Origin of the sequence: Streptomyces fractus (genome assembly GCF_049844455.1) — a bacterium.
Lineage (GTDB): Bacteria > Actinomycetota > Actinomycetes > Streptomycetales > Streptomycetaceae > Streptomyces > Streptomyces fractus.
Genome location: NZ_JBMYHI010000002.1, coordinates 3819450 through 3875250, shown reverse-complemented (window position 1 = coordinate 3875250; position 55801 = coordinate 3819450). Strand labels below are relative to the sequence as shown.

Genomic DNA, 55801 nt, shown 5'->3' with positions numbered 1-55801 from the left:
GGTTCATGGCGGCCAGGACATGCACCGCGTCGTTGCCCGACCGCAGGAAGACGCCCAGCCACAGATCGTGCACCGAGTACGTGAAGCCCTCCTTGACGCCCACGAGGCTCGACCCGGCGCCCATCCCCGCCAGGTCCGAGGGCACCACCTTGTGCGTCGTCGTCTTCGGGAACTTCGGCAGCACGGTGTCCGCGAACAGCATCTTCAGCGTGGAGGCCGGCGGCAGCTCCCAGTGCGCGTTGTGCGAGGCGAGCACCTCACCCGACTCGGCGTCCGCCACGAGCCACGACTTCGCCGTCAGATCCTTCGGCAGGACGGGCGCGCCGCCCTGAAGGTTGACCTGCGTCCCCGGCTTCCCCAACTGGGCGCCGCCCACCTGGGACATCGACGCGGGCGGCTTGTCGTCCTTGTCCTTGTCCGCGGCGACCGCGGGCAGCGCCCCGGCGAACGTCAGGGCGGAGGCGGCGATCAGCACCGCGGCCTTCTTCAAATGCGACGTCGGTCGCGCGGCGTGGAAGTCGGACACGCTGGTGAAGGTACCTGTACCTGCCTTGTAAGTCTCCACCGCTGCGTGCTGTGTTCGCGCCGACCCACCCCGGCGGCGGTGCGCGAGACCGCGCGGCGATACTGAGGGTATGAAGCTCAGCCGCCCCGTGTCCTGGTTCCTGCTCGCCTTCGGGGTGTGGAGCTGGGTCATCTGGATCACTTTCGTCAAGAATCTCGTCAAGGACGGCAGCGGCCTCGCCTTCGACGACGCCGGCGATCCGACCGCGTACTTCTGGGTGCATCTGACGCTCGCCGTCGTCTCCTTCGTATTGGGGACGGTCGTCGGGGGCATCGGGTTGCGTTCCGTGCGCACACTGCGTCGGACCTCATAGGCGTCCGGGCAGATGGTCGTCGTCTTCGTACTCGTCGCCGCCGTTGTCCTCGCGGTGTTCGTGGCCCTGCATTACTACGCGTGGCGTCGGCTCGTGCGTGGGACGACCGGCAAGGGTGGGTGGCCCAGGCGGGTCGGCACCTTGGTGTTCGTGGTCGGGCCCGTGCTGATGTTCGCGGCGCTGGCGGCTGAGCGGGGCGGGGCGCCGTTTCTTGTGCAGCAGGTGCTGGCCTGGCCCGGGTTCCTGTGGATGGCGTTCGCGCTGTATCTGCTGCTCGCGCTGCTTGTGGGGGAGGTCGTGCGGCCCCTGCTGCGGCGGGTTCTCGAGCGCGGGAGGCCCGCCGTCGTCGCCGCTGAGGAGACCACGGTGCGTGTTCCGGTGCCGGAGCTGCGGGAGCTGGAGCCGGTCGCAGGGCTCGGCCGCGCACCCGCGCCCACCCGGCGCCTCGTCCTCGCCCGGACCGTCGGCGCCGCCGCGACCGTGGCCGCCGCGGGGGTCGTGGCCGGGGGCGCGTACGGCGTGCTGAAGGGGCCGGCGGTGAAGCGGGTCACCGTGCCGCTGGCCAAACTGCCGCGCGCGGCCCACGGGTTCAGGATCGCCGTGGTCAGCGACATCCACCTCGGGCCCGTGCTCGGGCGGGGCTTCGCCGAGCGGGTGGTCGAGACCATCAATGCCACGCAGCCCGATCTCATCGCCGTCGTCGGGGATCTCGTCGACGGGAGCGTGGAGGATCTCGCGCCCGCCGTCGCTCCGCTCGCGAAGCTGAGCGCCCGGCACGGGACGTACTTCGTCACCGGGAATCATGAGTACTTCTCCGGCGCCGATCCCTGGGTGGAGCACGTGCGCGAGCTCGGGCTGCGGCCGCTGGAGAACGCGCGTGTCGGTGTCGGCGCCTTCGATCTCGCGGGCGTCAACGATGTCTCCGGGGAGAACTACGGCGAGGGCCCCGACTACGCGAAGGCGCTCGGCGACCGGGACACCTCCCGCGCCTCCGTCCTCCTCGCCCACCAGCCCGTGATGATCCACGAGGCGGTGAAGCACGGCGTCGACCTGCAGCTCTCCGGGCACACGCACGGCGGCCAGCTGTGGCCGGGCAACTTCGTCGCGGCCGCGTCCAATCCGACGCTCGCGGGCCTCGACCGGTACGGCGACACCCAGCTGTACGTCAGCCGGGGCGCGGGCGCGTGGGGGCCGCCGGTGCGGGTGGGCGCGCCGTCCGACATCACCGTGGTGCAGCTGGCTTCCCGGCAGGCCTGAGCTACGCCCTTCTGCGGCGGCCCGTCGGCTTCGCGCGGCGGCGCAGGGCCAGCAGGCCGCCGCCGGCGAGGGCCGCCAGGGCCATGGAGCCGCCGAGCGCCCAGTCGTCGCCGTGCGAGCCGGTGGACGTGCTCGCGGCGGGGCCCGCGCCCGCCACGTGGGGCGCGCGCGTCGACTTCGGGCGCTCGCTCAGCGGTGTGACCAACTCGCCGACGGGCCGCACCTTGTTCGCGGCCGCGAAGCCCCAGTCGAGCAGCGCGGCCGTCTCCTCGTACACGGCTTCGTAGCCGGACTTCGGGTGCATCACGGTGACCAGGAGGGTGCGGCCGCCGCGGGTGGCGGCGCCGGTGAAGGTATTGCCCGCGTGCGAGGTGTAGCCGTTCTTGACGCCGATGAGGCCCTCGTACGGGGTGACGCCCTGCCCGGTGAGGAGGCGGTCGGTGTTCTGGATCTGGAACGTCTTGGAGCCGCCCGCGGGGAAGTCGGCGACCTTGGTGGCGCAGTAGCCGCGGAAGTCGTCGTTCTTCAGCCCGGCGCGGGCGAACAGCGTCAGGTCGTACGCGGACGAGACCTGCCCGCGATGGTCGAAGCCGTCCGGGCTGACGACGTGGGTGTCGTTCGCCTGGAGGTCCTTCGCGCGGGCCTGCATCTGCGCGACCGTCTTGTCGATGCCGCCGTTCATCGAGGCGAGCACGTGCACCGCGTCGTTGCCGGAGCGAAGGAACACGCCCTGCCACAACTGGTGCACGCTGTACGTCGTCCCGGCCTGGACGCCGACGAGGCTGGAGCCGAACGGTATGTCCGCGAGGTCCTCGGCCGTCACCTTGTGCCGCATCGTGTGCTCGAACTTCGGCAGCACGGTGTCCGCGAACAGCATCTTCAACGTGGAGGCCGGTGGCAGCGGGCGGTGCCCGTTGTACGAGGCGAGCACCTCGCCGCTGTCGTTGTCGGCGATCAGCCACGCCTTCGCGGCGAGCTTCGGCAGCTTCGGCGCACCCGCCCCGCGCCGCACCTGCACGCCCGAGGCCGCGAGCCTCGCCCCGCCGACGGCGGAGGAGGCGGCGGAGGCGGTCTGCGCGGGCAGCGCGAGCGCGGCGGCCGCACCCGCGCCGAGGCCGAGGGCGGTGCGGCGGGTGACGTGCGAGGACGAAGTGGAGCCGGGCATCCCGTGAAGGTACAGGCCAAAGGCCGGGTAAAGAGAAGCGGGTCCCGCCGGAGGGCTCAGTTCCGCGCCAGTTCCGGTCTCTTGAGGTAGTCCGTGAAGCCGATGACGTTGCCCCAGGGGTCGGCGAATTCCACGACGTGGCCGGTGGAGGTGGAGAAGGGCGGGTCGAGCAGGTCGATGCCCGCGGCGCGCAGTGTGTCGGCCGTCGCGCGGGCGTCCGGTACCTCCAGCCACAGGCGTGCGGCGGGCCAGGCGGGCGGTCTGTGGCCGAAGCCCTCCTCGGCCCGAAGGAGCAGCCCGGGCGTCTCCTTGCCGGCCGCGAGGAGTGCGATGCCGGCCTCGTCGATGCGGCACTTCACGGGGAACCCGACGCGCTCGTAGAAGGCGACGGCCTCGGCCAGGTCGCCGACGGGGAGCAGGGTGTTGTCGAACCCGAGGATGTCCAGCTCATGTGACATAGCGTCAGATTAGCGAGCAACTGGGCAAAAACGGCGAAGGCCCCACTCCCGGGAGGGAGCGGGGCCTTCGGGGCCCTGCGGCGAAGTGCCGGAAGGTCAGAAGCGGCGCGTGATCAGCGCCCGCTTCACTTCCTGGATCGCCTTGGTGACCTCGATGCCACGCGGGCAGGCGTCCGTGCAGTTGAAGGTCGTGCGGCAACGCCACACACCGTCACGGTCGTTGAGGATCTCCAGGCGCTGCTCCCCGGCCTCGTCACGCGAGTCGAAGATGAAGCGGTGGGCGTTCACGATGGCGGCAGGACCGAAGTACTGGCCGTCGTTCCAGAACACCGGGCAGGACGACGTGCACGCGGCGCACAGGATGCACTTGGTGGTGTCGTCGAAGCGGGCCCGGTCCTCGTCGGACTGGTGGCGCTCACGCGTCGGCTCGTTGCCCGTCGTGACGAGGAACGGCATGACGTCGCGGTACGCCTGGAAGAACGGGTCCATGTCGACCACGAGGTCCTTGAGGACCGTGAGGCCCTTGATGGCCTCGACCGTGATCGGCTTCTCTGGGTTGATGTCCTTGAGCAGCGTCTTGCAGGCAAGACGGTTCTTGCCGTTGATCCGCATCGCGTCGGACCCGCAGATGCCGTGCGCGCAGGAGCGACGGAACGTCAGCGTGCCGTCCTGCTCCCACTTGATCTTGTGCAGCGCGTCGAGAACCCGCTCCTTGGGGTCCATCTCCAGCTGGAAGTCCTGCCAGTTCGCCTCGTCGGAGACCTCCGAGTTGAACCGGCGCACGCGCAGCGTGATCGTGATGTTCGGGGTGTCGGCGAAGCCGGGCTCGGGAGCCGCGGTCTTCTCCATGGTGGGAGTAGCCATCAGTACTTACGCTCCATCGGCTGGTAGCGGGTCTGGACGACCGGCTTGTAGTCGAGACGGATGGACTCGCTGCCGTCGTCGCCGACCTCGCGGTACGCCATGGTGTGGCGCATGAAGTTGACGTCGTCGCGGGTGGGGAAGTCCTCGCGGTAGTGACCGCCGCGCGACTCCTTGCGGGCCAGGGCGGAGGTCGCCATGACCTCGGCCAGGTCGAGCAGGTTGCCCAGCTCGATGGCCTCAAGGAGGTCGGTGTTGAACCGCTTGCCCTTGTCCTGGACCGAGATGTTCTTGTACCGGGCGCGCAGCTCGGCGATCTTCTCGACGGCCGTCTTGATCGTCTGCTCGGTGCGGAACACCATCACGTTGGCGTCCATGCACTCCTGGAGCTCGTTACGGATCACCGAGACGCGCTCGGTGCCCGTGGAGTCGCGCAGCATCTCGATGCGCTCCTCGACGAACGTCGACGGGTTCTCCGGCAGCTCGACGAACTCGGTCTTGTGCGCGTACTCGGCGGCCGCGATGCCCGCACGACGCCCGAAGACGTTGATGTCGAGCAGCGAGTTGGTGCCGAGGCGGTTGGCGCCGTGCACGGAGACGCAGGCGACCTCACCGGCGGCGTACAGGCCGGGGACGACAGTGGTGTTGTCCGCGAGGACCTCACCCTCGACGTTCGTCGGGATGCCGCCCATGGCGTAGTGCGCGGTCGGCTGGATCGGGATCGGGTCCGTGTAGGGCTCGATGCCGAGGTAGGTGCGCGCGAACTCGGTGATGTCCGGGAGCTTCGCGTCGAGCTGCTCCGGCGGCAGGTGCGTGAGGTCGAGGTAGACGTGGTCGCCCTCGGGACCGCAGCCGCGGCCCTCACGGATCTCCGTGTAGATGGAGCGGGACACGACGTCACGGGACGCGAGGTCCTTCATGACCGGCGCGTACTTCTCCATGAAGCGCTCGCCGTCCTTGTTACGGAGGATGCCGCCCTCACCACGGGCGCCCTCCGTGAGAAGGATGCCCATGCGCCAGATGCCGGTCGGGTGGAACTGGAAGAACTCCATGTCCTCCAGCGGGATCCCGCGCCGGTAGCAGGCGGCCTGGCCGTCGCCGGTCAGGGTGTGCGCGTTGGAGGTCACCTTGAAGAACTTGCCGGTGCCGCCGGACGCGTAGATGACCGACTTCGCCTGGAAGACGTGGATCTCGCCGGTGGCCAGCTCGTAGGCGACCACACCGGCGGACTTCTTGACGCCGTCTTCCTCGACGATCAGCTGGTCCAGGACGTAGAACTCGTTGAAGAACTCCACGCCCTCCTTCACGCAGTTCTGGTACAGCGTCTGAAGGATCATGTGGCCCGTGCGGTCCGCGGCGTAGCAGGACCGGCGCACGGGCGCCTCGCCGTGGTTACGGGAGTGACCGCCGAAGCGGCGCTGGTCGATGGTGCCGTTCGGGGTGCGGTTGAACGGCAGGCCCATCTTCTCCAGGTCGAGGACCGAGTCGATGGCCTCCTTCGCCAGGATCTCGGCGGCGTCCTGGTCGACCAGGTAGTCGCCGCCCTTGATCGTGTCGAAGGTGTGCCACTCCCAGTTGTCCTCCTCCACGTTGGCGAGCGCGGCGGCCATGCCGCCCTGCGCGGCGCCCGTGTGGGAGCGGGTGGGGTAGAGCTTGGTCAGCACGGCGGTGCGGCTGCGCTTCGTCGACTCGATGGCCGCGCGCATGCCGGCGCCGCCGGCGCCGACGATGACGGTGTCGTACTTGTGAATCTTCACGGTTTCTCGCCTCGGCTTAACGGATGTTGGGGTCGAAGGTGAAGATCACCAGCGTGCCCAGCAGGACGGTGAAGACCGTCGCGGCGTACAGCAGGCCCTTCAGCCACATACGGGTCTGGGGGCGCTCGGCGTAGTCGTTGATGACGGTACGCAGGCCGTTGGCGCCGTGCAGCATCGCGAGCCACAGCATGAGCAGGTCCCAGCCCTGCCAGAACGGGGACGCCCAGCGGCCCGCCACGAAGGCGAAGCCGATCTTGGAGACGCCGCCGTCGAGGACCAGCTGGATCAGCAGGTGGCCGAGGACCAGGACGACGAGGACGACACCCGACAGGCGCATGAACAGCCATGCGGCCATCTCGAAGTTGCCGCGCGTGGAGCGCGGGGTCTTCGAGGTGCGCTTGCGGGGGGCCTCGATGTACGGGGCCGGGTTGTCGACGTCGTAGAGCGAGACGCCCTCTACAGGGCCGACGCCGGACGACGCGGGGGTGGTGTCAGCGGACATATCTGGCCTCAGCTCCCGAAGAGTGCGCGGACGGCGTGGCCGAGGACGGGGTACAGGGCCCCGACCATGAGGACGATCCAGATGCCCATGACGGTCCAGAGCATCTGCTTCTGGTAGCGCGGGCCCTTCGACCAGAAGTCGACGGCGATGACACGCAGGCCGTTGAGCGCGTGGAAGAGAATCGCGGCCACGAGGCCGTATTCCAGAAGCGCGACGATCGGCGTCTTATAGGTACCAACGACATCGTCGTACGCCTCAGGGGAGACGCGGACGAGAGCGGTGTCGAGGACGTGCACGAACAGGAAGAAGAAAATGAGGACACCGGTGACTCGATGAGCCACCCACGACCACATGCCTTCCCGGCCGCGGTACAGCGTTCCAGCCGGCACGGAAGAACCCTCCGGGAGCGGGGACTAGAGCCGCGCCGCCACGCGTAAGCAAATTGATACAGCAGTGTCGGGCGGGCCCAGCCGGGTACGGTCCACCGGCCGCTCGTCATCGTATCGACGAGTTGTCGGGACACTCGCACGGGGGCCTTATGTGTGATCAAACAGGCAATCAAACAGGCACGTACGGGCTATTGATGCCGGTTTCCCGGCCGGTTTCGCGGTCGGTGTCCCGACGGGTCAGCCGGGCGAGCCGGCCCCGGGCGAGTCGGCGCAGCTCCTCGGCGGCCAGTTCGCGCTCGTGCACCGGGTCGTGGCCGAGCCGGGTGCGCAGGCCCGCGAGCAGGTGGTCGAGGGCCTCACCGGGTGCGATGTCGTCCAGGCAGATCACGAAGGGGTGGCCGAAGCGGGTCTGGTACGCGCCGTGGGCCGCGAGCAGCGCGGTGCTCGCGGCGGCGTAGGCATCGGCCTGCGGCAGCGGCAGGTCCTCGGCCATGAGGGCCTCGGTGACGTCCGCGGGCGCGAGGTCGTACGCCGCCTCGTCGGACGCGGCGAGCAGCGCGTCCACGTCCGGGTAGGGGCGGTGCGCGGCGACCCGGCGTGCCCAGGCCCGGCTGCGGCAGCATGTGTGCAGCAGCTGCTCGGCGGCCTCCCGCGACAGCGCGTTGAAGCGCGCCAGGCCTCCGGCGGGGCCGGAGGCCGTGGCCTGGACCGGTATGGGCAGACGGCCGGGAGTCTGGAGGGGGCTCAGCGGGGGCCTCCGGCGGGCGCGGGCGGGGTGGTTGTGGCGTAACGCTAGCGATGGTGCTCCGCGGGTGGCCGGTAGACGGGGGAATTTCACTCGGACGGGCCGGTTTGCGGGGGTTGGGTGGACGGTACGCGCGAGTCGCGTTCTTTGTTCGGTTCTCTTTGCTGCTGTCCGACTCGTCGTGGTTGCGTTTGCGCAGTTCCCCGCGCCCCCTTGGGTCCACCGTTAACGTCGGCGGCGTACGTGTCCGGTCGATCGGGTTCAGCGAGGTGTTCGTGGAGAAGGAGCGGCAAGCTCTGAAGGTCGTCGCCGTCGGGGTCGTCCTGGTCACGGCCGTGGGGTGCTCGGGTGGTGGCGGGTCCCCGTCGGACGGGAAGTCGGCGACGTCCGCGGCGCCCTCGCCCACCCGCTCGTACCCGCTGTCGAAGCCCGCGCACACGATCCCCGAGGTGCGCGACTTCACGCCTGCGCACGGGCCCGGCTGGAAGCCGGACGGCGGCAGGGTCGTCGTGAAGGACGGCGAACTGGCCGACGAGGGGCGGCTCGTCGCCGACGAGCTGGGCCTGAAGTACGCCGGGGACGGGAGCGCGGGGGCCGGCGACGTCGAGCTGGCGATCGGCGGGAAGAGCGGGGCGAACCCGGAGTCGTACCGGATGTCCGTGAAGGCCGGAACCGTGCGGATCTCCGGGCCGAGCGACACCGGCGTGTTCTACGGGACGCGCACCCTCAAGCAGGAGGTGCACGGCGGTGCGAAGGCGCCGGAGGGTGTCACCGCCGACGAACCCGCCAAGCCGCAGCGCGGGTTCAACCTCGACATCGCGCGCAAGCACTTCACGGCCGACTGGATCAAGGACCGCATCCGGGACATCGGGGACCTCAAGTACAACCAGCTCGGTCTGCACTTCTCCGACGACCAGTCCTTCCGGATCGAGTCCGACTCGCATCCGGAGGTCGTCTCCAAGGACCACCTGAGCAAGGCGCAGGTGAAGGACATCCTGCGGCTGGCCGCTCAGCGGCACATCACGGTCGTGCCGGAGATCGACTCGCCGGGGCACCTCGGCGCGGTGATCGCCGCGCATCCCGATCTTCAGTTGCGCGACGCGAGCGGGGTGGCGGCGCGCGGCGCCGTCGACATCTCGAAGCCGGGCGCCGCGAAGATCGTCGACGATCTGCTGAAGGAGTACGCGCAGCTGTTCAAGGGTGCGTACTGGCATCTGGGTGCCGACGAGTACCGGGCGCTGATGAGCGAGAATCCCGAGGCCTCCTACCCGCAGCTCGCCGCCGCCGCTCGCGCGAAGTACGGGGCGAACGCGAAGGTCCAGGACCTCGCGCAGGGCTGGCTCAATGACCGGGCGAAGGCGATGGAGCCGTACGACCGGAAGCTGAAGGCCTGGAACGACGGGTTCTACAAGGGCGGGGTCGTCGACGCCGACAAGGGCATCGAGGTCGCGTACTGGACCGGCAAGGAGATCGGTGCGCGCGAGCCCGTCGAGTACCTGGAGGAGGGGCGGAAGATGACGAACTACAACGACGAGTTCCTCTACTACGTCCTCGGGCAGCCGAACACCTTCGTGTACCCGACCGGTGAGCGGATCTACAAGAGCTGGACGCCGCGCGTCGTGCGCGGGACGAGCCCGGTGCCCGCGAAGTACGACGACCAGATCCTCGGCGGCTCCTTCGCCGTGTGGTGCGACATCTCGGGGGCGCAGACCCCGGCGCAGGTCGCGAAGGGCGTCCGGATGCCGCTGCGGGCGACCGTGCAGAAGCTGTGGGACCCAGGGAAGCCGGAGCTGAGCTGGCCGAAGTTCGTCGAGCTGGCGGACAAGCTGGACGGCTGACCGCCCCGATCCGTCGTTTGATCCGTCGTTCTGGTGGCGAAGTCCCTTACGGCTGTGGTCTATTCGGCCGCAGGTACGACGTATGTGGCGTACACCGGGACGGGGGGAACGGGCATGGGGTACTGGGGCTACTACGTGGTCGCGAGAAGCGGTCAGCCGCTGGACAAGTGCGAGGCCCTGAGCGGGGTGCGCGAGGAGCTGACGCTCCTGGAGGAGCGGGCCGGCGACTGGCAGGTGTGGGAGTGCCCCGGTGGCGGCGAGCAGGCGCGGGACGTGGGCAGCATGAACGCGCTGGCGGCGGAGACCGGGGCGCCCGCCCTGTTCGCGTACGTCATGGACTCCGCCTGCGCGGTCGTCGAGGCGGCCGGTCCTGAGAGCGGCTCGTGGACGGCGTGCCTGGGGCGCGCCGCGATGACCCGGTACATCGGCGGGGACGAACGCGCCCTGGAGGACTACTTCCTGCCGCCGGGCGACGCCGCCGAGCGGGCCGTCGGCTGGGCCGGCGAGTGCGGTCGCGAGGTGCCGCTGGAGCCGCTCGACGAGGTGCTGCGCGCGGCCGCCGAGCCCTCGGCCGAGGAGCTGTTCTTCCGCTTCCTCGACCGGCTCGGCGTGCGAGGGCTGTGACGTTCCGTGGCGCGCGGGCGCAGTTGGTTACGTAGGCGGCAAGGGGAATTGCCGGGTCCGCGTCCGGAGGAGCGTTACGTCCATGAGCCTGGTGGAACTGATCGCGCAGGCCGATGAACGCGGCCTTGCCACGAGTGGGCTCGGCTGCCTCGACCGGTGTGTTCCGCTGCTCGGCGTCGGCGGTCCCGGCGATCCCGAGGAGGACGTGCTGCGCCCGCTGTGGGCGAGCCTCGCGGAGGACGGCGCGGACTGGGGCGCGCGGCTCGTGGCGGCGCGCGGTGCGCTGAGCGGCGCCGAGGGCGAGGGCGAGGCCGCGGAGCTGGTGCGGCGGATGCTCGGGGCCGCGCCCGAGCGGGCGGTGACCGAGGCGTGGCGGGAGTGGGCGGACGCCTGCTCGGTGGCCGCGCTCCAGGTGCACCGGATGCTCGATGTGGCGCAGGACCGGGCGACCAGCGTGAGCGCGCGCCGCGAGGGCCGCACCGACGGGATGTCGCCGCTCGTCGCGGCCGAACTGCGCCGCCAGACCCAGATCCTGGAACTGCTCGCGGGCGGTGGCGCGGGCGGGCTGCGGCAGGCCCTCGTCGTCTCGACGGAGGGGCGCAGAGTGCTGCGGGCGGCCGTCTCGCGGCGCGCGCGGGGGACTGAAAGGTGAGGGCCGTGGGGGCTTGGCGGCCCCCACGGCCCTCACCGGTGCAACTCGCCCGCTACGGAGCCAGGTTGGTGCCCAGGCGTGCCGTCGCCGGGGTGCCGAGCGTGGTCTTCGTGAGGTTCTCGGTCGAGGAGAGGCCCAGACCGCTGGAGTTGCTCGGTACGTAGGTCAGCATGCCCTCGCCCGTGTTCTCGCCCGCCGAACCGATCACCAGGTCGGTGCGCCCGTACCCGGAGAGGTCGGTCAGGGCGACCGCGGAGCCGAGGTTGTCGTCCGTCTCGGTGGAGCCGGGGACGCCGCTGGTGTCCTGCGTGACGGTGAGCGCGCCGGTGCCGGTGATGCCGCTCGAAGTCCCCTTCAGGAGGATCGAGTTGCCGGCGTTGGAGCGGTTCGAGGTGCGGGTGATGTCCTCGTTCGGGGCGCCCGCGAACACGTCCGCGTAGCCGTCGAGGTTGTAGTCGCCCACCGCGATGGAGGCGCCCATCGCGTCGCCCGCCTCGGCGGCGCCGGGGACGCCCGACGTGTCCTGGTGGACGGTCTTGGCGCCCGTCGTCGTCAGTCCGCCCGCGGCCGTGGACGTGGCCGGGGAGCCCTTGACGAAGGTGACCTGGCCGCCGGCGTACGCGCCCGACTCGGCGGTGTACGGCTGGCCGATGGCGATGTCGTCGACGCCGTCGCCGTTGATGTCGCCGGCGCCGATGGAGCGGCCGCCCTTGACGGACAGCGTGGCCGCCTTGCGCAGGCCGCCGGAGCCGCCCTTGTACCAGACGACCTTGCCGATGCCGTCGCCGTCGCGGTAGTTGAGCGCGACGTCCGCGTAGCCGTCCTGGTTGAAGTCGCCGGACGCGGCGTCCTCGTAGGACAGGTTGTCCTCGGTGGTGGTGATCGTGGAGTCGGTGTCCCAGCCGTCGCCGTAGCGGGCGCTCCAGGTGCCGCCGGTGCCGGTGGAGGCGGCGAACACGTCGGCCTTGCCGTCCGCGTTGAAGTCGCCGACGGCCACGGCGGAGCCGAACCTGGCGTCGGTCAGCTCGTAGCTGCCGTCGATGTTGACGCCGGTGCCGGAGGTGAAGTCCGGGCCGTTCAGGATCGTGTACGCGCCGCGGTTGGAGTGACCGCTCGTGTCGTCCTCGCCGGGCTGGCCGACGACGATGTCGGTGTAGCCGTCGCCGTTGATGTCGCCGGTGGCGGTGGACGCGCCGAACTCGTCACCGCTCTCGCCGGTGCCCGGCACGCCCGAACTCGACTGCGAGATCAGCTTCCTGCCGGTGGCCGTGGGCCCGGAGACGCTGCCGGGCACGAGGGCGATCTGGCCGCCGCTCGACCCCTTCGGGAGGCCGGCGACGATGTCGTCCGTGGCGTCGCCGACGACGTTCTGGGACGCCAGGGCGTGCGAGACGCCCGGGGCGGCGGCGAGCGTCGCGATGCGGCTGAGCTTCGGGTACAGGTTCGCGCCGGGGCACGCGGTGGAGTTGGTGTCCCGGTGGCCGAAGACGCGGGGGAGGGTGATGGTCGAGCCGTCGGCGACCTTGTTGCCGTCCTGGCCGAGCGTGCCGTTGGACGTCAGCGTCACCTTGTCGGTCGCCTTGATGCCGTACTGGCCGAACTTCCAGGCGGTGACGCGGGCGATGGCGTCGAGCGCGGCCTTCGTGGGCTTCGCCGACTCGAAGTTGCCGATGTACGAGATGCCGACGGTGTCCGTGTTGAAGCCGTAGTCGTGGGCCCCGTGCACCGGCAGGTCCATGCCGCCGGTGCGGCCCTCGAAGATCTGGCCGCAGCGGTCGACCACGAAGTTGTAGCCGATGTCGTAATAGCCCTTGGCGACGTGGTCCTGCTGGATCTCGCGCAGCCGCTGGGCGCTCTGCGCGCACGGAATCTGGTTGTCCAGGTCCACGCCGGTGTGGTGCACGACGGCGGCCTTGATCTCCGTGTCGTACGTGGGAGTTCCGTCGTGCGGGAGGCCGGGGCCCCACACCGACTGGGGGATGATGTTCGGCTTCACGACCGTCGACGGGCGGGCCGGGGGCGGCGTCTCGTCGGAGGTGAACGCGGCGGGCTCGGGGGCGCCCTTGCGGGTGCCCGTGCCCGGGTCGATCAGCTTGACGTCCATCCCGGACGGCAGTCCTGACGCCTTGCCGTCGGCGTCGACGACGCGTACCTCGACGCCGTTCGCCGGGCTCCGTGTCGGCACGGACGCGGTGCCGCCGCGGATGTCGGTGCCCTCGCGCTCGGCGCCGTCTGCGTCGTTGGTGTCCTTCGGCAGGGTGGTCCAGGAGCCCCACGCGCCGGACTTCGCGTCCCGCGCCCGGAACTGGGCCGAGCCGTCGATCCCGTCCTTCGGGTTCTTCCACGTCACCGACACGGCGTTGAACGGCTCCGTCGACTTCTGCGGAACGACCTTCCGGTCCGCCTTCGTCTCCAGGCTCAACGTGTGCACGGCCGCCGCCCGGTACGCGGCCGTCCCGGCCGCCTCCGTGCCGGGATCGGCCATCGCGTACGACACGACTCCGGCGCCGCCGACCACGACCGCCCCCATCGTGATCCACGCTCTCCGCTTGAGACTCAGCGGCTTGTACGCGTGCGATCTGCGCGCGTCCGCCGCTTTTTCTCGCGAATGTCGCGGGCTCAATTGCCCCACCCCTTGATGAAGTTCACATGGACCCCGCGTGTCACGCGGGTAGATGCTCTATCCAGCGAACGACCGTCGAAATACGTCACAGGTTGCACGGGTGTGGCGTACGTCACTGCGTGGGGCCCTGTGACGTTTTTGTGGAGGGCGGCGCTGATCCGGTCAGGGGGTGACCGGTTGGGCCAGGGAGGGGAACCCCGTCGTGCGCAGGCGCAGGACGGGGAGCTGGGCGCGGCCGTCGCGCGGGCCCAGGAGGGCGACGAGGCCGCCTTCGCCGTCGCCTACCGGCTCGTACAGCCGGGGCTGCTCGGGTATCTGCGCGGGCTCGTGGGCGACGAGGCGGAGGACGTCGCCTCCGACGCGTGGCTGGAGATAGCGCGGGACCTCGGCAGGTTCCGGGGTGGCGGGGCCGGGTTCCGCGGGTGGACCGCGACCATCGCGCGGCACCGCGCCCTCGATCTGCTGCGCCGTCAGAAGGTGCGGCCGCGGCCGTCCGTCCTGGAGCAGGACGTGCTGGAGCTGCCCGGCGGGCACGACACCGCGGAGCAGGCCCTGGAGGTCCTCTCCACCGAGCGGGCGCTCGCGCTGCTGGACCTGCTGCCGCGCGATCAGCGGGAGGCCGTGCTGCTGCGGGTCGTCGTCGGACTCGACGCGCCCGCCGCCGCCCGGGTCCTCGGCAAGCGGCCGGGAGCCGTGCGCACGGCGGCGTACCGGGGGCTGAAGCGGCTCGCCCGGCAGTTCGGGGGCGGCGGAGCGGGCGGGCATCCGGTGTGACGGATCGGGTGCCGCGCACGCTGGGGGAGGCGAGATGACTGCGCATTCCCCGCCGCCGGTCGAACCCGGCGACGAAGCCGACGGAGCGGGCCGCGCCGTCGACCGGTCCTCGGTCGGCGCGCTGCTCGGCGACGCCGTGCGGGGCGCCACCCCGCCCCCGGGCGCCGCCGAAGGAGAGCGGCGGGCACTCGCCGCGTACCGTGCGGCCCGCGCGTCGGGTGCGCTCACCGCGGCGCCCCGCCGGCGCGACGACTGGCGCCCGGGCGGACCCTAGGTGTGCTGTCTCGGCACGTTGGTGACGGCGGTCCGGAAAAGCGGGACGGCCGAGGTCGCCACCCCCCACAGGAGAGACCCCGGCCGCCGCGCGTTACGGGTCGCGAACGGCCCGTACTTATCTCAGCGCCGCCGGTGCGTTTTCTGTCACACCGCCCTGAGACACCGTTGGTTGCAAGTTGTACGAACATGGACGCGAGGACGTTTCAGGCCGTAGCGTTCTGGTTCGCGCCGGACGTGCGCACTCGTTCGGACGGCGCACACGGCTTCACGGCCAGAGCAGGGCAGGGGCAGGGAGTGCTGGGGGACGACGCGGAGCTGACCGCCGCGGTGCTTGCGGCGCGGGACGGGAGCGAGGCCGCGTTCCGGACCGTGTACCGCACCGTGCACCCACGGCTGCTCGGATACGTACGCACGCTCGTCGGTGACGCGGACGCGGAGGACGTCGCGTCGGAGGCCTGGCTTCAGATAGCCCGGGACCTCGAACGGTTCGAGGGCGACGCCGACCGGTTCCGCGGCTGGGCAGCCCGGATCGCCCGCAACCGCGCGCTCGACCACATACGCATGCGGGGACGCCGGCCCGCCATCGGCGGCGACGAGACCGAGCTCACCGGCCGACCCGCCCTCTCCGACACCGCCGACGAGGCCATGGAGTCACTGGCCACCGGCAGCGCCATGGAGCTCATCTCCAAACTCCCGCAGGACCAGGCCGAGGCCGTCGTGCTGCGCGTCGTCGTCGGGCTCGACGCGAAGAGCGCCGCGCAGACCCTCGGCAAACGGCCCGGCGCGGTCCGCACCGCCGCGCACCGCGGCCTGAAACGGCTCGCCGAACTGCTCGGCGCGGCCGAACCCACGGCGGCCGGGAACGCCGCCGACTCCCTCGAAGCGGTACCGACTCCACGGCGTGACCGCACCCGTACGGCGACGTCCGCCGGTGTGACGCATTCGCGTTCGCGGACGCAGAAGGACATGTGATGGCCGACGAGCACGACAAGTGGCTTAACCGCGACGCGGCGGACCGCCTGCTGCGCGGAGAGGCCCCGGCCGTCTCCGGTGATGCCGCCCTGCGGGCCGACCGGCTGACCGCCGCGCTGTACGCGCTGACCGAGGTGCCGGCCGGGCCGGAAGGTGAACTCCCGGGTGAGGACGCCGCGTTGAAGGCGTTCCGCGAGACGCGCGCCGTCGCGGCTGTGAACGGCGCAGTGGACGGCGCAGCGAACGGTGCTGTGAACGGGACCGAGGGCGGCGCGGCGAACGGGGCCGAGAGCGGCGGGGTGAGCAGGGCCGCGAGTGGATCCGCGCGTGCGGGCCGTGTTCGGCGGTCCGCCGGATCCGCCCGGTCCGCCCGGCCCGTGTCGAACGCGCCCGGGCGGCGTTCGCTCTGGGGGCGGCCCGTGCGGCTCGGAGCCGTCGCCGCGTTCGCCGCGTGCATGGTCGGCGGGGTCGCGGTCGCCGCGGGGACCGGGGTGCTGCCCTCGCCGTTCCGCGAGTCGGACGACCCGGCGCCGGCCGCGTCCGTGTCCGCCGCCGCGAGCCCCGACCGGCCGCTCGCCTCTTCCTCCGCGGGGGTCACCGAGGACGGCCACGCGGTGCCGGGCCCGACGAAGCCGTCCGGCGCCTCCGGCAGCGGGTCCGCCTCCGGCTCCCCGTCCCGCGGCCACGGCGAGGCCGGTCCGGGCGACGGCCGCACGTCCAAGGGCCGGGGCCAGGGTCAGGACCAGGGGCAGGGCCCCGGATCGAACGCGAGCGGCAACCAGATGGCGAAGGGCCAGGCGCGCAAGCTCGTCGACACCTGCCGCAAGTACCGGGCCGGGGAACTCGGCGCCGGGGACGTGCGGCGCCTGGAGTCGTCCGCGAAGGCCCTCGGACAGGACACGCGGAGCCTCGGCCGCTTCTGCGACCGCGTCCTGGCCCGCGCCGGAACCTCCGGCGCGGCGGCCGGCGAGACCACCTCGCAGCACACGGACAACAAGAGCGACTCGGGAAGCACGAGCGCCTCGGACAACGGCAACGGCAACGGTTCGGGCGGCAAGGGCGGCGGCGAGAACGAGGGCGACAACGAGGACGAGGACGGGGACCCGGGCGCCACCGCGAGCCCCAGCGCGAGCACCGGTCCCAGCCCCGACGCGGCCTCCGGCCCGAGCCCGAGTCCCAGCGCCGGCTCCACTGCCGGAGCCGGCGCGACTCCGTGACCTGCGGAAACGTAACGGGTCAAAAAGGTTGCGCTCCAGGTGTGACGTTTCTGGACGGCGCGGCGCAGTAAAGAGTGAGCCGACTGGTCATCGGCCGAGCACGAGCCCGGGTTCCCCCCCGTACCTGTGGCTCGGTGCCACTGGCGCGGGTGGGACACGTTCCCCCGGTCCCACCCGCGCCACTCACCTCCTCGCCCGCTGGGGCTCACCAATAGACGACGACTTTGTCGCCGGTCCTCACCTGCGCGAACAGCCTGGCGATCGTCCGCTCGTCCTTGACGTTCACACAGCCGTGCGAGGCCCCCGCGTACCCGCGCGCCGCGAAGTCCGACGAGTAGTGCACCGCCTGGCCTCCGCTGAAGAACATCGCGTACGGCATAGGGGTGTCGTAGAGCGTCGAGACGTGGTGGCGAGACTTGAAGTCGACGTGGAAGACGCCCTCGCGGGTCGGTGTGTACTGGGACCCGAACCGCACGTCCGTCGTCAGCACGCGCCTGCCGTCCACCATCCACGCCAGCGTGCGGCTGGTCTTGCTGATGCACAGCACCCGCCCCTTCATACAGCGCGAGTCCGGCTTCGCCGGAGGCTGCCCGCCGAACGCGTACAGCTCCCACTTGGTCGGCTCGTGCGTCATCCGCAGCAGCCGCTTCCACGTCACGGTGTCCGTCTCACCGGTGCGCGGCAGCCCGCGCTTGCCCTGAAACCCCTTGACCGCCTCGGTGGTCGACGCGTCGTACGTGCCCGAGGGCCCGGTGAAGAGCCAGGCCACCTGGCGCAGCCGCGCCTGTAGTTCCCGTACGCCCTTGGCCTTGTCGCCCGGGGCGAGGAGGACCTTGGGGGAGGGTTTCGCGGAGGCGGAGGCCGACGGCTTGCCGTCGTCGCCCGGGGACGGTGTCGCCTTCTGCGCGGGCGACGACCGTGCCGGGGTCGCGCGCCCGCCGTGTTCCACCGCCTGGGCCGTGCACCCGCCGACCAGGGCCAGCACCCCGGTGACCGCGATCGATGAACGTAGGACAGCTGTCCGCATGACGTCCCCCCGCCTGCCGCGCCGCTCTCTCGTGTCACGTCAGATGCTGCCCGCGCCGAAACGTCCTCGAACTCGGCGTGCGCCCCAGGTGGTGGCGGGCATGTGATGACGAGGGGCAAACGCGGGAAAGTCTGTGAGCAAGGTCCCAGCGCGCGGCTCTCCACTGGCCGCACGCCCGCCGCTACAGTCCGTCGCGAGGGTCGTTCACTACTGGCAAGTAATCAGCAATTCATCGGCAAGCATCGGCAAGTCATCGCTGGAGGCACAACCATGGCGCGCGAATCCGAGTCCGGACTGCCCATCGAGCCGGTTTACGGCCCGTCGGCCCTGGAGGGCTGGGACCCGGACCGGAAGCTGGGCGAACCGGGCTCGTATCCCTTCACGCGCGGTGTGTACCCGACGATGTACACGGGCCGCCCGTGGACGATGCGGCAGTACGCCGGATTCGGCACGGCCACCGAGTCCAACGCCCGCTACAAGCAGCTCATCGCGAACGGCACGATGGGCCTGTCCGTCGCCTTCGACCTGCCGACGCAGATGGGCCACGACAGCGACGCCCCGATCGCGTCCGGCGAGGTCGGCAAGGTGGGCGTCGCGATCGACTCCATCGAGGACATGCGCGTCCTGTTCGGCGGCATCCCGCTGGAGAAGGTGTCCACGTCGATGACGATCAACGCCCCGGCCGCGCTGCTGCTCCTGATGTACCAACTCGTGGGCGAGGAGCAGGGGGTGGCGGCCGACAAGCTCACCGGCACCATCCAGAACGACGTGCTCAAGGAGTACATCGCCCGCGGCACCTACATCTTCCCGCCCAAGCCCTCCCTGCGGCTGATCGCGGACATCTTCAAGTACTGCAAGGCCGAGATCCCGAAGTGGAACACCATCTCGATCTCCGGCTACCACATGGCCGAGGCGGGGGCCTCGCCCGCGCAGGAGATCGCCTTCACGCTCGCCGACGGCATCGAGTACGTCCGCACGGCCGTCGCGGCCGGCATGGACGTCGACGACTTCGCTCCGCGCCTGTCGTTCTTCTTCGTCGCCCGTACGACGATCCTGGAGGAGGTCGCCAAGTTCCGTGCGGCCAGGCGGATCTGGGCGAAGGTGATGAAGGAGGAGTTCGGCGCGAAGAACCCCAAGTCGCTGATGCTCCGCTTCCACACGCAGACCGCCGGTGTGCAGCTCACCGCCCAGCAGCCCGAGGTGAACCTCGTGCGCGTCGCGGTCCAGGGCCTCGGCGCGGTCCTCGGTGGCACGCAGTCGCTGCACACGAACTCCTTCGACGAGGCCATCGCGCTCCCCACCGACAAGTCCGCGCGGCTCGCTCTGCGTACGCAGCAGGTCCTCGCGTACGAGACGGACGTGACGGCGACGGTGGACCCCTTCGCCGGTTCGTACGTCGTCGAGAGCATGACGGACGACGTGGAGGCCGCGGCCCTCGAACTCATGGACAAGGTCGAGGAGTTGGGCGGCGCGGTCAACGCGATCGAGCGCGGCTTCCAGAAGAGCGAGATCGAGCGCTCCGCCTACAGCATCGCGCAGGAGACCGACGCCGGTGAGCGCGTCGTGGTCGGCGTCAACCGCTACCAGCTCGACGAGGAGGAGCCCTACGAGCCGCTCCGCGTCGACCCGGCCATCGAGGCCCAGCAGGCGGAGCGCCTCGCGAAGCTGCGGGCCGAGCGGGACCAGGGGGCGGTCGACGTGGCGCTCGCCGCGCTGAAGAAGGCGGCCGAGGGCGAGGACAACGTCCTCTACCCGATGAAGGACGCGTTGCGCGCCCGCGCGACGGTCGGAGAGGTCTGCAATACGCTCCGCGAGGTTTGGGGGGCGTACGTGCCGTCGGACACGTTCTGACGGTCGTTTCGCTGCGCCGGGGCCGGGCTCGCGGGGCTCTGCCCCGGACCCCGCGCCCCAATCGCCGGCGGGGCTCGAGCGGTCCGGACGGCCGTGCGAGACTCGGTGGATGCTGGGTGTCATCGATCTTCCGACCTATCTCGCGGGCCTCGCCCTCATCATCCTTCTGCCGGGGCCGAACTCGCTGTACGTGCTCTCCGTCGGCGCCCGCCGCGGCATACGCACCGGCTACAAGGCGGCCGCGGGCGTGTGGTGCGGGGACACCGTCCTGATGACCCTCTCCGCCGCCGGGGTCGCCTCCCTCCTCCAGGCCAACGCGGTGATCTTCGGGATCGTGAAGTACGCCGGCGCCGGCTATCTGACCTGGCTGGCCATCGGCATGCTGCGCGCCGCGTGGAGCATGTGGCGCACCCGCAAGGAGCGGCTCGCGGCCGAGAGCGGCGTCGCCGAGGAGGAGCCCGCCCAGGAGCGGCCCTTCCGCCGCGCCTTCGTGATCAGTCTCCTCAACCCCAAGGCGATCCTGTTCTTCATCGCCTTCTTCGTGCAGTTCGTCGACCCGTCCTACGCGTATCCCGCCCTCTCCTTCGTGGTCCTCGGCGCCTTCGCTCAGGCCGCCAGCGTGCTCTACCTGTCCGCCCTGATCTTCAGCGGCACGAAGCTGTCCGCCGCCTTCCGCCGCCGCAGGCGCCTCTCGGCGGGCGCGACCTCGGCGGCCGGCGTGCTGTTCCTCGGCTTCGCCGTGAAGCTCTCGCTGTCCAGCGTGTAACGCCTGCGGCGGGTCCGGTCACGCCCGTGGGGTGTGGCCCGGGGCAACGGGCGTGCCGTGGCGGTGAGGCTGCACGAGAGTGCGCGTGTATTCCTCCAGCCCCTCCGCCGTCTCCCCGGCCCACGCCACGTAGCCGTCCGGGCGGACCAGGAAGACGCCCGTGCCGTACGCCTCGTAGGGCGGGATGCGGGTCGTGCGCATGAAGTCGTCCTTCAGGGACGGGAGTTCGGCGCCCGTGCCCACCGTCAGGAGCGTCCAGTGCGGCCCCCGGAACACGTCGAACAGCCGCACCCCGCCGCGCCGGCCGTCCGGAGCCCGGTCGCAGCGCGTCCTCCGCCGGGCCCGGCCGGGTCTCCCGGGTCAGCGTCGACTCCCGGTAGCCGATGCCCAGTTGCCGCACCTCGCCGCCGCGCCGCGTGGGCGTGCCCCCGGCGCTCGCGCGGTGGATGCGGGTGCTGATGCCGAGGATGCCCGCCGCCACCGGTATCCGCTCCTCCTCGTACGTGTCCAGGAGCCGGTCCTGCGCCCCGGACAGCACCGCCGCCAGCTTCCAGCCCAGGTTGTACGCGTCCTGCACGCTCGTGTTCAGCCCCTGGCCGCCGCGATGTGCTCCTCGGAGAGCGAAGTGCGGGTCGCCAGGAGCTTGGTCACCGCCTCCGGTGAGGTGTCCACCGTCGACGAATCGTCCGCGAACTGCGCCGCCAGTTGGAAGACCCGGCCCTCCGGCGCCTTCGGCCACACGTGCCAGTGCGTGTCCGGAAGTGGTGCGTCGTCCGTGAGGCGTACGTCCGCCACCAGCATCGGCTTCGGGTCCACCGTCTCCCCGGTCATGCCGATCCCGAGCGACCTGCGGACCGTGGAGCGGCCGCCGTCCGCGTCCTGCGCGATGCCGCTCAGCGCGCCGCCGAAGCGGACCTCGCCGCCCAGCTCCCGCAGGGCAGTCAGCTCTTCGCGGCGTACGACGAGCGGTTCGAGGAGGGGCTGCGGCTGATCGTCGCGGGGATCGAGGCGCGCTACGGAGTGCGCTGAGCGGACGCGCCGACGGGCTGCCCGGCCGAGCCACCGGCCCCCGGCGCCCCCGCCCCCGGCTGCCGGTTGAGCGATCTGCGCAGCAGCGGCGTCGCCCACTTCTCGACGTAACGGTTCAGCAGCCAGGCGAGCGTCAGCATCAGGGCGATCGTCGCCGCGAACGTGGCCCACGACGGCAGCCCGACGCGGCGGTGCAGGGCCGCGACGGCCACCCAGCCCAGGTGCTCGTGGACCAGGTAGAAGGGGTACGTGAGGGCGCCCGCGACCGTCAGCCAGCGCCAGTTCGCCCAGCGCGTCCAGCCCACCGCGATCGCCGCCACCGCCGCGAAGCCGAGCGTGACCACCACGACGATCCCGAACGACGAGCGGTAGGAGAAGAAGTCCGGGTTCGGCGCGTGCCACGTCCGGTCGACCGCGAAGTGCTGCCCGATCAGCCAGCTCACCGCGACGATGCCCCACGCCGTGACGTCACGGCGGTCGCGGTGGACCAGGTACAGGCCGATGCCGCCGATGAAGAACGGCGCGTACTCCGGCATCAGGACGAGCGTCGCGAGCGGTTCGCCCGAGCCCTCCGCGAACACCGCGGCCAGCGTCCACACCGCGCAGAACAGCACCACCCGGTGCCGGGTCGCGCCCGGCAGGACGACGCAGAGCGCGAACAGGGCGTAGAAGCGCAGCTCCGCCCAGAGCGTCCAGCACACGCCGAGGACCCGGTCCACGCCGAGCGGCTGTTGCAGCATGGTCAGGTTCACGAGCGCGTCGCTCGGCGACACCGCCTTGTACACCACGGCCGGCAGCGCGAACACGGCCGTCACCAGGACGATCGCCACCCAGTACGAGGGCAGGAGGCGGGAGGCGCGTGAGGCGAAGAAGGAGCGCAGGGGTCTGCCCCAGCCGCTCATGCAGATCACGAAGCCGCTGATCACGAAGAAGATCTGCACGCCCAGGCAGCCGTACGCGAACCAGCCGTGCAGGGACGGGAATTGGGTCTGCGGCGACGACCCCCAGGCCTGGGAGATCTCGCCGTCCCTGCCTCCGTAGTGGTACGCCGCCACCATCAGCGCCGCGATCAGCCGCAGCCCGTCCAGGGCGTACAGGCGGGAACCGGCGCGCGCGGGCACGGCCTTCGTCTGCGGTTCGGTCTGTGGCGCGGGCAGTGGGGGCAGCGTCGTGCCGGGAGCCGTCATCCGAGGGCCGCCCGCTTCAGGGAGCGGGCCCGCTTCGCGACCCTGCGCACCGTCGCGTTGCGCGGGATGAAGGCGAACTGGGACGGGAGTGCGCCGGGCAGGGCGAGGGAGGTCAGTCGTCGGCGCTTGAAGTAGCGCCAGGTGCGGTCGTCGAGGCGGGACTCGAGGTAGCGCTCGGCGGGGCGGCGCAGGTCCGGGTAGATCTTGGCCTGCATGGCGTAGCCGACCGCGCGCAGCAGCTCGTGCAACTCGCCTACGGGCAGCGGCTGTTCCTGCGCCTCCACCGCCGTGCGGTCGGCCAGGTCGGGCAGCAGCGCGTCGACGATGGTGACCGGCACCCGGTTGCTGTTCTGGTACGGCGTGAGGCGGTCAAGGAGCGTGGACGTGCCGATGCGCGCCACCGGGATGCCGTACAGGGCGCTCGCGGTGAGCAGCGCGGTGGAGAAGCAGCCGACGACGAGGACGGGCCGCATCCGCTGGTAGAGGACCTCGGCGAGGACGGGCGTCTCCAGGACGGTCAGCTCGACACCGAGGCGCTCCGCCTCCTTCTCCAGGACGCGCGACCAGCGGGCGGGCGCGGTGGGGTGCGGCTTGAACACGACGTGCTTGTGGCCGAGTTGGGCCGCGCCCCGCATCATCCGTACGTGCATGTCCTCCTCCTCGTCGGCACTGAGGATGCCGAGGGCGGAGAGGTACTGGCCGAGGAGGAGCGCGGGTTCGCCGGGGAGGCGGGGCAGTTCGCCCGCCGCGTCGCCCAGGTCGGCGAGGACCTTGAGGAAGACCTCGGTGGGTACGACCTCGGGCTCGACGCCGAACTCCGTGAGCAGCAGCGGCTTCAGGCCCGGCACCAGGTCCAGGTGGAGCAGGCGGCGGACCCGCGTGCCGATCAGCGGGTCGATCTTGTTGCGGGTCGGTCCGTAGCTCATCAGGCCGTCCGCGTACACGTCGACCGGGGCGCCCGCGAAGATCTGCGCGACGGACATCGCCGGGCTGACCTGGATGGACTCCACGGCCAGTTCGACCTTGTCGTCGCCGAGGTCCCACAGGAGCCGCAAGTAGCGTTCCCACAGCGGGATGTCGTCGGTGCGCGGCGACCAGCTGCCGGGGTGGAAGGGGGCGATCGCCTCGTTCCACGACAGGACGCCGTCGAAGCGGCCCCGCAGTTGCTCGAAGCCGGGCATCTCGTCGACGGCGGGGGTCGTCTCGGGCGTCGCCGCGTTGTTGGCGATCAGCAGCAGCGTGCGGTCCGCCGGGGTGAACCGGTCCGCGTCGAGGGCCGCGGCCAGGGTGGCGGCGCCGTACAGGGTCGAGGCCAGCAGGATGCGGGTCGTCATGCCGTGACCTCCGCGCCGACCGGGCGGCGGCGCAGCCGGCGCAGGCGCGTCGCCCGCTGGCTGTCCATCGAGTCGAGCGCGTCGTCGAGCACCCGCTGCGGCATGCGCTTGAGCGCGGCCGCGCTGAGCGACTTCAATGTGCGGGCCACGGGAGGTTCGAACCTTTCGATGGATCCCAAGTGGTGGGAAATGATGGCGCAGTACGTGCGCACGGCCTTCGGCAGAAGCAGTTCGGCGTCCCGGTCCTGCGCCGTTTCCCGGACGACCTGATCGAATGCGCGGATGAAATCGAGCTGACGTACGTCACCGATCTGAGTGAGCGAGGACGAGACGCCGCGGCGATAGAAGACGCCCAAAGTGCTGACCGCGGCAAAGGATTTCGCCTCGCGGTGCAGCCGCCAGATCCAGGGCCGGTCCTCCGCGGTGCGCAGACCGTCGGTGAAGTGCAGCAGCCCCTGGTCGGCGAGCCGCCGGTGGTACATGCCGGCCCACGCGTACGCGTAGTCGACGGCGGTCGAGCGGTCGGCGGGCAGGATCGCCGCGCGCGGGTCCATGACGACGTCGCGCAGGCCGTGCGGGAAGCGGTGCACCGAGCGGGCCCGCGCCGTGCACTGGACGTGGTCCGTGCGCACGAAGTCGCAGCCCAGGCCCTCTATGGCGGCGAGGAGACGGGCGTAGTAGCCGGGGGCGAGCCAGTCGTCGCCGTCCAGGAAGGCGAGATATTCGCCGCGGGCCCGGTCGAGTCCGGTGTTGCGGGCGGTCGCGAGTCCTCCGTTCCGTTCGTGTCGCACGACGACCGCGCCGGGCAGCTCGCGCTCGGCGCGCGCGAGAATGTCCGGTGTCTCGTCCTTGGAGCAGTCGTCGACGAGAATGAATTCGAAGTCGTCGCGTGCGTTCGCTCGCAGACTTCTGAGGGTGTCGGGCGCGTATTGCTGCACGTTGTAGAACGGCACGATGACGGAGAGCTTGACCACGACGGTGACGTTAGGGCGCGGCCCGGCATTCGTCTTGACCGGTGGCTTGATGTCAGGTGAACGAAGCGTGGCGGGACTGTGAACCGGCCCTGGCGCAGGGCGTTTCCGGGGTCGATTCGCCATTCGTCGGTGTGCTGTTAACCGTTTGTTGCATTCTGGTTGGGCCGCGGCTCGGAATTGCTTCCTAGGTTTTCCAGCGTGCCAGTAAGGAACGGAAATGCGCTCAGGGTCGCCGTGCTCGCGGACTCCGACACCCGGTGGAAGTGGGGGTCGCTCACCGCCTCCCGCATCGCCCCCGACAGTGTCGCCCTCGACGGCTATCTGCTGCGTGGCCGGGCCACCCCGACCCCGCGCCAGCTCCGCGAGATCGGTGTACGCGCCGACAGTCTGCGCGAGGTCACCGCCGTCGAATTCCTGCGGGAGATGAAGTCCGCGGACTACGACGTGGTGCTCCTCGCCGTCGTCGGCGGGGGAGTCCAGGCCGTCCTGCACGGCCTCGCCCACGCCTGGCGGGGAGCCGAGCGGCGCCCCGTCGTCGTCACCGGCTATGTCGGCGTCGTGTACGAGAAGCTCGCCGACGGTCTCCTCCTGCGGCACGGCGCCGACGTGGTGCTCGCCAACTCGGCCTACGACGCGGACCGGTTCCGCGCCGTGTACGAGGGGGTGGGCGCGGACGCCTCCGCGGTGACCGAGTGCGCGCTGCCGTTCCTCGGCGGCGAGCCGTACACCGGCGCACACGACCCGTACACGGTGACCTTCGCGGCCCAGCCGTCCGTGCCGGACACGGCGGCCGACCGCGACTACCTCCTCGACCGCCTCGTGCGGCACGCCGAGTCGCACCCCGACCGCGAGGTGCTGCTCAAGCTGCGCAGCAAGCCCGGCGAGCACACCACGCACATCGAGGAGATCCCCTACCAGAAGCTCGCGCAGCGCCGCGATCTGCCGGCCAACTTCCGCCTCGTGTACGGGAACATGGGCGAGGTCCTCGACCGTACGGACCTGCTCGTCACGGTCAGCTCCACCGCCGCCCTCGAATCCCTGCACCGGCGCATCCCGACCGCGCTGCTCACCGATCTCGGCGTGCGCGAGGCGCTCGGCAACCACCACTTCACCGGGTCCGGCTGCCTGGTGTCCTGGGACCAGCTGGACGACGGGGCGCTGCCCGAGCCCGATCCCGTATGGCTGAAGTGCCAGGGCGTCGCCGCCGACGGCACGTACGGGAGCGCCTTCGACGGCGCGCGGGCCCGGGTCGCCGAGCTGCTCGGCCGGGACCCGGCCCCGCTGTCGCCCTACTACAGCCGCACCACCGCCCCCGGCTATCTGCCGCGCATCCTCGCCCGCCACCACCTGGCGCCCGACGGCTCCCCGCTGCCCGGCGCGCCCGCCGCGGACCGGGAGCCGGGCCCCGTGCGACAGGTCGTGCGCCGGGCCGCCCGCGGCGCCTACCGGCACGGAGTGCAGCGCGTCGCCCCCGTGATCCGCCGGATGGGGGAGCTGTGACCCCGCCTCTGAGGAACGACCAACTCCCTGAAGGAGAAGCGCACATGACCGACCTCGAGACGGTCCAGGCCGCCCCGGAGGCGGGCCTCGCCGCCCCCGTACGCCGCGTCCTCGCCGTGATCCCCGCCCGTGGCGGCTCCAAGGGCGTACCGGCGAAGAACCTCGCGCCGGTCGGCGGCGTGCCCCTCGTGGCCCGCGCGGTGCGCGAGTGCCTCGCCACCCGGCAGGTCACCGACGTCGTGGTCTCCACCGACGACGCCGCCATCGCCGCCGCCGCGCGGGACGCGGGCGCCGAGGTCGTGACCCGGCCCGTCGCCATCGCCGGCGACAAGTCCAGCTCCGAGGCCGCCGTGCTGCACGCCATGGACGCGCACGAGGCGCTGCACGGCGCGGCCGTCGACGTGGTGCTGCTCGTCCAGTGCACCAGCCCCTTCCTCGTACGGGAGGACATCGACGCGGTGGTCGGCGCGATCCTCGACAAGGGGGCCGACAGCGCCCTCACGGTCGCGTCCTTCCACGGGTTCGTGTGGCGCGACGCGGCGGACGAGCCGCAGCAGACCTCCGTGCAGCAGGCCGCGGTCGAGGGCGGCGGCGTCGCGGTCCTCGCCGACCGGAAGACCGCGACCGGCGGCTACGGCGTCAACCACGACAAGTCGCAGCGCCAGATGCGCCAGGACCGGCCGCAGGACCTCCTGGAGACCGGCGCCGTCTACGGCATGGAGACCAGCGGTTTCCGCCGCCACGAGCACCGCTTCTTCGGCCGCACGGAACTCGTGCGCACCGACCCCGCGCGGGTCCTGGAGATCGACGACCCGCACGACCTCGCGCGCGCCCGCGCGCTGGCCCCCCTCTTCGACCAGCAGTCGGCGCTTCCCTCCAAGGAGGACATCGACGCGGTCGTCATCGACTTCGACGGCACCCAGACGGACGACAAGGTGCTGATCGACTCCGAAGGACGGGAGTTCGTCACCGTGCACCGCGGTGACGGCCTCGGCATCGCGGCCCTCCGCAGGAGCGGCCTCGAACTGCTGATCCTGTCCACGGAAGTGAACCCGGTCGTCGCCGCTCGGGCCCGGAAACTCAAGATCCCGGTCCTGCACGGCATCGATCGCAAGGACCTCGCACTGAAGCAGTGGTGCGAGGAGCAGGGCATCGCGCCCGAGCGCGTGCTCTACGTCGGCAACGACGTCAACGACCTCCCGTGCTTCGCCCTCGCGGGCTGGCCCGTGGCGGTCGCCAGTGCCCATGACGTCGTGCGCGGCGCCGCACGCGCCGTCACCACCGTCCCCGGGGGCGAAGGCGCGATCCGAGAGATCGCCAGCTGGATCCTCGGCCCTTCTCTCGACTCCCTCGACAAGTAAGGAACGCAGAACATGACCGCTCAGACCTCTCCCAACTCCCGTATCCGCAGCTTCGGTTCGCGCGAGGCCGGCCCCGGCCGCCCCGTCTACATCACCGGCGAGATCGGCATCAACCACAACGGTGACCTGGAGAACGCGTTCCGGCTGATCGACGTTGCCGCCGAGGCCGGCTGCGACGCCGTCAAGTTCCAGAAGCGCACCCCGGAGATCTGCACGCCGCGCGACCAGTGGGACATCGAGCGGGACACCCCCTGGGGCCGGATGACGTACATCGACTACCGGCACCGCGTCGAGTTCGGCGAGGACGAGTACCGCGCCATCGACGAGTACTGCAAGAAGCGCGGCATCGACTGGTTCGCCTCCCCGTGGGACACCGAGGCCGTCGCCTTCCTGGAGAAGTTCGACGTCCCCGCCCACAAGGTGGCCTCCGCGTCCCTCACCGACGACGAGCTGCTGCGCGCCCTGCGCGCCACCGGCCGCACCGTCATCCTCTCCACCGGCATGTCGACGCCGAAGCAGATCCGCCACGCCGTCGAGGTCCTCGGCTCGGACAACATCCTGATGTGCCACGCCACGTCGACGTACCCGGCGCAGGCCGAGGAGCTCAACCTCCGCGTCATCAACACCCTCCAGGCCGAGTACCCCAACGTCCCGATCGGCTACTCCGGCCACGAGACCGGCCTGCAGACGACCCTCGCGGCCGTCGCCCTCGGCGCCACCTTCGTCGAGCGCCACATCACCCTCGACCGCGCCATGTGGGGCTCCGACCAGGCCGCCTCCGTGGAGCCGCAGGGCCTCACGCGCCTCGTGCGCGACATCCGCACCATCGAGGAGTCCCTCGGTGACGGCGTCAAGAAGGTCTACGAGTCCGAGCTCGGCCCGATGAAGAAGCTGCGCCGCGTGCCGGGCGTCGTCGCCGAGACGGAGATCGCCGTCGCCGCCGGTGAGCCGGTGGGCGTCTGACGGTCAACGGATCGACTCGTGGGCGGCCGGGCGCGGTGGAGACCGCGCCCGGCCGCCCCGGCGCCCCTGGGAGGGCCCGCATGTCCGGCAGTACGTTGTGCTTCGTCGAGAGCCCGGTACAGCTCCTCAACGTCCTGGAGTGGGCGCACCACCAAGAGGTCACCGCGACCGTCGTGGTGCTCTCGCCCACCGACCCGATGACCCGCGGCCAGCTGCGCCGCATGGCCGAACTCGCCCGCACCGAAGGACACACGGTGCGCTGGGAGGAGGCCCGCGGCGGCGCGGCCGCGCCCTTCCAGACGATCGGCGGGCTCGCCCCCTCGCTGCGCAGGGCCGACCGGATCGTCCTCGGCGACCCGTTCTCCCGCTACGTACAGCTGCTGCTCACGATCACCCGTGCCCGCGAGCTCGTCGTCGTCGACGACGGCACCGCCACCATGGAGTTCGTCGCCCAACTGGTGCGCGGCGAACGGTTCGTGCGCTGGCACCGGCGCGGCGGCAGGGCGAACCCGCGCGACCTCGTCTTCGGGCCCGTCGCGGCCGCCGCCCGCCGCAGGCTCACCGGGCACGCCCGCCGCGACTCCGTCTCCGTGTTCACGTCGATGCCGGTGGCCGAGGCCCCCGCGGGCGTCACGGTGACCGCCAACGACTACGCCTGGACCCGCGCCCGGTTCGGCCCGCCCCGGATCACGCGCGGCGCCGACATGGTCGGAACCTCCCTGGTGGAAACGGGAGTCGTCGACCTGGAGCAGTACCTCGGCGCGGTCCGCTCCCTGGCCCGCGCGCACGGCGCCACCCGCTATTTCGCCCACCGCCGCGAGAGCGCCGACAAGCTGCACCGCCTCGCCGCGGAGACCGGCCTGGAGATCGTCCGCCCCGATCTCCCCCTGGAGCTGATCGCCCGGCGCGGCCCCATAGGCCGCACGATCCTCAGCTTCCCCTCGACCGTCGTGCACACCCTGCCGATCGCCCTCGCCGGTACGGGCGTCAAGGTCGCGGTGTGCGAGATCGACCCGGCGTGGCTGCGGCAGGGGGTCTCCGACCACGCCCAGGGATTCCTGGCGGGGATCTCGGGGTCGGCGCGGGGCGCGGTGCGGGCCGTGTAAACCGGTGGCCTCCGGGCCGCCCGGGCGCGTACCCTCGCCCCTGTGACCAGCCCCGAGTCCGACAGACTCCGGCCACCGGCAGCCGTCCGGTGGCCTTCTTCCGCGCACCGCTGAGGCCCCAGGCCTCCGCTGACGCGCGCGCTGTCACCCATGCCACCGCACGGCCTGCCGGAACCGCGACCAGATCCTTCTCCTCTCCACGGTCCCGGAGTCCGTCGTGCCCTTCGCGCTGTACCTGCTCGCCCTTGCCGTCTTCGCGCAAGGAACATCCGAATTCATGCTCTCGGGGCTCGGCCCCGACATCGCCCACGACCTGGGCGTCTCCATCCCCGCCGCCGGCGCGCTCACCTCCGCCTTCGCCGTCGGCATGATCGTAGGGGCGCCGCTCACGGCGGTCCTCGCCGTGCGGTGGCCCCGCCGCCCGGCCCTCTTCGGCTTCCTCGTCGCCTTCGCCCTCGTCCACGTCGTCGGCGCGCTGACCAGCAGCTTTCCCGTGCTGCTCGGCACGCGCGTCGTCGCGGCGCTCGCCAACGCCGGATTCCTCGCGGTCGCCCTCGCCACCGCGGTGAGCATGGTCGCCGCCGACGCCAAGGGCCGCGCCACATCGGTCCTGCTCGGCGGCACCACCCTGGCCTGCGTCGCGGGTGTGCCCGGCGGGGCGCTGCTCGGCCAGTTCCTCGGCTGGCGGTCCGCGTTCTGGGCCGTCGCACTGATCTGCGTCCCCGCGATGATCGCCGTGCTGCGGTCGGTGCCGGCGGAGTCGGGGCCGGGAGCGCCGCGCGGCTCCTTGCGCGCCGAGGTGCGAGCCCTGCGCGGCCCGCGGCTGCTCACCGTGCTGCTGCTCGGTGCGCTGGTCAACGCCGCCACGTTCTGCACGTTCACGTACCTGGCGCCCGTCGCCACGGAGGTCACCGGGATCGGCGAGTCCTGGGTCCCGGCGCTGCTCGCCCTCTTCGGCCTCGGCTCGTTCGCCGGGGTCAGCGCGGCGGGCCGGCTCTCGGACAGGTACCCGAAGCGGATCCTGGGGCTCGGCGGGGCGGCGCTCCTGCTCGGCTGGGTCCTCTTCGCCCTCCTCGCGGGCGACGTCCCGGCGACCCTCGTCCTCGCCTTCGTCCAGGGCGGCCTGTCCTTCGCGGTCGGCTCCACCCTGATCACGCAGGCCCTCTACGCTGCGTCCGGCGCGCCCACCCTCGCGGGCGGCCTCGCCACGGCCGCGTTGAATGTCGGCGCGGCGCTCGGCCCGTGGGCCGGCGGGCTCGCGATCGGGGGCGGGCTCGGGTACCGGGGCGTGATGGGGGTGAGCGCGTTCCTCGTGGCCCTCGCGTTCGTTGTGACGTGTGTCGCACGAGTGGCGCGCAGGAGGGCCGGTGGCGGGGCCACCGATGAGGCCGTCGTCGCGGGCTGAGGTGCAGGTGGGGATGCAGGCCGGGATGCAGGTCGAAAAGAAACGTCATACCCTTCCTGTGCGATCCACATGCGCATCGCGGCCATATTTCTTACCCCAATAAGGCTGAACTTTTGTTGATCGCGGGTTAGTTGGCCCCTGCATCGCCCTACCCTTCAGAGGGTGAACCAGTTGAAGTCCCGAGAGTCAGAGGCCGAGAAGCCCGGGGAATCCGTGCCGGGCACCGCACTTGCGGGTGCGCTGCCCGAGGCGCTGCGCGCCGAACTCGTCGCCTTCCGGCGCGACATGCACATGCACCCCGAGCTGGGAAACCAGGAGTTCCGCACCACCGCGGCGCTCAAGACCCGGCTCGAGCAGGCCGGGCTCGCCCCGCGCCTGCTCGGTATGGGCACCGGCCTCATCTGTGACATCGGCACCGAGGACGGTCAGTGGCGCGGCGGGCGCGGCATGCTCGCGCTGCGCGCCGACATCGACGCGCTGCCCATCCCGGACACCAAGGCGGACTGCGCGTACCGGTCGACGGTGCCGGACCGGGCGCACGCCTGCGGGCACGACGTGCACACCACGGTCGTGCTCGGCGCCGGGCTCGTCCTCGCGGAGCTGCACCGCAAGGGTCAACTGCCGCACCCCGTAAGGCTGCTGTTCCAGCCGGCGGAGGAGGTGCTGCCCGGCGGCGCGCCCGACGCGATCGAGTGCGGTGTCCTCGACGGCGTACGCAGCATCATCGGTGTGCACTGCGACCCCAAGGTCGACGCGGGCCGCATCGGGATCCGTCCTGGGCCCATCACCTCGGCCTGCGACCGCCTGGAGGTCACGCTCGACGGCCCCGGCGGCCACACGGCGCGCCCGCATCTGACGACGGACCTGGTCACCGCCGCGGCCAAGGTCGCCACGGAGGTCCCGGCGCTCGTCGCCCGCCGCGTCGACGCGCGCTCGGGTCTTGCCGTCACGTGGGGCCGCCTGGAGACGGGGCACGCGTGCAACGTGATCCCGCAGCACGCCGAGCTGTCCGGCACGGTGCGGTGTCTGGACCTGGACGCGTGGCGTGCCGCGCCGGATCTGGTGCACGGGGCGATCCAGGAGATCGCCGACCTGTACCGGGCGAAGCCGGTGGTCAACTACATCCGTGGAGTGCCTCCGGTCGTCAACGACCCGGTCGTCACTGACCTGTTGAGGGATGCGATGGTGGCCCGCCGCGGTGTCGACTCCGTCGAGGACACCCAGCAGAGTCTCGGCGGCGAGGACTTCTCCTGGTACCTGGAGCACGTCCCGGGCGCGATGGCCCGCCTCGGCGTGAAGCCCCCCGGCGACCGGGGCTCCCGCGACCTCCACCAGGGCGACTTCGACGTGGACGAGTCCGCGATCGCGGTGGGCGTGGAACTCTTCACGGCGGCGGCGCTGCTGGACATCTCGAGCCCCGCCGGAGATTGAGGCGCGGGGTCCGGGGCGGAGCCCCGTGGCCGGGGGGCGGTTAACCGCGACGTAACGGGCTACCGGCACAAATAGATAACGGCGCCGCACAACCCCCTGACCCGCCACGCTACGCGCGTTACGCTCCGCCGAACTCAGCGCCCTGCACGGCGTGTTGACGAAGGAGCACCTCACCATGCGTCCATCTCGTACGTCCCGGCTCACGCACATCTCCGTCGCCGTCATCGGTCTCGCCCTCGCCGCCACCGCCTGCGGCGGCACCAGCGCTGACAAGGCGAGCGACGACGCCAAGGACAAGAACCTCGGCCTTGCCATCTCCTACGACGTCGGCGGCCGTGGCGACCAGTCCTTCAACGACGCCGCGTACGCGGGCATGGTCAAGTCCGACAAGGCGTTCGGATACAAGAGCGACGACCAGGAGCCCAGCGACGGCGAGAGCGACGCCGACAAGATCGCGCGGCTCAGCTCGCTCGCCAAGAAGGGCTACAACCCGGTCATAGGCGTCGGCTTCGCCTACGCGCCCGCCGTGAAGGCCGCCGCCGCGAAGTACCCGAAGACCACCTTCGGCATCATCGACGACTCGACGATCCAGGCGAAGAACGTCGCGGACCTCGTCTTCAGCGAGGAGCAGGGCTCGTACCTCGCCGGTGTCGCCGCCGCGAAGGCCACCAAGTCGAAGACCGTCGGCTACGTCGGCGGCGTGGACGTACCGCTCATCCACAAGTTCGAGGCCGGCTTCGTGCAGGGCGTGAAGGACACCGACCCCAAGGTCAAGGTGCTCACGCAGTATCTGACGGAGACCGCCCAGGAGGGCGGCTTCTCCAGCCCCGACAAGGGCAAGACGGCCGCGGAGGCCCAGTTGGAGAAGGGCGCCGACGTCATCTACCACGCCGCCGGCCTGTCGGGGCAGGGCGTGATCGAGGCCGCCGCCGCGAAGAAGAAGTTCGCGATCGGCGTCGACTCCGACCAGTACCAGCAGAAGCCCCTGGCGAAGTACAAGGACTACATCCTGACGTCCGCGACGAAGGACGTCGGCCGCGCGGTCTACGAACTCGCCAAGTCCGTGCACGACAAGAAGCCGCTGACCGGTGTGACCCGGTTCGACCTCAAGGCGGGCGGCGTCGGCATCACCGACACCAACCCGAAGTACAAGGAGGTCCCCGGCCTGGTCACGGCGGTGGACAAGGCCAAGCAGGACATCATCGACGGCAAGATCAAGGTGGCGACGAAGCCGTAACCGGCACCGCGCCCCGCACACGCGCCGCGCCCCGGCTTCCACGACGAAGCCGGGGCGCGGTTGCAGTACGGACCGGTAACGGTCTCCATGAGGGTCTTCAACGCGCGTTCTACGCGCGTTAATCTGCGGCGAAGCCAGCGCCGTCCGGTCCGTCGTCGGTGCTCGTACGTACCTCTGTACCTCTAGGAGCTCAATCCATGCGCCGGGTTTCCCGCATAGCGCTCGCAGGCACTGCGACCGTCGCCCTCGCCACCTCGCTCACCGCCTGCGGCGGCACCTCCAGCGAGGCGGCCAAGGACAAGAACGGTGGCAAGGCCACTGGCATCGCCATCTCCTACGACGTCGGTGGCCGCGGCGACCAGTCGTTCAACGACGCCGCGTACGCGGGCATGGTCAAGGCCAAGAAGGAGTTCGGCTACAAGGGCGAGGACCAGGAGCCGACCGACGGCGAGACCGACGCGGACAAGACCGCGCGCCTGGTCTCCCTCGCCAAGGCCGGCTACAACCCCGTCGTCGGCATCGGCTACGCCTACGCGCCCGCCGTGAAGGCCGCCGCCAAGAAGTACCCGAACACCACCTTCGGCATCGTCGACGACGCCACGGTCCAGGCGAAGAACGTCGCCGACCTCGTCTTCAGCGAGCAGGAGGCCTCCTACCTCGCCGGTGTCGCCGCCGCCAAGGCCACGAAGACCGACACCGTCGGCTTCGTCGGCGGCGTCGACGTACCCCTCATCCACAAGTTCGAGGCGGGCTTCACGCAGGGCGTGAAGGACACCAAGCCGAAGGTCAAGGTCGTCACGCAGTACCTGACCGAGACCGCAGACGAGGGCGGCTTCTCCAGCCCCGACAAGGGCAAGACCGCCGCGTCCGCGCAGATCGAGAAGGGCGCCGACGTGGTCTACCACGCGGCCGGCCTGTCCGGTCAGGGCGTGATCCAGGCGGCCGCGGCCAAGAAGGTCTGGGCGATCGGCGTCGACTCGGACCAGTACTCGCAGACGGCCCTCGCCAAGTACAAGGACAGCATCCTGACTTCGGCGACGAAGAACGTGTCGGAGGCCGTGTACAACCTGGCCAAGTCGGTCCAGGATGGCAAGCCCGAGACGGGGGTCGTCACCGGTGACCTGAAGTCGGGGGAGGTCGGCCTCGCGGGCTCGAACCCGAAGTTCTCCGGTGACGAGGAGATCCAGAAGGCGCTGAAGACCGCGAAGTCGGGGATCACCAGCGGCAAGATCAAGGTTCAGAGCAAGCCGTAATCGCGGCGACATGAGTGCGGAACGGGGTGCGGGGAGCCTGTGCTCACGGGAGGGTCCGTGAGCACACACAGCACAAGGGCTCCCACCGCGCCCCGTTCGCAGACGTAGGGGCTCCAGCGCGGTGACGAACGGCGCCCGGCCCCCTTCTTCGTCCCAGGAGAGTGCGCCATCAACGCGTCAAGCAGCCCGCCGGCCGTCGAGCTGACCGGCATCACGAAACGCTTCCCCGGCGTCGTCGCCAACCACGACATCCACCTCACCGTCCACAAGGGCACCGTGCACGCCCTCGTCGGTGAGAACGGTGCGGGCAAGTCGACGCTGATGAAGATCCTCTACGGCATGCAGAAGCCGGACGAGGGCACGATCGCCATCGACGGGACCACCGTCTCGTACTCCTCGCCCGCCGACGCCATCGCGCGCGGCATCGGCATGGTGCACCAGCACTTCATGCTCGCCGACAACCTCACGGTCCTCGAGAACGTGGTGCTCGGCAGCGAGGAGCTGTACGGGATCGGGGCGCGGGCCCGCCGCAAGATCCAGGAGATATCCGAGCGTTACGGCCTGGGGGTGCGCCCGGACGTACGCGTCGAGGACCTCGGCGTCGCCGACCGGCAGCGCGTGGAGATTCTCAAGGTCCTCTACCGGGGCGCCACGACGCTGATCCTCGACGAGCCGACCGCGGTGCTCGTGCCGCAGGAGGTCGACTCGCTCTTCGACAACCTGCGCGAGCTCAAGGCCGAGGGCCTCTCCGTCATCTTCATCTCGCACAAGCTCGGCGAGGTCCTCTCCGTGGCCGACGAGATCACCGTCATCCGGCGCGGCACGACGGTCGGCACCGCGGTCCCCGCCGAGACGACGCCGAAGCAGCTCGCCGAGCTGATGGTCGGCTCCGAACTGCCCACGCCGGAGACCGCCGAGTCGACCGTCACCGACCGCGCCGTGCTGAGCGTCGAAGGCCTGCGGCTCGACGCCGAGGGCGGCAGGCCGCTCCTCGACGACATCTCCTTCACCATCCACGCGGGCGAGGTCCTCGGCCTCGCGGGCGTGGAGGGCAACGGGCAGACCGAGCTGATCGAAGCGCTCATCGGCCTCAAGCACGCCGACTCCGGGACCATCGGCCTGGCCGGCCAGGAGATCACCTCCTGGGCCACCCGCAGGCGCCGCGAGCAGGGCGTCGGCTACATCCCGGAGGACCGCCACCGGCACGGCCTGCTCCTCGAATCGCCGCTGTGGGAGAACCGGATCCTCGGCCACGTCACCGAGAAGCCCAACGCGCGCGGCGTCCTCGTCGACATCAAGGCGGCGCAGGCCGACACCCGCCGCATCGTCGAGGAGTACGACGTCCGCACCCCCGGCATCGACGTCACGGCCGCGTCGCTGTCCGGCGGCAACCAGCAAAAGCTCATCGTGGGCCGGGAGATGAGCCACAAGCCGCGCTTCCTCATCGCCGCGCACCCGACGCGCGGCGTGGACGTCGGCGCGCAGGCCCAGATCTGGGACCAGATCCGCGAGGCACGGCGCGAGGGCCTCGCCGTACTCCTCATCTCCGCCGACCTGGACGAGCTGATCGGCCTGTCCGACACCCTGCGCGTGATGTACCGGGGCCGGCTCGTCGCCGACGCCGACCCGGCGACGATCACGCCCGAGGAGCTGGGTTCGGCCATGACGGGCGCCGCCTCGGGCCACCTGGAACACGTAGAAGAGCCTGCGGTCCCCGCAGCGCGCGAGCCGGAGGACGAGTCCTGATGGCCATGGGAATGGCGAAGAAGTTCGACAGGGAGCGGCTGCTCCTCGGCGTCGCGGGCCCGGTCATCGCCCTGGTCACCGCTGTCGTCCTCACCTCGGTGGTACTGCTCGCCTCGGGCAAGTCGCCCATCGAGCCGTACAGCATCATGTTCGAGCAGGCGACGTTCTCGGACGTGCAGGTCCTGATCATCAATCAGGCCGGCATGTACTACCTCGCGGCGCTCGCGGTCGCGATCGGCTTCCGCATGAACCTCTTCAACATCGGCGTGGACGGCCAGTACCGGCTCGCGGCCGTGGTCGCCGCGATCGTCGGCGCGAAGGTGGCGCTGCCGGGCTTCGCGCAGGTCCCGCTGCTGATCATCGTCGCGATGCTGACCGGCGCCATGTGGGCAGGCATCGCGGGCCTGTTGAAGGTGACGCGCGGCGTCAGCGAGGTCGTCGCGACCATCATGCTGAACTCCATCGCGTCCAGCGTCATCGGCTACCTCTACCTGCCCAGCGTCTTCGGCGTGCAGGTCGGCAACAACAAGACGACCGGCGTGATGCACGAGTCCGGCTGGTTCCCCGGCATCAACATGGGGGACGCAGGCGAGATCTACGGCTTCGTGGTCATCGCCGCGCTGCTCGGTGTCGCCTACTGGTTCGTCCTGGGCCGCACCCGCTTCGGCTTCGACCTGCGCGCCACCGGCGCCTCGGAGTCGGCAGCCGCGGCCTCCGGTGTCGACGCCAAGCGCATGGTGCTCACCGCGATGCTCGTCTCGGGCGCGCTCGCGGGCCTCGCCGGTCTGCCGCTGCTGCTCGGCGACACCCACACGTACTCGCTGACCTTCCCGACGACGATCGGCTTCCAGGGCATCACCATCGCCCTGCTCGGCCGCAACTCGCCGGTCGGCATCGCCTTCGCGGCCCTGTTGATCTCCTGGCTGGAGAAGGCCTCGCAGGAACTCGACCTCCAGGGCTACGACAAGGAGATCGCGGTGATCATGCAGGGCATCATCACGATCGCCGTGGTGGTCTCCTACGAGGCCGTACGCGTCTGGGGCCAGCGCCGCCAACAGCGCAGGGTCGGCATCGAACTCGCCGTGGCCGCGGCCTCGGGCAACAACGACAACGACATGGAGAAGGAGGTGGCTGCCCGATGAGCACGGTCCTCGTCGACAAGAAGGCCGCGTCGCAGCCCGCACCGGGCGGCCGCCGAAAGCTCTCACTGCCGGTCCTGATGATCGCCATCGCCGGTGTCCTGGTGCTGACCTCCCTGGTCCGCCTGATCACGGACGCCGACGGCATCACCAACGTCAGCCAGATGGCGACGGCCCTCCAACTCGCCGTCCCCATCGGCCTCGCGGGCCTCGGCGGCCTGTGGTCCGAGCGCGCGGGCGTGGTCAACATCGGCCTCGAAGGCATGCTGATCCTCGGTACGTGGTTCGGCGCGTGGGCCGGTTACCAGTGGGGCCCGTGGGTCGGCGTGTGCGCCGGCATCATCGGCGGCGCGATCGGCGGCCTGCTGCACGCGGCCGTCACGGTCACCTTCAACGTGAACCACATCGTGTCCGGTGTGGCCATCAACATCCTCGCGCTCGGCGCCACCCGCTACCTCTCCAACTTCACGTTCGAGGGCGTCGAGGGCGGCACGACCAAGCAGTCCCCGCCGGTCGACTCGCTCGGCACGTTCAGCGTCCCCGGCCTGTCCGACTGGCTGACGACGCTGAACGAGAAGCACTGGTTCCTGCTCTCGGACATCGCGGGCCTGCTTGGCGGCCTGGTCACGGACCTGTCGCCGCTGACGATCATCGCGGTGGCGCTCATCCCGTTCACGTGGTGGGCGCTGTGGCGCACGCCGTTCGGCCTGCGGCTGCGTTCCTGCGGCGAGAACCCGGTCGCGGCCGAGTCCCTCGGCGTCAACGTGATCAAGTACAAGTACCTGGCGGTCATCATCTCGGGCGGCCTCGCGGGCCTGGGCGGCGCGTTCCTCTCGATCGTCGCGAACCCCTTCTATCTGGAGGGCCAGACGGCGGGCAAGGGCTACATCGGCCTCGCCGCGATGATCTTCGGCAACTGGATGCCGGGCGGACTCGCCCTCGGCGCGGGCCTGTTCGGCTACACCGACAGCCTCCGGCTGCGGGGCGGCACGGAGAACGTGCACGCGCTGCTGCTCCTGGTGGCGATGCTCCTGGTGATCGCGGCGATCTGGACGCTGATGAAGAAGAAGTACGTCGCCGGTGTCGTCTGCGCCGTGGCCGCCGCCGGTGCGGCAACCTGGTACGCGACCACCGACGATGTCCCGCAGCAGCTCGTGACCGCTGTCCCGTACATCGCCACGCTGCTGGTCCTCTCCTTCTCGGCCCAGCGCCTGCGGATGCCGAGGGCGAACGGCCAGCCGTACCGGAAGGGCCAGGGCACGTGAGCGTCGACTGGGAGTCCCTGCGACAGGCGGCACGCGAGGCGATGTCGCAGGCGTACGCCCCGTACTCCGGCTTCCCGGTCGGCGCGGCGGCGCGGGTGGACGACGGCAGGGTGGTCACCGGCTGCAACGTCGAGAACGCTTCGTACGGCCTCGGCCTGTGCGCGGAATGCGGCCTCGTCTCGCAACTGGTCGCCACGGGCGGCGGCCGCCTCACCCACTTCACGTGCGTGGACGGCAAGGGCGAGCTGCTGATGCCGTGCGGCCGCTGCCGGCAGCTGCTGTACGAGTTCGGGGGCCGGGAGCTGCTCCTTGAGACGGGGGCGGGGGTGCGGACGCTGGGGGAGATGCTGCCCGAGGCGTTCGGCCCCGAGCACCTCGTCTGACGGGTGTCGGCGGGGGCGGATGTCACACGCGCGGGCCGTCCGGTGTCTTCATGTCGAACGGCCGGGAGGAGCAGCCCGGCCAAGGACACTGAGAAGGTGGACACGATGGCGCTTCGCATCGCGAAGGCGGAACTCCCCAAGGAACTCGAGCAGGGCATGGTCGACCAGCTCGGCGCGGTCATGGAGCCCGCCGAAGTGCTCTGGCACAACCCCAAGGTCGCCCAGGACGGCCTCGCGCTCGGCCGCCAGGTCGCCCAGTGGGACGCGGCGGACGAGAGCCTCAAGTCGTTCGCGCACATGGCGGTGGCGGCCCAGGTCGGCTGCAGCTGGTGCCTCGACGTCGGCTACTTCCAGGCGCGGAACGAGAACCTGGACCTGAAGAAGGCGAGCCAGGTCCCGCGCTGGCGCACCTCCGACGTCTTCACGGCACTTGAGCGGGACGTCATGGAGTACGCGGAGGCCATGACGAACACGCCGCCGACCGTCACCGACGAGCTGTACGCGGGCCTGCTCGACCGGATCGGCCCGGCGGCGATGGTCGAACTCACCACGTACATCGCCTTCGTCAACTTCTCGACGCGTGGCAACACGGCCCACGGCATCAGCTCGCAGGGCTTCTCGGAGGCGTGCGAGATCCCCTTGGAGGCGCGCGCGTAATGGCCGAGCCGTCTTCGGACCCCTTCGTCACCCACCGCAGCCTGCTCTTCACGGTCGCCTACGAGATGCTCGGCTCGGCGGCCGACGCGGAGGACGTGTTGCAGGAGTCCTGGCTGCGGTGGGCCGACGCGGACCGGACCGAGGTGCGCGACCCGCGCGCGTACCTCGTCCGGACCGTCACGCGCCAGTCCCTCAACCGTCTGCGCACGCTGTCCCGCCGCCGCGAGGACTACGTCGGCCAGTGGCTCCCGGAACCCCTCCTGACCAGCCCCGACGTGGCGGAGGACGTCGAACTCGCGGAGAGCGTCTCGATCGCCCTCCTCACGGTCCTCGAAACCCTCGGCCCGACGGAACGCGCGGTCTTCGTCCTCCGTGAGGTCTTCGACGTCCCGTACGGGGAGATCGCCGAGGCCGTCGGCAAGTCCGCGGCCACGGTGCGGCAGATCGCGCGCCGTGCCCGCGACCACGTGGCGGCCCGCCAGCCGCGCGTGAAGGTGGCGCGCACGGAACAACAGGCGGTGGTGGAACGGTTCCTGGGGGCCATGCGTACGGGCGACCTCCAGGGCCTGATGGAGGTCATGGCGCCGGACGTGGTGATGATCGCCGACGGCGGCGGGCACGTGGCCGCGGCGCTGCTTCCGCTGCACGGCGCGGACGTGGTGGCGAAGCTGCTCGCGACGGCGAAGACCAAGGTGACCGAACTGGCGGCAACCCCGGTGTGGTTCAACGCGTCCCCGTCGGCCCGCCTCGACTTCGACGGCGAACCGGCGGCGTTGAGCGTGGTGGTGTCGGGCGACCGCATCACGCACATCTACGTGATCCGCAATCCGGGAAAGCTGACACGGATCGACGAGGAGACACAACTGACGAGGTAGACACCCACCGCCCATCAGCCCCGCGACCGCAACCCCGGCGCGGCGGAACCATTCCGGCCCTACCCCCTCCGCACCATCTCCGCGATCCACGTCGGCGCATACGGAGACGTACACCCCCGCGGCGTCGGATAGTCCTTGAGTACACCGAGCCGCTCGCCGATGGCAACAGCCCGGGCACGATGCTCGGCATGCGCGATGCCGATCTGCGCGAGGCACGTGTTCATCGACCACTGCAACCGGTCCGGCGCACCCGCCATCTCCGCCTCGATCACATCCAGCAACCCCGTCAGATCGAGCCCCTCCGGCTTCTTCGTCACGCGGTCCGCGGTCAGCGCCCACCCGGCGGCCGCGACCGCCGGCTCCTTGTCGCCGAGCCAGGCCACGCGCAGCGCCTCGACGTGCGAGCTCTTCTTCACCACGTAGTTGACCAGCCAGTCCTGCACCTTCGGGGCGCGCGCCTGGCGCAGCATGGTGTCCAACTCGTCCGCCTCGAACGCCTTCGGCCGGCAGATGAGGAGCGCGAGCAGCCGCGCCGCCGTGTCGCCGGTGGCCCACAGGTCGACCGCGAGGTCCTGTCGTGTCTTGAGGCGCTTCGCGATCGCCCGTAGCTTGCCCAGGTTCACGCCGTGGTCGTCGCCGTGCTTCTCGTTGACGGCGCGGGCCCTCGGGTCTTCGAGTTCGGCCAGCTCGGCCAGCAGCTCGGGCACCGTCGCGGCGGTCGCCTCGGTCTCGGGCACAGCGATCTCCTGTTCGTCACGGGGGTTCCCACGGTACGGCGGGGGAGGACCCGGCGGCACACTTCACGTGAAGCGTCTATGCGCGTAGAGTCGCCGCCGAGCCCGTGGAGCGTGCCGGGTGCGGCACGCTGTGCTGAACCGTTGGAGGATTTGCCATGGACGTCATCTCCGTCATCCGCACGAAGCGGGATCGCGGACGCCTCACGGACGCGCAGATCGACTGGGTCGTCGACGCGTACACACGGGGGGACGTCGCCGACGAGCAGATGTCGGCCCTCGCCATGGCGATCTTCCTGAACGGGATGGACCGCGGAGAGATCGCCCGGTGGACCGCCGCGATGATCAACTCCGGGGAGCGGATGGACTTCTCGGGGCTGCCGCGGCCCGCCGCCGACAAGCACTCCACGGGCGGCGTCGGCGACAAGATCACGCTGCCGCTCGCGCCCCTCGTCGCGGCCTGCGGCGCGGCCGTCCCGCAGCTGTCGGGGCGCGGCCTCGGCCACACCGGCGGCACGCTCGACAAGCTGGAGGCGATCCCCGGCTGGCGCGCGGACATCACCAACGACGAGATGATGCGCACCCTGGAGGACGTCGGCGCCGTCGTCTGCGCGCCCGGCAGCGGCCTCGCCCCCGCCGACAAGAAGCTCTACGCTCTCCGCGACGTCACGGCCACCGTCGAGTGCATCCCGCTCATCGCGTCCTCGATCATGTCGAAGAAGATCGCGGAGGGCACGGGCTCGCTGGTCCTCGACGTGAAGGTGGGCTCGGGCGCCTTCATGAAGGAGATCGGCCCGGCCCGCGAACTCGCCCGCACGATGGTCGGGTTGGGCACGGACCACGGGCTGCCGACCGTCGCCCTCGTCACCGACATGAACACCCCGCTCGGGCTGACCGCGGGCAACGCGCTCGAAGTCCGGGAATCCGTCGAGGTGTTGGCGGGCGGCGGCCCCGACGACGTCGTCGAGCTGACCCTCGCACTCGCCCGCGAGATGCTCGACGCGGCCGGCCTCAAGGACGCCGACCCGGCGAAGGCCCTTGCCGACGGCCGCGCGATGGACGCGTGGCGGCGGATGATCGCCGCGCAGGGCGGCGACCCGGACGCGGCGCTCCCGACGGCCCGGGAGACGCACGTCGTGACGGCGGCGGAATCGGGCGTCCTCACCCGCCTCGACGCGATGGGCGTGGGCCTCGCCGCCTGGCGCCTCGGCGCGGGCCGCTCCCGCAAGGAGGACCCGGTGCAGGCGGCGGCGGGCGTCGAACTGCACGCCAAGCCGGGGGACTCCGTCTTCGCGGGTCAGGTGCTCATGACCCTGCACACGGACACCCCCGAGCGATTCGCGTACGCGCTGGAGGCATTGGACGGCGCGTACGACGTCGCCCCCGCGGGGACCGATTTCACGGCACGCCCCATCGTGCTGGAGCGAATCGCCTGACGGCGCGCCCTGGGTGGCCGGTCCCGACGCCGGGCCGGTCACCCCAGCAGCGCCGCCACCACGACCAGCGCCGGGACCGACACCATCGTCGACAGGAGGATCGACTCCCGCGCCAGGCGCTCGCCCACCCGGTAACGGCTCGAGTACGTGAAGATGTTCTGGGCCGCCGGAAGCGCCGACGTCACCACGACGTCGAGCAGCCGCGCCCCGTGCAGGCCGAACACGAAGGACGCCAGCGCCCACGCCACCACCGGCTGGCCCACGGCCTTAAGCGCCGTCGACAGCAGCACCGGCACCCGGTCCGCGCCCCGGCCACCCGGCCAGGAACTCCCGCACAGCGAGATGCCGAACGCGATGAGGATCGCGGGGACCGACATGTTCGCGATGAGTTCCAGCGGGTCGAAGATCGGGGAGGGGACCGTGATCCCCGTGGCCGACACCAGCACCCCGGAGAGCGAACCGATCGCGACCGGGTTTCGGAACGGCGTGAGCAGCCGCTGGCCCCACGTCGGTCGCGCCGTTCCGGACGCCGCCTCCGACAGGTCGAGGACCGTCAGCGCCACCGGCGTCACGACGAGTTGCTGGAACAGGAGGACCGGGGCGACGAGCGAGGCGTCACCGAGGACGTACACCGCGATCGGGATCCCCAGGTTCCCGGAGTTCACCAACGACGAGCACAGCGCGCCGATCGTGGTGCGGCCGGTGCCCCAGCCGCGTACGACGCCCACCGTGATGAAGATCCCGGCCACCGCCGCCGAGGAGATCGCCGTCACCAGGAGGCTCGGCGAGAGGATCACGGCCAGGTCCGCCTTGGCCAGCATGGTGAACAGGAGCGCGGGCGAGGCCACATGGAACGCCAGCTTGTTCAGGACCTCTCGGCCGTTCGCGCCCAGATAGCCGCGCCGCCCGATGACGTAGCCGACCGCGATGACGATCGCGATGACCGCGAAACCGTTGAGTACCCCCTGCACGCGTCAAGACTCCGTCGCCGACGGATCTCCGGTCAACGTTGATCCACTATGCGAATCAACGTGACCTGGGCCACGCGCCCTTACGCGGAGGGGACCGATGAATTCCGCCCCGCCGCACGGTCATTCGTACGTGGCCGCTTCCTCGCTCCCTTCCGAGTCCTCGCCCGTCGTGGTGCTCGCCGGGCCCATCCGCTCCGGCGACGCGCCCCGGCTGTGCGAGCGCCTCCACGCCGCCCTGCCGGGCGCGCCGACCGTGATCTGCGACGTCTCCGGTGTGACCACCGCCGACCTCACGACCCTCGACGCGCTCGCCCGGATGCAGCTCGCCGCCCGCCGCGCCGGGTCACGGATGGTGCTCCGCGACCCGCCCGCGGGACTCGCCGTGCTCCTCGGACTCGCCGGTATGGCCGACGTGCTGGGAGCGGCCGCCCGCGACGGCTCAGGCGTCGAGATGGTCCGGGACGCCGAACAACGGGAACCAGCGCTGCGTGTCCAGGAAGCAGTGGTACCCCGCGATCCGCCCCGCTGAGAACTCGATGACCTGGATCGCCCAGGGCGCGAAGCCCCCCTTGTCCGGGTCCGGCTTGTAGTGGGCGAACGCCGGTGTCCCGTTCGACACCACCGGCAGCAGTCGGGAACCCGCGCAGGACGCGCCGATCGTGGTCATGAAGCCCGTGATGTCCTCGGGGCCGCGCAGCCACAGGTCGAACGGCGGCATCGTCATGATGGCGTCCTCGGCGAGCAGCTCGGTGAGGGCCTTCATGTCGTAGCCCTCGAACGCCGCGATGTAGCGCTCCAGGAGCTTCTGCTGCTCCTCGTCGAGCGGATCGGCGGTCGCGGAGTCCGCCGGCGGGGCGTCCGCCAGCGTCGCCCGCGCCCGCTGAAGCGCGCTGTTCACCGACGCCACCGACGTGTCGAGCAGGTCCGCGACCTCCTGCGCCTTCCACGCGAGGACCTCGCGCAGGATCAGCACCGCCCGCTGCTTCGGCGGCAGCTGTTGCAGCGCCGCGACGAACGCGAGCCGCACCGACTCCCGCGCCACGGCCGCCTCCGCCGGATCGTGCACCGTCGGCAGCACGCGCGCGTCCGGAATCGGTTCGAGCCACACATTGTCGGGGCGGGGGTTGAGCGCGGCCTGGGCGAGCGGGGCCGCCGCCGTCAGGTCCATCGGGCGGGCCCGCTTGTTCCCCGCGTTCAGCGAGTCGAGGCACACGTTCGTCGCGATGCGGTACAGCCAGGAGCGCAGGCTCGAGCGGCCCTCGAACTTGTCGAAGCTGCGCCAGGCCCGCACCATCGTGTCCTGCACGGCGTCCTCGGCCTCGAACGCCGAGCCCAGCATCCGATAGCAGTACCCGGTCAGCTCGACCCGGTGTTTCTCCAGGTCGTCGAGCCCGGCCTGTGTCGCGGTGTCACTCATGTTCAACGCCCCCATCGCCGCTGTGAGTTCCAGCACGACGAAAGCTACCGCAGCCCACTGACAACGGCCCCCCGACCGGGAAAATGCCCAGGTCAAAAGGGAGCCGTCGAAACGCCGGAGGCAGTTGTTCAGGTCGCCGCGCGTGTGCGGGCCGCGACGTTGGGTGTCAGTGCGCCGCGACCGCGCCGCCGCCCGTCCGGTGCCGCGCGGACCGGGCCGCGTACGTGCCCCACACCGTGATCGCCACGACGCCGAGCACCGCGAGGAAGCCGAGGCCCACCGTTCCCGACCAGCCCGCCGCGTGGAAGGCGACGGCGCCGACGGCCGAGCCGACGCTCGACCCGATGTAGTACATCGTCTGGTAGAGCGCGGAGGCCTGCGCCCGCCCGTGCGTGGCGGTGTGGCTGACGGACGACGAGGCCGTCGCGTGCCCCGCGAAGAAGCCCGCCGTGATCAGCACGAGCCCGAGCAGTACGAGCACGAGGTTCGGCACGAGGGCCAGCAGCAGCCCCGCCATCGTCGTGCCCGCCGCCAGGTACAGCGTGCCGCGCCGGCCGAGCCGCGTGACCAGGCGCCCCGCGGCGGCCGAGGAGACGGTCCCCACCAGGTAGACGATGAAGATCGAGCCGACGACACCCTGCGGGAGGGAGAAGGGCGCCGCGGACAGCCGGTAGCCGATCACCGTGTAGACCCCGCCGAACACCATCATGAACAGCGCGCCGATCAGGTACAGGCGCCGCAGCAGCGGGTTCGCGAGGTGGCTGCCCACCGTCGCGGCAAGGGCGCGCGGGCGCAGTGAGCCCGGCGTGAAGTGGCGCGGTGTCGGCAGCAGCATCCGGAACGCGACGGCGCACGCCACCGCGATCACACCGATCACCCCGACGGCCACCCGCCAGCCCCAGGCCTGCGCGAGCCAGCCGCCGATGATCCGGCCGCTCATGCCGCCGATGGAGTTGCCCGCGACGAACAGTCCGATGGCCGCGACCAGCGCCTTCGGCCGTACCTCCTCCGCCAGGTACGCCATCGCGGACGCGGGCAGGCCCGCGAGAGCGGCGCCCTGGAGCGCGCGCAGCGTGATCAGCACGCCGAGGTTCGGGGCGAAGGGGACAAGCAGCCCCACCGCGACGGCGACCGACAGCGAGGCGGTCATCACCGTGCGCCGCCCGAACCGCTCGGACAGCGCGCTCAGCGGCAGCACGCACACCGCGAGCGCGAACGTCGCCGCGGACACCGTCCAGGCCGCGGCGCTCGCGCTCGCGCCGTAGCCCGCGGAGATGAGGGGGAGCAGGGCCTGCGTCGAGTAGAGGAGCGCGAAGGTGGCGACTCCGGCGAGGAACAGGGCGAAGCTCATGCGGCGGTAGCCGGGGCCGCCGGGCGTCAGCCGGGTGTCGGCGGTGGGCTGGGTGGCGGCGGCCGCGTCGGTGGCGGCGGCCGCCGGGCTACTGGCAGGTGACATGTCCCGAACGTAGGCTCACCTGGATTCATGCGTCCAATGCATGGACAGCCCATAATCGTTCCCATGGAGCATCAGCACAGTTCACGGGGTCCGCAGTCACGCGGTAGTGATCCTGACGACACCTGGGAGACGCGCTCCGGCGACGAGCTCGTGCGGCTCCTCGCCCCGCGTCTCGCCCACTTCGCCGGGGTCGCCCGCACCGAGCACGTCACGCGCGCGGCGCAGGAGATGAACGTGCCGCAGTCCACGCTCTCCCGCGCCCTGGTCCGCCTCGAACGCGACCTGGGCGTCGACCTGTTCGCCCGGCACGGCCGCACGGTGTCGCTGACCCCCGCGGGACGCACCTTCCTCTCCTCGGTGGAGCGCGCGCTCGGCGAGATCGAGAAGGCGGCCGAGTCGGTGCGCGCCGACGCCGACCCCGAGTCCGGCAAGGTCGCCTTCGGCTTCCTGCACACCATGGGTACGGAGACGGTGCCCGGCCTGATCCGCGCCTTCCGCGCCGAACACCCCCGCATCCGCTTCAGCCTCGTGCAGAACTACGGGGAGGCGATGCTGGAGCGGCTGCGCGCGGGCGAGCTCGACCTGTGCCTCACCTCGCCCGTCCCGGACGCGCCGGGCCTGGTCGCGCGCCGCCTCGACGAGCAGCGCCTGCGCCTCGTCGTCCCGGACCGGCACCGTCTCGCCGGCCGCAAGCGCATCCGCCTGGAGGAGGCCGCCGAGGAAACCTTCGTCACCCTCGAACCGGGCTACGGGCTTCGCCGCATCTGCGACGACCTGTGCGCCGAGGCCGGGTTCACGCCGCGGATCGCGTTCGAGGGCGAGGAGGCGGAGACGCTGCGCGGCTTCGTCGCGGCGGGGCTCGGGGTCGCGCTCCTGCCGCCGCCGACCGTGCCGCGCCCGGGAGTCGTGGAGCTGGCGGTGACCGGGCAGCGGGCCGTGCGGGAGATCGGCGTCGCGTGGCTGGACGGCCACCCGGACACACCCCCCGTAGCGGCCTTCAAAAAGTTCCTGCTGTCCCGCAGGGGCAGACTCCTCCCGGAACACGCGTCAAGCCCCGTCGGCGATTGAGCAGCGGGGTCCGGGGCAGAGCCCCGCGACCGAAACGCCGGTGGGGCGCCCCACGCTCAGAGCGTCCGCCCGAACCCCGCCGCCAACGGCATCCGCAACCCCAGTGGCGGCGGCGCCGCGAGCGCGTCCTGGAGCGGGCGCGAGAACGGCTGCCCGAACAGGGTGCCCAGGACGAAGTCCACGGCCAGGGAGGCGACTTCGAAACGGTGCTGCGCCAGGCCGTGCCCGTCCGAGTGCACCTCGAAGCGGCACACGTCGCGGTTCGCCTTCTTCGCGCGGCCCGCCAGCCGGAACGACAACTCCGGGTCCGTGCGCCGGTCGTCGGTGCCGTGCACGATGAGGACCCGGCGGCCCGCGAGCTGCTTGACCGGTTCGAGCGGCGCCGCCACATCGTCCTCCGGCAGCCAAGGCGCGAGCGCCATCACGGAGTTGACGGCCTCGTGGCCGCCCGCGTGCAGCGCGGCACGGCCGCCCATGTCGAGGCCGGCGAGGCAGATCGGTACGTCGCCGTAGCGGCGCACGACCTCGTCGGCGGCCCACCGGGCGTCGCGCGCGAGTTCGGCCTGCGATTCGTTCCAGCCGCGGTACCGGTACTGCACGACGTGGGTGACCAGGCCCGCGTCCCGCCCCGCGCGCGTGAGGCGGCGCGCGAGCGGGCGCAGCGCGGCCCGGTCCACCGCGGAGGTTCTGCGGGCCGACGTCTCCTCGCCCGCGGGGAGCAGCAGCACGACGCCGCCCACCGCTCCCGGCACCGGCCCGGCCGCCCTGGCAAGCCGCGCCTCGCGGCCCTGCGTCGCTCGCTGCTGCATGACAGCACAGTGTCAGAAGCCCGGCGCACGACGCCGGTCGACGGGTCACTGTTGCGTATCGACGGATCACGTCCGGGTGATCTCCGGCTCCCCGGTCGCGGCTTCGTCGCTCCGCGCAACGAACAGGCAACGAACCGCAGCGATCTACGCGCGTAGGAGTTAGAGTGCGGAAATGACGAGCCCGATCACCGCGAACCCCAACAGCCCCCGGGTGCCGACCGCCGAGCAGATCCGCCGCGCGCCCAAGGTGCTCCTGCACGACCACCTCGACGGCGGGCTGAGGCCCGGCACGATCGTCGACCTGGCGCGCGAGCAGGGGTACGAGAACCTGCCGGAGGCCGACCCCGACAAGCTCGGCGTCTGGTTCCGTGAAGCGGCCGACTCCGGTTCCCTGGAGCGGTACTTGGAGACGTTCAGCCACACCTGCGCCGTCATGCAGACGCGCGAGGCGCTGTTCCGGGTCGCCGCCGAGTGCGCCGAGGACCTCGCCGAGGACGGCGTCGTCTACGCCGAGATCCGCTACGCACCCGAGCAGCACCTGGAACAGGGACTCACCCTCGAAGAGGTCGTCGAGGCGGTCAACGAGGGCTTCAGGGAGGGCGAGCGGCGCGCGAAGGAGAGCGGGCACCGCATCCGCGTCGGCGCCCTGCTCACCGCGATGCGGCACGCGGCCCGCGCCCTGGAGATCGCCGAACTCGCCAACAGGTACCGGGACCTGGGCGTGGTCGGCTTCGACATCGCGGGCGCCGAGGCCGGCTTCCCGCCCACCCGCCACCTCGACGCCTTCGAGTACCTGAAGCGGGAGAACAACCACTTCACGATCCACGCGGGCGAGGCCTTCGGGCTGCCGTCCATCTGGCAGGCCCTCCAGTGGTGCGGCGCGGACCGGCTCGGGCACGGTGTGCGCATCATCGACGACATCAAGGTGGAGGCCGACGGCGGCGTGCAGCTGGGCCGGCTCGCCTCGTACGTGCGCGACAAGCGGATCCCGCTGGAGCTGTGCCCCTCGTCGAACCTGCAGACCGGTGCCGCGAGTTCCTACGGGGAGCACCCCATCGGGCTGCTGCGAAAGCTGCACTTCAGGGCGACGGTCAACACGGACAACCGCCTCATGTCCGGTACGTCGATGAGCCGCGAGTTCGAGCACCTGGTCGACGCGTTCGGTTACACGCTCGACGACATGCAGTGGTTTTCTGTCAATGCGATGAAGTCAGCATTCATTCCTTTCGACGAACGACTGGCGATGATCAATGACGTCATCAAGCCCGGATATGCCGAGTTGAAATCCGAATGGCTGTTCCGTCAGACCGCTTCCACCAGCGGTTCTGTCGTCGAGTAGGGCCTTTCGGGGGGACGTTGGCACGGCCGGGAACGATTGTTCCCGGCCGTTTTTCCCGGCGGTTCGCTGTTTGCGGGTGCAGCGAAGGAATGTTTACGGTCGTGGACCGCTCATTCCCCCGTCATCGTCAAGAGGACGCATTTCACAATGAAGCACTCTGCTGCCAAGACCCTCGGTGTCGCCGCTCTCGGAGCCGCTTTCGCCGCCGCCGGTGCCGGCGCCGCGAACGCCGCCCCGGCCGTCCCCGACGCCACCGACGCCGTCGGGTCCGTGACCTCCGCCCTCCCGCTCGAGAACGTGACGTCGACGCTCCCCGGCGCCGAGTCCCTGAGCGGCGCCCAGACCGCGGTCGACAACGGCCTGCACACCGCCGGCCCGGTAGTCGACCAGGCCACCAAGGCACTGCCCACCGACGGCGGCAACCCCGTCTCCGGGCTGCTCGGCGGCCTGCCGGTCGGCCCGCTGGGCGGCTGACCCACCGCACACGCCGAAGGGGCGCACCCGCGATCGAGCGGGCGCGCCCCTTCGGCGTGTGTGAGCGGACGTCACCAGGCCTGGCGGACCTTGTTCTCACTCGGGAACAGGACCCACAGCGCGATGTAGAGCAGGAACTGCGGTCCCGGCAGCAGGCACGAGAGAAGGAAGATCACGCGCATCGTGGTCGCGGAGGTGCCGAAGCGCCGTGCCAGCGCTGCGCACACTCCGCCGATCATCCGTCCGTTCGTGGGGCGGGCAAGGGCGGTCATGGTGGGCTCCTTCGCGAACCGTATGTCTTCGGTGTGTGGTGCTTACGTCTTCGAAGGTACGGCGGTCGACCGGGTAAAACGTCAGCTCACGGGGCGATGCCGACCCTGGAAATCGTCGGGGTCGGACCCTGAGCCGGCTCCTGCGGGGGGAGGGGCCCGTACTCGGCCCTGCGGCGGAGCCGGGAGCGCAGGACGGGCACCACGAGGAGATGGGCGAGCGCGACGCCCACCGTGTTCAGGAGCAGCGAGTCGATGTCCACGACCTGACCCGGCACGCCGGTCTGGAGCAGTTCGATGCCGAGCGATATCAGCGCGGCCACGGCGACCGTGCGCACAAGCGAACCCCACGGCGACACGTAGAGGCGGCCGCCCGCGACGGGCAGGAGCACGCCGAGCGGGGCGAGCAGCGCCAGTCCCTCGCCGAGCCGCAGCGTCGCCTCGCGCCAGCCGAGCGCGAGGTCGTAGCGGATGCCGGCCAAGGGGTGCAGGTTCGCCGCGCTGACCCAGGGCACATCCAGGGGGCGCAGCGTGAACCAGGCAACGAAGAGGAGATGCGCGGCGAGTAGGGCGATCCCTGCCGCACGGAAACGGACGGCGGCCCTGTGGCCGCTCGAGCGATGGCGCTGCACGCCCCCCTAGACGCCGGGTGCGGGAGGATCGGTTCCGCGTTCGTCAGTCCAGGGTTCTCGTCGGTGCCGGGATCAGGCCCGGGCGGGCCTTCAGGGCCTCCGTGCAGGTGTACTCGCGGGGCGCGGTGGCGTCCGGGCCGCCGAGGATCACGTGGTCGTCGCCCTCCGCCGTGGCCTCGCTGTTGGCGAGCGTGCAGATGACCTGGGCCAGCGCGTAGGGCGACAGGTCGTCCGGCGGGGCGCTCAGGCGCAGCGCGTCCGCGGGGTCGCCCTCGCGCGGGCCCGAGACCTTGAGGCCGGAGCGGACGTCCGTCGTGTAGCCCGCCCTCTTCTCCTCGCCGGAGGGAGCCGTCGCCAGCTGCGCCAGGAGCTCCCGGGCCACCACGACCCGGTCGGACGACTGGCCGCGCTCCAGCGTGATGGTCCGGTCGACGGTGACCAGCTGCGACGTACAGACCAGATAGACCTGCACCGGGAACTCGCCGCCCGCCTGCGTCCCCACCTTGTCCGAGCCCGACAGGGAGCAGCCCACGCGCGTGGGCGCGGCGCCGAAGTCGGTCGGCACCTCCGTGGGACGGATCCCGCACCCGGCGAGCAGCACCGACGCGAGGCCGATGAGCACCCAGGGGCGTACGCGTCGCGTCACTTCGCGGCACCGCCTTCCCGCGCTTCTTCGGCGTCCTCTTCCGCGGGCGTCAGGGGATCCGTGTCCCGCGGCAGGTACAGCGTGAACACGGCTCCGCCTTCGGGGGAGTTGGCGGCGCCGATCCGGCCGCCGTGGATACGGGCGTTCTCCATGGCGATGGACAGGCCGAGGCCGCTGCCCTCCGAGCGGGGCCGCGAGGCGCTCGCCTTGAAGAACCGGTCGAAGACGTGCGGCAGGACGTCCTCGGGGATGCCCGGGCCGTGGTCGCGTACGGAGATGACGACCTCGGAGCCCTCGCCGTCGCGCCCGTGGGGTTCCACCCGTACCGAGACGCGCACGGGGGACCCGCCGTGCTTGAGCGCGTTGCCGATCAGGTTCGCGAGGATCACGTCGAGGCGGCGCGGGTCGAGGCGGGCCGTGATGCCGCGCTCCGCGTCGAGTTCGACGGCGTCCAGCCAGGCGCGGGCGTCGATGCAGGCGGTGATCTGGTCGGCGAGGTCCACGTCGTCGAGGACGAGCTTGGCGCTGCCCGCGTCGAAGCGGGTGACCTCCATGAGGTTCTCCACCAGGTCGTTCAGGCGCCGGGTCTCGCTGACCACGAGACGTACGGCCGGTTCGATCATCGGGTCGACCGAGCCGGTCTCGGCGTCGAGTTCCTCCTCCAGGACCTCCGTCACCGCGGTGATCGCGGTCAGCGGCGTGCGCAGCTCGTGCGACATGTCGGCGACGAAGCGGCGCGAGGACTCGTCGCGGGAGCTCATGTCCGCGACCTTCTTCTCCAGGTTCTCCGCCGTCTTGTTGAACGTACGGGACAGCTCGGCGAGTTCGTCCGTGCCGGAGACGCGCAGACGCGTGTCGAGCTTGCCCTCGCCGAGGCGGCGCGCGGCGACCCCCAGGCGGTGCACGGGCTTCAGCACCGTCGTCGCGGCAGCCTGCGCGAGCAGCGCGGAGCCGACGAGGGCGAGCGCGGTGGCGATGCCGAGCGACCAGGCGAGCGAGCTGAGGTCCTTGGCCTCCGGCTCAAGGGACTTGAGCATGTAGCCGGTCGGCCCGTCGTCCACGGTGGCGCCGCCGACCAGGTACGGGGTGTCGTCCTGCGTGACGCGCTGCCAGTACAGGTGGTACGCGTGCTTGTTGCCGCCGTTGATCGGCTGCTTCTCGGTCACCGCGTCCTGAAGCGACTTCGGCACATCGGCGACGGTGAAGGCGTCCAGGTCCGAATTGCCCACCACCGGGCGGCCGTTCTCGTCCTTCGCCATGAGCAGCACGCTGAAGTGCTGGCTGCTGCCCGCCATCAGGTTCGCCGCGTGCTGCAACTCGCCCTGTGTGGGCTGCTTGGGCAGCGCCGCCGCCCGGTTCTGCATCTCCTGCTTGAAGTCGCTGAGCGCCGAGTCCTGCGTGCGCGTGAGCACGGCCTCGCGATTGAGCCAGTACGCGATCCCCGACGCGGACACCGCCGCCGTCAGGGCCACGAGCGCGAACACGACGACCAGGCGCAGCCGCAGGCTGGTGAAGCGCAGGCCGGCGAGCAGTGTCTTCTTGGCCGCGGCCGCGCCCCGGAGCTTGTCGTGCGGTTTCGTCACTGAGGCGTGTCCAGCCGGTAGCCCACCCCGCGCACCGTACGGATCAGGGTCGGCGACGACGGCACGTCCTCGACCTTCGCGCGAAGGCGCTGCACGCACGCGTCGACGAGCCGCGAGTCACCGAGGTAGTCGTGCTCCCACACCAGGCGCAGCAACTGCTGCCGGGACAGGGCCTGTCCGGGCCGCCGGCTCAGCTCGAGCAGCAAGCGCAGCTCGGTGGGCGTCAGTTGCAGATCCTCGCCGTTCTTCGTCACCGTCATCGCGGCACGGTCGATCACCAACGAGCCGAACGAAGCGGCATCGTTGGCCTCCCGCTCGCCGCGCCGCAGCACCGCGCGGATCCGCGCGTCGAGCACGCGCCCCTGCACCGGCTTCACGACGTAGTCGTCGGCACCGGACTCGAGGCCCACCACGACGTCGATGTCGTCGCTGCGCGCGGTCAGCAGGATGATCGGCAGTTGGTCGGTGCGCCGGATGCGCCGGCACACCTCGAAACCGTCGATGCCGGGCAGCATCACATCGAGGACGATCAGATCGGGCCGCTGCTCGCGCAGCAGCTTCAGACCGTCCTCTCCGGTGGCAGCGGTGGCGACCCGATGGCCCTGGCGCGTAAGTGACAGCTCCAGGGCCGTACGGATGGCGTCGTCGTCCTCGATCAGCAACAGGGAAGGCACAGGCGCCATTCTGGCCCATCAGGGGCCTTCAGTTCGACCGAGTGTGCCCTTCAGGTGCGGGGAAGGGGCCCGGGGAAGGTCCGGCCACGGCCGGGCGGGGCCGCTTCCTCCACACCTGCTCCCCAATGCGGGAGCCGCTGTGACAGGCCTGTGACAGTTGACGGACACCGTCATGAACTCGGCCCGGCAAGCTTTTGGTCATCGCGAAGAACGACCGCGACGACGACGCAGAAGTATTCGGTACTCCACGACGGGGGGCGCGAGATGAACACGCTGCACAGCACCACCTCAAGCGCGGTTGTCACGCGTCTGCACGACTTGGGCCGAGTGGCTTCGGAGCGTCCCGGTGCCGTGACCGGGCGGGGGTGCGCTCGCGGCACCGGGCGTCAGCACACCGGGCTCATGACGGTGGTTGACACGCGGGAGGCGGTGGCTGACCGTGGCCATGGGGATGGCCAAGGGGAAGCCACGTACAGGGGGGACTCGGGGGAACGGCGCGGGACGTCCTTGTCGGAGGCCGAGTTCACGGCCTACGTCCAGGAGCGCCGCGCCTCCCTGTACGCCACCGCCTACCACCTGACCGGTGACCGGTTCGAGGCCGAGGACCTGCTCCAGAGCGCGCTGTTCTCGACGTACCGGGCCTGGGACCGGATCAGCGACAAGGCGGCCGTGGGCGGCTACCTGCGCCGCACCATGACGAACCTGCACATCAGCGCGTGGCGCCGCCGCAAGCTGAACGAATACCCGACCGAGGAGCTGCCGGAGACGGCGAACGACACGGACGCCATGCGCGGCACGGAGCTGCGCGCGGTGCTG

At 71.0% G+C, this 55801-nt stretch carries 54 protein-coding genes and 1 pseudogene (2 of these 55 only partly in view); 31 read left to right on the top strand and 24 right to left on the bottom strand.

Going from position 1 to position 55801, the window contains the following annotated elements; genetic code table 11:
* Window positions 1-526, bottom strand: the 5' end (the start) of a protein-coding gene (locus ACP4E5_RS19275) for a D-alanyl-D-alanine carboxypeptidase family protein (RefSeq protein WP_425830363.1). It extends 707 nt beyond the left edge of the window; only the first 526 of its 1233 coding nucleotides appear in the window; it begins with the start codon at window positions 524-526; its stop codon lies off the left edge, out of view.
* Window positions 527-635: 109 nt separating this feature from the next.
* Here ACP4E5_RS19275 and ACP4E5_RS19270 point away from each other — a divergent pair, with 109 nt between their 5' ends.
* Together ACP4E5_RS19270 and ACP4E5_RS19265 are read left to right on the top strand one after the other, a co-directional pair.
* The gene (locus ACP4E5_RS19270; protein ID WP_385764609.1) at window positions 636-878 is read left to right on the top strand and encodes an SCO4848 family membrane protein; all 243 of its coding nucleotides are present in this window, start codon (window positions 636-638) and stop codon (window positions 876-878) included.
* 12 nt (window positions 879-890) lie between these two features.
* On the top strand, window positions 891-2135 hold the full coding sequence (locus tag ACP4E5_RS19265) for a metallophosphoesterase (RefSeq protein WP_425830361.1): 1245 nt from the start codon (window positions 891-893) through the stop codon (window positions 2133-2135).
* A 1-nt stretch (window position 2136) separates the two neighbouring features.
* On the opposite strand, the gene ACP4E5_RS19260 is transcribed toward ACP4E5_RS19265, so the two are convergent.
* From ACP4E5_RS19260 to ACP4E5_RS19230, 7 genes are all read right to left on the bottom strand, one after another.
* Complete coding sequence (locus ACP4E5_RS19260; RefSeq protein ID WP_425830359.1) at window positions 2137-3300, bottom strand: D-alanyl-D-alanine carboxypeptidase family protein; 1164 nt, start codon at window positions 3298-3300, stop codon at window positions 2137-2139.
* Between the two features lie 56 nt (window positions 3301-3356).
* The gene (locus tag ACP4E5_RS19255; RefSeq protein WP_425830357.1) at window positions 3357-3758 is read right to left on the bottom strand and encodes a VOC family protein; all 402 of its coding nucleotides are present in this window, start codon (window positions 3756-3758) and stop codon (window positions 3357-3359) included.
* Window positions 3759-3854: 96 nt separating this feature from the next.
* Window positions 3855-4622, bottom strand: a complete 768-nt coding sequence (locus tag ACP4E5_RS19250) for a succinate dehydrogenase iron-sulfur subunit (RefSeq protein ID WP_425830355.1) — start codon at window positions 4620-4622, stop codon at window positions 3855-3857.
* Window positions 4622-6376 carry a succinate dehydrogenase flavoprotein subunit gene (sdhA, locus tag ACP4E5_RS19245; protein ID WP_425830353.1) on the bottom strand — a complete coding sequence of 585 codons (1755 nt, stop codon included), beginning with the start codon at window positions 6374-6376 and terminating at the stop codon, window positions 4622-4624. The genes ACP4E5_RS19250 and sdhA overlap by 1 nt, the downstream gene beginning before the upstream one ends.
* A gap of 16 nt (window positions 6377-6392) precedes the next feature.
* A complete protein-coding gene (locus ACP4E5_RS19240) occupies window positions 6393-6878 on the bottom strand; it encodes a succinate dehydrogenase hydrophobic membrane anchor subunit (RefSeq protein ID WP_425830351.1) in 486 nt (161 codons plus the stop codon).
* An 8-nt stretch (window positions 6879-6886) separates the two neighbouring features.
* On the bottom strand, window positions 6887-7267 hold the full coding sequence (sdhC, locus tag ACP4E5_RS19235) for a succinate dehydrogenase, cytochrome b556 subunit (protein ID WP_266713332.1): 381 nt from the start codon (window positions 7265-7267) through the stop codon (window positions 6887-6889).
* Window positions 7268-7436: 169 nt separating this feature from the next.
* Window positions 7437-8105, bottom strand: a complete 669-nt coding sequence (locus tag ACP4E5_RS19230) for a 2-oxo-4-hydroxy-4-carboxy-5-ureidoimidazoline decarboxylase (protein WP_425830349.1) — start codon at window positions 8103-8105, stop codon at window positions 7437-7439.
* A 176-nt stretch (window positions 8106-8281) separates the two neighbouring features.
* Between ACP4E5_RS19230 and ACP4E5_RS19225 the strand changes: the two genes are divergently transcribed.
* The 3 genes from ACP4E5_RS19225 to ACP4E5_RS19215 all read left to right on the top strand — a co-directional run bounded on the left by ACP4E5_RS19225 (window position 8282) and on the right by ACP4E5_RS19215 (window position 11126).
* Complete coding sequence (locus ACP4E5_RS19225; protein ID WP_425830347.1) at window positions 8282-9850, top strand: beta-N-acetylhexosaminidase; 1569 nt, start codon at window positions 8282-8284, stop codon at window positions 9848-9850.
* A gap of 114 nt (window positions 9851-9964) precedes the next feature.
* A complete protein-coding gene (locus ACP4E5_RS19220) occupies window positions 9965-10474 on the top strand; it encodes a hypothetical protein (protein ID WP_425830345.1) in 510 nt (169 codons plus the stop codon).
* An 82-nt stretch (window positions 10475-10556) separates the two neighbouring features.
* Window positions 10557-11126 carry a hypothetical protein gene (locus ACP4E5_RS19215; RefSeq protein WP_425830343.1) on the top strand — a complete coding sequence of 190 codons (570 nt, stop codon included), beginning with the start codon at window positions 10557-10559 and terminating at the stop codon, window positions 11124-11126.
* 52 nt (window positions 11127-11178) lie between these two features.
* Here ACP4E5_RS19215 and ACP4E5_RS19210 read toward each other — a convergent pair whose 3' ends face one another.
* Window positions 11179-13656: an N-acetylmuramoyl-L-alanine amidase gene (locus ACP4E5_RS19210; RefSeq protein ID WP_425830341.1), complete on the bottom strand. Its 2478-nt coding sequence runs from the start codon at window positions 13654-13656 to the stop codon at window positions 11179-11181.
* Window positions 13657-13926: 270 nt separating this feature from the next.
* On the opposite strand from ACP4E5_RS19210, the gene ACP4E5_RS19205 reads away from it, so the two are divergent.
* The 4 genes from ACP4E5_RS19205 (at window position 13927) to ACP4E5_RS19190 (ending at window position 16988) form a co-directional block, all read left to right on the top strand.
* Complete coding sequence (locus ACP4E5_RS19205) at window positions 13927-14523, top strand: RNA polymerase sigma factor (protein WP_425830339.1); 597 nt, start codon at window positions 13927-13929, stop codon at window positions 14521-14523.
* A gap of 34 nt (window positions 14524-14557) precedes the next feature.
* A complete protein-coding gene (locus ACP4E5_RS19200; protein WP_425830337.1) occupies window positions 14558-14797 on the top strand; it encodes a hypothetical protein in 240 nt (79 codons plus the stop codon).
* Between the two features lie 296 nt (window positions 14798-15093).
* Window positions 15094-15771 (top strand): RNA polymerase sigma factor, encoded by a 678-nt coding sequence (locus tag ACP4E5_RS19195; RefSeq protein ID WP_425841467.1) that lies wholly within the window; start codon window positions 15094-15096, stop codon window positions 15769-15771.
* Window positions 15771-16988 carry a hypothetical protein gene (locus ACP4E5_RS19190; protein ID WP_425830335.1) on the top strand — a complete coding sequence of 406 codons (1218 nt, stop codon included), beginning with the start codon at window positions 15771-15773 and terminating at the stop codon, window positions 16986-16988. Before ACP4E5_RS19195 ends, ACP4E5_RS19190 begins: the two co-directional genes overlap by 1 nt.
* A gap of 205 nt (window positions 16989-17193) precedes the next feature.
* Here the strand turns inward: ACP4E5_RS19190 and ACP4E5_RS19185 are convergent, their stop codons facing one another.
* Window positions 17194-18015 (bottom strand): L,D-transpeptidase family protein, encoded by an 822-nt coding sequence (locus ACP4E5_RS19185; RefSeq protein WP_425830333.1) that lies wholly within the window; start codon window positions 18013-18015, stop codon window positions 17194-17196.
* 270 nt (window positions 18016-18285) lie between these two features.
* On the opposite strand from ACP4E5_RS19185, the gene ACP4E5_RS19180 reads away from it, so the two are divergent.
* A complete protein-coding gene (locus tag ACP4E5_RS19180) occupies window positions 18286-19866 on the top strand; it encodes an acyl-CoA mutase large subunit family protein (RefSeq protein ID WP_425830331.1) in 1581 nt (526 codons plus the stop codon).
* Between the two features lie 109 nt (window positions 19867-19975).
* Window positions 19976-20632 (top strand): leucine efflux protein LeuE, encoded by a 657-nt coding sequence (gene leuE / locus ACP4E5_RS19175; RefSeq protein ID WP_425830329.1) that lies wholly within the window; start codon window positions 19976-19978, stop codon window positions 20630-20632.
* Between the two features lie 18 nt (window positions 20633-20650).
* Here the strand turns inward: leuE and ACP4E5_RS19170 are convergent.
* From ACP4E5_RS19170 to ACP4E5_RS19155, 4 genes and pseudogenes are all read right to left on the bottom strand, one after another.
* Window positions 20651-21586, bottom strand: a pseudogene (locus ACP4E5_RS19170) (FAD-dependent monooxygenase); the annotation flags it as partial.
* A 59-nt stretch (window positions 21587-21645) separates the two neighbouring features.
* Complete coding sequence (locus tag ACP4E5_RS19165; RefSeq protein WP_425830327.1) at window positions 21646-22848, bottom strand: acyltransferase family protein; 1203 nt, start codon at window positions 22846-22848, stop codon at window positions 21646-21648.
* Window positions 22845-24182: a polysialyltransferase family glycosyltransferase gene (locus ACP4E5_RS19160; RefSeq protein WP_425830325.1), complete on the bottom strand. Its 1338-nt coding sequence runs from the start codon at window positions 24180-24182 to the stop codon at window positions 22845-22847. Before ACP4E5_RS19160 ends, ACP4E5_RS19165 begins: the two co-directional genes overlap by 4 nt.
* The gene (locus ACP4E5_RS19155; RefSeq protein WP_425830323.1) at window positions 24179-25156 is read right to left on the bottom strand and encodes a glycosyltransferase family 2 protein; all 978 of its coding nucleotides are present in this window, start codon (window positions 25154-25156) and stop codon (window positions 24179-24181) included. The genes ACP4E5_RS19160 and ACP4E5_RS19155 overlap by 4 nt, the downstream gene beginning before the upstream one ends.
* 198 nt (window positions 25157-25354) lie before the next feature.
* Between ACP4E5_RS19155 and ACP4E5_RS19150 the strand changes: the two genes are divergently transcribed.
* The 14 genes from ACP4E5_RS19150 (at window position 25355) to ACP4E5_RS19085 (ending at window position 41477) form a co-directional block, all read left to right on the top strand.
* Window positions 25355-26656 (top strand): DUF6716 putative glycosyltransferase, encoded by a 1302-nt coding sequence (locus tag ACP4E5_RS19150; protein ID WP_425830321.1) that lies wholly within the window; start codon window positions 25355-25357, stop codon window positions 26654-26656.
* Between the two features lie 44 nt (window positions 26657-26700).
* Window positions 26701-28017: a cytidylyltransferase domain-containing protein gene (locus ACP4E5_RS19145; protein ID WP_425830319.1), complete on the top strand. Its 1317-nt coding sequence runs from the start codon at window positions 26701-26703 to the stop codon at window positions 28015-28017.
* 12 nt (window positions 28018-28029) lie between these two features.
* Window positions 28030-28980 carry an N-acetylneuraminate synthase family protein gene (locus ACP4E5_RS19140; protein ID WP_425830317.1) on the top strand — a complete coding sequence of 317 codons (951 nt, stop codon included), beginning with the start codon at window positions 28030-28032 and terminating at the stop codon, window positions 28978-28980.
* A gap of 80 nt (window positions 28981-29060) precedes the next feature.
* Window positions 29061-30086, top strand: a complete 1026-nt coding sequence (locus tag ACP4E5_RS19135; protein WP_425830315.1) for a hypothetical protein — start codon at window positions 29061-29063, stop codon at window positions 30084-30086.
* Between the two features lie 217 nt (window positions 30087-30303).
* The gene (locus ACP4E5_RS19130; RefSeq protein WP_425830313.1) at window positions 30304-31491 is read left to right on the top strand and encodes a Cmx/CmrA family chloramphenicol efflux MFS transporter; all 1188 of its coding nucleotides are present in this window, start codon (window positions 30304-30306) and stop codon (window positions 31489-31491) included.
* A 162-nt stretch (window positions 31492-31653) separates the two neighbouring features.
* On the top strand, window positions 31654-32922 hold the full coding sequence (locus tag ACP4E5_RS19125; protein ID WP_425830311.1) for an amidohydrolase: 1269 nt from the start codon (window positions 31654-31656) through the stop codon (window positions 32920-32922).
* Between the two features lie 175 nt (window positions 32923-33097).
* Window positions 33098-34159, top strand: a complete 1062-nt coding sequence (locus tag ACP4E5_RS19120) for a BMP family lipoprotein (RefSeq protein WP_425830309.1) — start codon at window positions 33098-33100, stop codon at window positions 34157-34159.
* Window positions 34160-34356: 197 nt separating this feature from the next.
* Window positions 34357-35412, top strand: a complete 1056-nt coding sequence (locus tag ACP4E5_RS19115) for a BMP family lipoprotein (protein WP_425830307.1) — start codon at window positions 34357-34359, stop codon at window positions 35410-35412.
* 168 nt (window positions 35413-35580) lie between these two features.
* On the top strand, window positions 35581-37158 hold the full coding sequence (locus ACP4E5_RS19110) for an ABC transporter ATP-binding protein (RefSeq protein ID WP_425841465.1): 1578 nt from the start codon (window positions 35581-35583) through the stop codon (window positions 37156-37158).
* Window positions 37159-37163: 5 nt separating this feature from the next.
* Window positions 37164-38300, top strand: a complete 1137-nt coding sequence (locus ACP4E5_RS19105) for an ABC transporter permease (RefSeq protein WP_425841463.1) — start codon at window positions 37164-37166, stop codon at window positions 38298-38300.
* The gene (locus ACP4E5_RS19100) at window positions 38297-39562 is read left to right on the top strand and encodes an ABC transporter permease (RefSeq protein WP_425830305.1); all 1266 of its coding nucleotides are present in this window, start codon (window positions 38297-38299) and stop codon (window positions 39560-39562) included. Before ACP4E5_RS19105 ends, ACP4E5_RS19100 begins: the two co-directional genes overlap by 4 nt.
* Window positions 39559-39945: a cytidine deaminase gene (locus tag ACP4E5_RS19095; RefSeq protein ID WP_425830303.1), complete on the top strand. Its 387-nt coding sequence runs from the start codon at window positions 39559-39561 to the stop codon at window positions 39943-39945. The genes ACP4E5_RS19100 and ACP4E5_RS19095 overlap by 4 nt, the downstream gene beginning before the upstream one ends.
* 105 nt (window positions 39946-40050) lie before the next feature.
* Window positions 40051-40602, top strand: coding sequence for a carboxymuconolactone decarboxylase family protein (locus tag ACP4E5_RS19090; protein WP_425830301.1), 552 nt, complete (start codon window positions 40051-40053; stop codon window positions 40600-40602).
* On the top strand, window positions 40602-41477 hold the full coding sequence (locus ACP4E5_RS19085) for an RNA polymerase sigma-70 factor (RefSeq protein ID WP_425830299.1): 876 nt from the start codon (window positions 40602-40604) through the stop codon (window positions 41475-41477). The genes ACP4E5_RS19090 and ACP4E5_RS19085 overlap by 1 nt, the downstream gene beginning before the upstream one ends.
* Before the next feature lie 59 nt (window positions 41478-41536).
* Here the strand turns inward: ACP4E5_RS19085 and ACP4E5_RS19080 are convergent, their stop codons facing one another.
* Entirely contained in the window at window positions 41537-42214 is a 678-nt protein-coding gene (locus ACP4E5_RS19080) for a DNA alkylation repair protein (RefSeq protein ID WP_425830297.1), read from the bottom strand.
* Between the two features lie 155 nt (window positions 42215-42369).
* On the opposite strand from ACP4E5_RS19080, the gene ACP4E5_RS19075 reads away from it, so the two are divergent.
* Window positions 42370-43647: a thymidine phosphorylase gene (locus ACP4E5_RS19075; protein ID WP_425830295.1), complete on the top strand. Its 1278-nt coding sequence runs from the start codon at window positions 42370-42372 to the stop codon at window positions 43645-43647.
* 38 nt (window positions 43648-43685) lie between these two features.
* Here ACP4E5_RS19075 and ACP4E5_RS19070 read toward each other — a convergent pair whose 3' ends face one another.
* Window positions 43686-44618 (bottom strand): AEC family transporter, encoded by a 933-nt coding sequence (locus ACP4E5_RS19070; RefSeq protein WP_425830293.1) that lies wholly within the window; start codon window positions 44616-44618, stop codon window positions 43686-43688.
* A 97-nt stretch (window positions 44619-44715) separates the two neighbouring features.
* On the opposite strand from ACP4E5_RS19070, the gene ACP4E5_RS19065 reads away from it, so the two are divergent.
* Window positions 44716-45147 (top strand): STAS domain-containing protein, encoded by a 432-nt coding sequence (locus tag ACP4E5_RS19065; protein ID WP_425830291.1) that lies wholly within the window; start codon window positions 44716-44718, stop codon window positions 45145-45147.
* On the opposite strand, the gene ACP4E5_RS19060 is transcribed toward ACP4E5_RS19065, so the two are convergent.
* Entirely contained in the window at window positions 45058-46035 is a 978-nt protein-coding gene (locus ACP4E5_RS19060; protein ID WP_425830289.1) for a sigma-70 family RNA polymerase sigma factor, read from the bottom strand. The two genes, ACP4E5_RS19065 and ACP4E5_RS19060, sit on opposite strands and share 90 nt — an antisense overlap.
* A gap of 166 nt (window positions 46036-46201) precedes the next feature.
* Window positions 46202-47491 carry an MFS transporter gene (locus tag ACP4E5_RS19055; RefSeq protein ID WP_425830287.1) on the bottom strand — a complete coding sequence of 430 codons (1290 nt, stop codon included), beginning with the start codon at window positions 47489-47491 and terminating at the stop codon, window positions 46202-46204.
* Window positions 47492-47554: 63 nt separating this feature from the next.
* Between ACP4E5_RS19055 and ACP4E5_RS19050 the strand changes: the two genes are divergently transcribed.
* Complete coding sequence (locus ACP4E5_RS19050) at window positions 47555-48559, top strand: LysR family transcriptional regulator (RefSeq protein ID WP_425830285.1); 1005 nt, start codon at window positions 47555-47557, stop codon at window positions 48557-48559.
* Between the two features lie 56 nt (window positions 48560-48615).
* On the opposite strand, the gene ACP4E5_RS19045 is transcribed toward ACP4E5_RS19050, so the two are convergent.
* The gene (locus ACP4E5_RS19045) at window positions 48616-49368 is read right to left on the bottom strand and encodes an alpha/beta hydrolase (RefSeq protein ID WP_425830283.1); all 753 of its coding nucleotides are present in this window, start codon (window positions 49366-49368) and stop codon (window positions 48616-48618) included.
* A gap of 172 nt (window positions 49369-49540) precedes the next feature.
* Here ACP4E5_RS19045 and ACP4E5_RS19040 point away from each other — a divergent pair, with 172 nt between their 5' ends.
* Together ACP4E5_RS19040 and ACP4E5_RS19035 are read left to right on the top strand one after the other, a co-directional pair.
* Complete coding sequence (locus tag ACP4E5_RS19040; protein WP_425830281.1) at window positions 49541-50707, top strand: adenosine deaminase; 1167 nt, start codon at window positions 49541-49543, stop codon at window positions 50705-50707.
* A gap of 147 nt (window positions 50708-50854) precedes the next feature.
* Window positions 50855-51181, top strand: a complete 327-nt coding sequence (locus tag ACP4E5_RS19035) for an ATP-binding protein (RefSeq protein ID WP_425830279.1) — start codon at window positions 50855-50857, stop codon at window positions 51179-51181.
* A 71-nt stretch (window positions 51182-51252) separates the two neighbouring features.
* Here the strand turns inward: ACP4E5_RS19035 and ACP4E5_RS19030 are convergent, their stop codons facing one another.
* The 5 genes from ACP4E5_RS19030 to afsQ1 all read right to left on the bottom strand — a co-directional run bounded on the left by ACP4E5_RS19030 (window position 51253) and on the right by afsQ1 (window position 54985).
* On the bottom strand, window positions 51253-51453 hold the full coding sequence (locus tag ACP4E5_RS19030; protein ID WP_425830277.1) for a PspC domain-containing protein: 201 nt from the start codon (window positions 51451-51453) through the stop codon (window positions 51253-51255).
* 86 nt (window positions 51454-51539) lie between these two features.
* Window positions 51540-52082: a VanZ family protein gene (locus ACP4E5_RS19025; RefSeq protein ID WP_425830275.1), complete on the bottom strand. Its 543-nt coding sequence runs from the start codon at window positions 52080-52082 to the stop codon at window positions 51540-51542.
* Window positions 52083-52125: 43 nt separating this feature from the next.
* Window positions 52126-52728: a hypothetical protein gene (locus tag ACP4E5_RS19020; RefSeq protein ID WP_425830273.1), complete on the bottom strand. Its 603-nt coding sequence runs from the start codon at window positions 52726-52728 to the stop codon at window positions 52126-52128.
* Complete coding sequence (locus tag ACP4E5_RS19015; protein WP_425830271.1) at window positions 52725-54311, bottom strand: ATP-binding protein; 1587 nt, start codon at window positions 54309-54311, stop codon at window positions 52725-52727. Before ACP4E5_RS19015 ends, ACP4E5_RS19020 begins: the two co-directional genes overlap by 4 nt.
* A complete protein-coding gene (afsQ1, locus tag ACP4E5_RS19010; RefSeq protein ID WP_030682803.1) occupies window positions 54308-54985 on the bottom strand; it encodes a two-component system response regulator AfsQ1 in 678 nt (225 codons plus the stop codon). Before afsQ1 ends, ACP4E5_RS19015 begins: the two co-directional genes overlap by 4 nt.
* Window positions 54986-55249: 264 nt before the next feature.
* On the opposite strand from afsQ1, the gene ACP4E5_RS19005 reads away from it, so the two are divergent.
* On the top strand, window positions 55250-55801 hold the 5' portion of the coding sequence (locus ACP4E5_RS19005) for a SigE family RNA polymerase sigma factor (protein ID WP_425830269.1). Its footprint extends 216 nt past the window's final position; only the first 552 of its 768 coding nucleotides appear in the window; it begins with the start codon at window positions 55250-55252; the stop codon falls past the right edge of the window.

Bases quoted from the DNA above. Each gene is read 5' to 3' on its own strand.
- ACP4E5_RS19065 (WP_425830291.1), top strand. From the start codon at position 44,716: ATGAATTCCGCCCCGCCGCACGGTCATTCGTACGTGGCCGCTTCCTCG.
- ACP4E5_RS19050 (WP_425830285.1), top strand. From the start codon at position 47,555: ATGGAGCATCAGCACAGTTCACGGGGTCCGCAGTCACGCGGTAGTGAT.
- ACP4E5_RS19140 (WP_425830317.1), top strand. From the start codon at position 28,030: ATGACCGCTCAGACCTCTCCCAACTCCCGTATCCGCAGCTTCGGTTCG.
- ACP4E5_RS19255 (WP_425830357.1), bottom strand. From the start codon at position 3,758: ATGTCACATGAGCTGGACATCCTCGGGTTCGACAACACCCTGCTCCCC.
- ACP4E5_RS19075 (WP_425830295.1), top strand. From the start codon at position 42,370: ATGGACGTCATCTCCGTCATCCGCACGAAGCGGGATCGCGGACGCCTC.
- ACP4E5_RS19115 (WP_425830307.1), top strand. From the start codon at position 34,357: ATGCGCCGGGTTTCCCGCATAGCGCTCGCAGGCACTGCGACCGTCGCC.
- ACP4E5_RS19100 (WP_425830305.1), top strand. From the start codon at position 38,297: ATGAGCACGGTCCTCGTCGACAAGAAGGCCGCGTCGCAGCCCGCACCG.
- ACP4E5_RS19045 (WP_425830283.1), bottom strand. From the start codon at position 49,368: ATGCAGCAGCGAGCGACGCAGGGCCGCGAGGCGCGGCTTGCCAGGGCG.
- ACP4E5_RS19030 (WP_425830277.1), bottom strand. From the start codon at position 51,453: ATGACCGCCCTTGCCCGCCCCACGAACGGACGGATGATCGGCGGAGTG.
- ACP4E5_RS19105 (WP_425841463.1), top strand. From the start codon at position 37,164: ATGGGAATGGCGAAGAAGTTCGACAGGGAGCGGCTGCTCCTCGGCGTC.
- ACP4E5_RS19220 (WP_425830345.1), top strand. From the start codon at position 9,965: ATGGGGTACTGGGGCTACTACGTGGTCGCGAGAAGCGGTCAGCCGCTG.
- ACP4E5_RS19055 (WP_425830287.1), bottom strand. From the start codon at position 47,491: ATGTCACCTGCCAGTAGCCCGGCGGCCGCCGCCACCGACGCGGCCGCC.
- ACP4E5_RS19260 (WP_425830359.1), bottom strand. From the start codon at position 3,300: ATGCCCGGCTCCACTTCGTCCTCGCACGTCACCCGCCGCACCGCCCTC.
- leuE (WP_425830329.1), top strand. From the start codon at position 19,976: ATGCTGGGTGTCATCGATCTTCCGACCTATCTCGCGGGCCTCGCCCTC.
- ACP4E5_RS19270 (WP_385764609.1), top strand. From the start codon at position 636: ATGAAGCTCAGCCGCCCCGTGTCCTGGTTCCTGCTCGCCTTCGGGGTG.
- ACP4E5_RS19160 (WP_425830325.1), bottom strand. From the start codon at position 24,182: ATGACGACCCGCATCCTGCTGGCCTCGACCCTGTACGGCGCCGCCACC.
- ACP4E5_RS19120 (WP_425830309.1), top strand. From the start codon at position 33,098: ATGCGTCCATCTCGTACGTCCCGGCTCACGCACATCTCCGTCGCCGTC.
- ACP4E5_RS19135 (WP_425830315.1), top strand. From the start codon at position 29,061: ATGTCCGGCAGTACGTTGTGCTTCGTCGAGAGCCCGGTACAGCTCCTC.
- ACP4E5_RS19165 (WP_425830327.1), bottom strand. From the start codon at position 22,848: ATGACGGCTCCCGGCACGACGCTGCCCCCACTGCCCGCGCCACAGACC.
- ACP4E5_RS19085 (WP_425830299.1), top strand. From the start codon at position 40,602: ATGGCCGAGCCGTCTTCGGACCCCTTCGTCACCCACCGCAGCCTGCTC.
- ACP4E5_RS19145 (WP_425830319.1), top strand. From the start codon at position 26,701: ATGACCGACCTCGAGACGGTCCAGGCCGCCCCGGAGGCGGGCCTCGCC.
- ACP4E5_RS19180 (WP_425830331.1), top strand. From the start codon at position 18,286: ATGGCGCGCGAATCCGAGTCCGGACTGCCCATCGAGCCGGTTTACGGC.
- ACP4E5_RS19190 (WP_425830335.1), top strand. From the start codon at position 15,771: ATGGCCGACGAGCACGACAAGTGGCTTAACCGCGACGCGGCGGACCGC.
- ACP4E5_RS19035 (WP_425830279.1), top strand. From the start codon at position 50,855: ATGAAGCACTCTGCTGCCAAGACCCTCGGTGTCGCCGCTCTCGGAGCC.
- ACP4E5_RS19060 (WP_425830289.1), bottom strand. From the start codon at position 46,035: ATGAGTGACACCGCGACACAGGCCGGGCTCGACGACCTGGAGAAACAC.
- ACP4E5_RS19215 (WP_425830343.1), top strand. From the start codon at position 10,557: ATGAGCCTGGTGGAACTGATCGCGCAGGCCGATGAACGCGGCCTTGCC.
- ACP4E5_RS19210 (WP_425830341.1), bottom strand. From the start codon at position 13,656: ATGGGGGCGGTCGTGGTCGGCGGCGCCGGAGTCGTGTCGTACGCGATG.
- ACP4E5_RS19265 (WP_425830361.1), top strand. From the start codon at position 891: ATGGTCGTCGTCTTCGTACTCGTCGCCGCCGTTGTCCTCGCGGTGTTC.
- ACP4E5_RS19250 (WP_425830355.1), bottom strand. From the start codon at position 4,622: ATGGCTACTCCCACCATGGAGAAGACCGCGGCTCCCGAGCCCGGCTTC.
- ACP4E5_RS19040 (WP_425830281.1), top strand. From the start codon at position 49,541: ATGACGAGCCCGATCACCGCGAACCCCAACAGCCCCCGGGTGCCGACC.
- ACP4E5_RS19240 (WP_425830351.1), bottom strand. From the start codon at position 6,878: ATGTCCGCTGACACCACCCCCGCGTCGTCCGGCGTCGGCCCTGTAGAG.
- ACP4E5_RS19090 (WP_425830301.1), top strand. From the start codon at position 40,051: ATGGCGCTTCGCATCGCGAAGGCGGAACTCCCCAAGGAACTCGAGCAG.
- ACP4E5_RS19200 (WP_425830337.1), top strand. From the start codon at position 14,558: ATGACTGCGCATTCCCCGCCGCCGGTCGAACCCGGCGACGAAGCCGAC.
- ACP4E5_RS19185 (WP_425830333.1), bottom strand. From the start codon at position 18,015: ATGCGGACAGCTGTCCTACGTTCATCGATCGCGGTCACCGGGGTGCTG.